Source organism: Stenotrophomonas sp. HMSC10F07, from assembly GCF_001807895.1.
GTDB classification, from domain to species: domain Bacteria; phylum Pseudomonadota; class Gammaproteobacteria; order Xanthomonadales; family Xanthomonadaceae; genus Stenotrophomonas; species Stenotrophomonas sepilia.
In genome coordinates this window covers 71434-127014 of sequence record NZ_KV791341.1, presented here as the reverse complement: position 1 = coordinate 127014, position 55581 = coordinate 71434, and the positions used below count along the sequence as shown (strand labels likewise).

Genomic DNA, 55581 nt, shown 5'->3' with positions numbered 1-55581 from the left:
CTGGATGCCGGCCAGGCCGAGGAAGCCAGGACCCTGCTCGAGCAGGCGGCCAGCTCGCCGCTTGGCGACGATCCCTACATCCTGACCGGCCTTGCCCGTGCCCGCCTCGAGTCCGGGCACGCTGCGCTTGCGGTGGAGACGCTGGACGGCCTCTTCGCACGCCACCCGGACGTGAGCCGCAAACCGGAACAGACCTTGCTGTACGCGCAGGCATTGGCAACCGCGCAAGTCCCCGGAGCCCGCGCCGCATTCGAGCGCGCGGTGGAGTGCGGAAACGATGCGGCCGCTCGCTGCCTCTACGCCGAATGGCTGATGGCGCAGCCGCAACCCGACGATCGTGAGCAGGCCCGCAGCCTGTTCGCCAGCATCATCGACGATGCACAGCACTGGTCGCGCCACGCACGGAGCCACAATGCCACATGGCTGGAGCGGGCCAAGGTTGCGTTGAAGGGTTACTGACGCCTGGCGGCCCTTGGCAATCCTGTCGCATTCGCCTCGCTCGCGGCCTCGCCGGGCGGATGCCGACACTCGCTAGGCTTGCACCACCGACATCGCCGATAGCCTTGCAGTGCAAGGCTCCGGCCCCATTGAGTCGTATACAACGATTCTGAAAATGTTGAATGTGGTGACGGCATCAGCCTTACTGCATTGGCATCGCGCACAGCCGGGCGTATTCCTTTGCGTGCCACCGAAAACAGGTGGCCGGGATTCGAAACCCCGGTAGTTCGCTGAAGTAAACGCTTGCCAGCCGGCATCACCCTGTGTGGTGCCGGCTGGCAATCCGTCGGCCGGCTATGGCGGGCGGTGCGTGGGGGCCTTGTGCCCGCCGGTTCAGCGAACGCCGGGTTTCGAACCACGCATCGTCCGCCACCTTTATCGGTGGCGGCTTCTGCATGCACGCAAGGAGCCCCACCATGACCCAGCCCCACTCCCCTGCCCCGCATCCGATCCACGACGCGCCTGCGAATGGCCCTGCGCTGGACCCGAACACCCTCATCGCCCTGCTGCACAGCATCGGCGCCGGCGCCGCCTCCGATGGTCAGCCCTGGCCGGAGCGCCACCAGATGCCCGGCCGACGCATCGCCTTGGCGGATACCGATTGCTCGCTGGCCGGGCTTCGCGTGGTCCTGGAGATTCTGCTGGCCGCGCAGCGCGCCCGCGAAAATGGCGAGCTGGAGCAGTACGTTGGCCCGCGCGTGATGGAGGGGCTGATCATGGCCGGAATCGGCCTTACCGCACACGCCAGTACCCGACTGCACCCGGAGGGCTGAGTGGCGTGGTGCCGCTGGGCGGCCAACGCGCTCTGTCTTGTGGTGGTGGTTGCGGCACAGGCGCTGTGGCAGGCGCCGCCGGTGCCCTCGCCTGTCGCGTTCCAAAGCATCAACGATGATCGATTCTCACAACTGCGCCGCCAAGCCGTTCAGTTCGTGGAGGCTCGGCCACGGCAGGGCTTCCAGTTCGTCGAGCGGCATCGAGATGCCGAGTTCCAGGTTCATTGCCGAGGCATACCCGTGCTGTGGCTGGAGAGGCGCCCGCAACATCTGCTGTTGCAGGTCTCACTGGACGCGAGGCAGCGGGCGCCTGCCGTTATGCGGTTGCGGGCGTTCCTCGAATGGCAGTTGGAGCGGTTGGATTACCTGGAACAGGTACTGGCTGGCGTGCCGGAACCAGTTCTGTTGGATCGGGTGCTGCAGATTCTTGCCAGTGATGTGCCTGATGGGGCGCGATGTGGCGTGCCGTAGTCGAGCGTGGCTCGACTCTACAGGGCTGCGGGCAGCGAGGGTTCGGGCTCCGGCTCTGCCGCTAGTCATCTGCGCGACGGGCGTTGGCACCGTGATCGTGCGACTCGACCTCGGCATCGATCCAGCCCGCATCGCGCGCACGCGCAAGATCTTCTGGCGTATCGATATCCAGGCCCAGTTCCGGTGCCTGTAGGACATGCACCGTATCGACAGAAAGCTGCCGCAGGCGCGCTCCGAAGCCGCGGTCACCGCTTGCACCCGCAGAGTTGAACCATGCACGCGGCACTACGGCGGGAATGCCAAGCACATTTCCGTGGCGGGTACCCGCGCACCCAGACGCCGAAGCGCGGGCACCCGAAAGCAGCGCCTGCAGATGGGAGCGCTCGATTGCGGGCTGGTCGCATGCCACGACCATCACCGCAGTCACCGTGGGCAGCAGGTGTGCGCCGGCAACCTGCAGGCTGCTCGCCAGGCCGCGTTCCCAGTGGGGGTTGGTTACCGGAGTGGCCTCCAGCCCGGCAATGCTGGATGTCACGGCCTGTGCGTTCGCGCCCACCACGACCAGCACCTGCGCTGGCGCGAGCTCGCGCGCCAACCGCACCACGCGATGTACCAGGGTTTCGCCCTGCCGGGTCAGAAGCTGCTTGGGCTGGCCGAGCCGGGTGCTCCCGCCCGCAGCCAGCACGACGACCGCATGCGCGTCAGTCACCTGCCGTGCGCGCTTCGCCATTGCTGCAGCTGCGCGGCGATGCTGAGCGAAATCGCCTCTGGCCCTCGGCCGCCGATGTCCAGGCCGACAGGTGATCGAAGTCTCGGGGAAAGGCGGTGGCGCTGATCCGGTGTCAGCAGCTTGAACAGGTCCTCGCGCCTTCGCCGCGGACCCAGCAGTCCAATGAACGCAACTTTGGTATCAGCCAGGGCCACCAGCGCCTCCCGGTCCAGTTCGAAATCGTGATGCATCACCAGTACCGCGTCGCATGGGTCGCCATGAAGGGCCTCGGCCGGGCTGGTCTGAAGATGCGCATCTGCGCACTGCCCGGCTGAGGCCCAGCGCGCTCGCCGTTCGGCCACGCTGACCCGCCACCCCAGGCCCCGCAGCAACGGAACCAGCAAGGGCGTTTCGGGACCGCCCCCCAACACCAGGGCCCGCGGAAGCCGGGGCAACGGCAAATGCCATGCGCCCTCGCCAAAGGGCTGCGTACCCTCCATCGGATGCAGCTGCCACGCCTGCTCGTGATGGCCGGCGCGGAAAATGGCTTGCCCCGACGTGCGAAGGTCGCGCTGGAGTGACACACCCTCGCGCAACCAAGCCTCGATGACGTCGTCGATGCCGGCCATGGCACGCAATGGCAGGAGCGCAATCCGCAGCCGGCCGCGGCAGCCGAGCGCGGACCCACTCAACAGGTCGTCGTCACTGCGGGTGTCGATCTCGATCCAGTCGACCCGCCCTGCCGCGCTCACCTGCTCCGCGCGTCGCGCGAGCTCGGGCTCCAGGCATCCGCCGCTCAGCCAGCCGACCTGGCTGCCGTTGCAGAACAGCACCATGTCGCCGGCACCGGCGTAGGTGGAGCCATCGGTTTCCAGCACCAGCGCGAGCACGGCGTGCTCCCCCGCGCGCACGCGCGTCAAGGCCGTCTCGAGCACGACGCGCGGGCTGCCTTCGGCGAGGAAGCCCGGCGCCGCGGACAGGTCCTCGGCAAGATCGCCGGGCTCCCCTCCGCCTGCGGCGGAGGCCTCCAGAGTGGTCGAGGCTGCGGGGCGGTCCATGCGCAAGGGTCAGCCCACGTCGGGCAAGCCGGGCAGCAGCTTGTCCAGGGTAATGGGATAGTTGCGCACGCGCACGCCGGTTGCGTTGTAGACCGCATTGGCGATCGCGGCGCCGACCCCGCAGATGCCCAGTTCACCCACACCCTTGGCCTTCATCGGCGAGATCACCGGATCCAGCGTGTCGAGGAAGACCACTTCCTGGTACGGGATGTCGGCATGCACGGGAACCTCGTAGCCGGCCAGGTCGTGGTTGATGAACAAGCCAAGCCGTTTGTCGACCACCAGCTCCTCCATCAGGGTCGCGCCCGCACCCATCCCCATCCCGCCGATGACCTGGCTGCGTGCGGAGAGCGGATTGAGTATCCGGCCGCCATCGCATACGGCAAGCATGCGGCGGATGCGCGTCTCTCCCGTGTAGGCATGCACGGCAACCTCGCAGAAGTGCCCTGCATAGGTGCCGACGTCGTAGCCTTGCTTGAAGTCGCCGAAGGCAATGCCGTCCTCCGCCGACAGTGTCCCCGCCTCTGCCAGCTTGATCGTCCGCCCGCCCGCCTGGATGCGGCCATTGGCGAAGTCTGCGGTGTCGCCGTCGAAGCCCAGTTTCTCGCCCACATTGCGGCGCAGGCTGACGCACGCCGCGTACACGCCTGCGGTGGAGCTTGCCGCGCCCCACTGGCCGCCGGAACCGGCGGAGGCGGGATGACGGGAGTCGCCGAGGGTCACCTGGACCCGCTCCAGCGGCACGCCCATGGTCTCGGCTGCCGTCTGCGCGATGATCGTGTAGGAGCCGGTGCCGATGTCGGTCATGTCGGTCTCGACAATCACCCCGCCCTGGCCGTCCAGCCGGACCCGCGCCGCCGACTTCATCGTCGGTGCGCCGCGATAGCCCGCAGACACGCCCATGCCGACCAGCCAGTCCCCTTCCCTGACCTGCGCCGGCCTGGGGTTGCGCTTGTTCCAGTTGAAGCGCTCCGCGCCTTCGCGCAGGCAGCGCACCAGGTTGCGGTCGGAGAACTTCTTGGACGGATCGCCGGGTACCACCTCGGGCTCGTTGAGGATGCGGAACGCGATCGGGTCGAGACCCAGCTTCTCGGCCATTTCGTCCATCGCAACTTCCAGCGCCATGTGGCCCGGTGCTTCGCCCGGTGCGCGCATCGCATTGCCTTCGGGCATGTCGAGCGTGGCGATGTAATTGGCCACCAGGCGATTGGCGCCTGCATAGAGCTTGGGCGTCTGCAGGGTGCCGTTTTCGCCATCCTCGCCGTTGATGTTGCCCGACCAGTTCTCATGGGCGATGGCGGAGATCCGGCCATCCTTTCCGCAGCCGATCCGCACGCGCTGGAGGGTGGCGTGCCGGTGCGTGGTGTTGTTGGGCATCAATGGGCGCTGCAGCGCGATCTTCACCGGCCGCCCGACCTGCTTGGCCGCCAGCGCGGCCAGCACCGCGTCGGCACGGATGAACAGCTTGCCGCCGAAGCCGCCGCCGATATAGGGCGAGTCCACGCGCACCTTGGCAGGATCGATGCCGAGGATCGCCGCCATGCCCTGCCTGGCCCAGTCGATCATCTGGTTCGCCGTCCACAGCGTGAGCGTGTCGCCCTCCCAGGCGGCGATGGTGGCGTGCGGCTCCATCATCGAATGACTTTCGTCGGAGGTGTGGTAAGTCTCGTCGAGCTTGACCGCGGCGCTCGCGTAGGCAGTGTCGAAATCACCCAGCGCCTGCCGGTCGGGCTTGCCGTTACGCCCCTTTGCCAGCGGCGCGGACGGTGCCAAGGCCGGGAAATCGAAGCGGCCCTTGCTGCGCTCGTAACGGGTGCGGATCAGCGCCGCGGCGGCGCGGGCCTGCTCGAAGGTCTCTGCCACCACGCAGGCGATGGCCTGGTGGTAGTGGGCCACCTCGGCTCCGCCGAACAACGGTGCATTGTTCCAGTTCGATTTGCCGACCGGCTTGGTTTCCGGTGCGGTGATGACCGCCAGTACGCCGGGCGCGGCACGTGCGCGGGAGGCATCCATCGAAATGATGCGCCCCTTGCCGATGCCCGCACCGACGATGTAGCCGTAGGCCTGGTTCGGCGCGACGTCATGGCGCTCGTAGGCATAGGGGGCGGTACCGGTGGTCTTGCGTGGGCCGTCGATGCGCGGCGTCGACTTGCCGACGACCTTGGCCTTGTCGAACAGGTTGTCGCCGGCGGGGGCGTTGAATTCAAGGGGCATCAGCGCTCTCCTTCCACCAGCACGGCTGCGAGAGTGCGCTCGGCGAGCGCGATCTTGAACGCGTTCTCCCGCGTCGGGCGGGCACCGGCGAACACCTGCCGGGTCGCGGCCTTTACGCCGTCGCGCAGCAGCGGTTCGGCTGCCTCGACGCGCCACGGTTTCGGCGCGACCCCACCGAAGGCGAACCGCGCCGAGCCGTCACGCTGCACGACCGCGGCGACCGACACCAGTGCGAACGCATAGGACGCGCGGTCACGGACCTTGTGGTACACGTGCCGACCGCCCAGGGGTTCTGGCAGCGTGACGTGGGTGATCAGCTCACCGCGCTGCAGCACGTTGTCCTGCTGAGGCTTGTCGCCGGGGGAACGATGGAAATCGGCAATCGGGATGCTGCGCGTACTGCCGTCACCCCTGACGGTCTGGATCGAGGCGTCCAGCACCCGCAGGGCCACCGCCATGTCGCCCGGATAGGTCGCGATGCAGCTGTCCGAGGTGCCGATCACGCCCATCTGCCGGGAGAACCCCTCGAGTGCGCCACAGCCGGATCCGGGCAGGCGCTTGTTGCAGGGCAGATTGGGGTCGTAGAAATACGGGCAGCGTGTGCGCTGAAGCAGGTTGCCGCCGGTGGTGGCTTTGTTGCGCAACTGCCCGGAGGCACCTGCCACGATCGCGCGGGTCAGCACCGCGTAGTCGCGGCGCACGCGCTCATGCGACGCCAGTGTGGTATTGGTGACCAGCGTACCGATGCGCAGGCCGCCCTCGTCGGTGGGTTCGATCCTGTCCAGGCCGATGTCCTGCACATCGACCAGGTGCGCTGGCGTCTCGACCTCCAGCTTCATCAGGTCGAGCAGGTTGGTCCCTCCGGCCAGGAACTTCGCGCCCTCGGTACCGGCGACGGCCCTGGCGGCCTCGGCCGGGGATTTGGCGCGTTCATAACTGAAGGCCCTCATGAGCGCCTCCCTGCAGAGGTCACGCCAGCGACCTCTGCCATCGCCTCGGCAATATTGGAATAGGCGCCGCAGCGGCAGAGGTTGCCGCTCATGCGTTCGCGCATTTCCATGTTGGTGGCGCGGGGACGTGCGCTGACGTCCGCCTGTACATGGCTGGGGACACCCCGCTTGATCTCGTCCAGTACCGCCACCGCCGAACAGATCTGCCCCGGCGTGCAATACCCGCACTGGTAGCCATCATGCTTGATGAAGGCGGCCTGCATCGGATGCAGGTCATCGGGAGTTCCGAGGCCTTCGATGGTGGTGATGGCATCGCCCTGGTGCTGTACCGCCAGGCTGAGGCAGGCATTGATGCGCTCACCGTTGACCAGCACGGTACAGGCGCCGCATTGACCGTGGTCGCAGCCCTTTTTCGTTCCAGTCAGCTTCAGATGTTCGCGCAGGGCATCGAGCAGCGTGGTCCGGGTGTCGAGCTCAAGCTCCCGCCGCTCGCCGTTGACGGTCAACGCCACCGTGCTGATGACCGGCGGCCTGGGCGGCGGGGGCGCCGCCAGTTCGGCGGCGAGCGATGATGCCCCCGGTGCGGCGGACATTGCCACGGTCGTGACGCCGCCGGCGATCACCTGGCGACGCGTCAACTTCATTCCTTCATCACAACTTGGCACAGTGACCTCCTGGCGTTCGGGGAAACCCCGTGGCTGGATGGACGCGCTCACACTACCGAAGGGCCACTATGCCCCTCTGCGGGGTACAGATCTGTGAAGTCGGCGAAATGTACGAACACGATGCAGCACGCCCGAAGAAATCGGCTGCATCCAGCCGCAGCGCGGCACTCTTGAGCCATGCGTATGCCTGACTGGATGACTCACAGTCCTGTTTGTCCCTCAGCATGAGGAACATGATGGCCCGACGCTACAAAGGCGTTGGCTGGGAGGGCTCGGGTTCGTGGATGGAGCCCTCCAACAAGGCAACGTAGGTATCAAGCCTGGTGCGAAGGCCGATCAGCATCCAGCCCAGCAGGTACAGCAGCACCATGGCGAAGATCAGTAGTGCACCCAGTGGACCAACATCGAAAGCGCCCGCCCAGTCGCCCCATTTCCATCCGCGGAACTGCAGGTAGAGGGCAATCAACAGCGGGAATGGTCCCAGCCGCTGCAGGCCGCCATACATCATGCCCATGCGTTCAATCATGTTCGTGCGCAAGGTGCTGACGAACTTGAGTCGCCGCTCGCGCTGGACGCGCGGGAAGTCGCGAAGCTCGCTCACCACTGCTTGCCAGTGGGCAAAGTCCTCATCCATCTCCTGGGCGTGCCAGAGCCGCGGCTGGCTGAACTGGCGAATGCCCCTGCGGGCGGCCAGGACGCCACCGACAATGAACCCTCCGATTTCGATTGCCAGGCAGGCAACCACCACCTGGAGCACTGCGCCAACAGGCAGCCATCGATCCGGAAGCTGGCCCATGAGAATGCCGATGATCGCCGCACCCATGCCGATACGGAACGCCCACCTCTCCACCCTGCCCGCCTTGGGGTAGATGTTGTGCTCAACCAGCCCCTGCACCCGCTGGTAGAGCCAGTGGAACGTGAGTTCCTGAGAATCTGTCTTCGCTGGCGGTTCGAATCCGCCCCGTGCCTGCATGTCCATTGCGCCCCCTGCCCCGCCGGCCAGGTTGCCGGCGCCACCATCGTAGCCGAGCTGGGTTGTGGCGGAATACGGCCTAGCCGTGTAATCGTCAGGCCAGGACCTTCCCGGAGTCGAGCATGGCTCGATTCTACAGAGGCGGAGCCTGCGGGCCGACCCGAACATGCACCGCATGGCTGATGCCACGATGGAACATCTTGGCGTATGGGCAGACGCGTTCGGTGTTGCGCACCAGTTCGCAGGCGAGGTTCTCATCCATGCCGGGAAGATGTACCACGATCTCGGCCGACAGCAGGTACAGCCCATCTGCCGGATCACGGGCGAAGGTGACCGCCACCTCGATGCTGGGATTGTGCAGCAGCAGGCCGGCACGCGCGGCCACCAGCACCAGGGCACCGTGGAAGCAGCCGGCATAGCTCGCAGCCAGCAGCTGCTCGGGATTGGCGCCGCCGCCCGGCCCACCGAGTTCCGGCGGCAGGCGCAGGTTCACCGCCAGTGCACCGTCGTCCGATCGCACGACGCCGGACGCCCGCCCGTGCTGGGCCTGGCCTCCGCTCACCCGCACGCGGCCGGTGTACAGCGGCTTCACGTCGTCGCCCTGGTAACGGTCCAGCATGACGGGCGAAGGCGGTTTCAGCTCGGTCATTGCGCGGCTCCATCAAGCGCTGCTGCGGCAGGCGATCAATTCGCCGCTCAGGCAGGCTGCCGCTGCAACAGGCCCGACTGCTGCAGCCAGGCTTCGAAATCGACCTGCCCCAGCCACGCGTGTCCGACCGGCACCAGCGTGTCGATCTGCAGCGGCGCACCGAAGTACAGCGCCTCGGTATCCGCAACGACCTGCCGGGGATCACCCGTCAGTTGCAGATATCGCCTGGCCAGATCCGCCATCGCGCTGCGCTGCGGCCCGGCGATTTCCAGCACGCCATTGGCCGGCGGCCGCTGGGCGATGCGTGCCACCGCCTCGGCAACATCCTCGGCGGCAATCGGCTGCACGTCGGCGGCCGGCAGCCGCACGGCCCTACCGTCGCCGGCGGACTGGATGATGCCCGGCAGGAACTCGAAGAACTGCGTGGAATGGATGATGGTGTACGGCAGGCCCGAGTCGCGGATCAGCCGCTCCTGGGCAATCTTGCCGCGGAAATAGCCACTGGCTGCCAGCTGGTCGGTGCCCACAACAGAAAGCGCGACTTGGTGGCGCACGCCGGCACGGGCGGCGGCGGAAAGGATGTTATGGCCGGCGGTTACGAAGAACGAAAGCACAGCCGCATCTTCGAACGAGGGCGAGTTGGCCAGGTCCACCACCACGTCGGCGCCCTCCATGGCGGCATCCAGGCCCTCGCCGGTCAGCACATCCACCCCGGTGGATGGCGCTGCCACCACGACCGCATGCCCGGCTACGCGCAGGCGCTCCACCACCTTGCTGCCGATGCGGCCGGTACCACCGATGACGAGGAACTTCATTGCGTGTCTCCTGGAATGTGAAGGGGCTACCGGGGTGTGGCCGGGCGCAGGCATCGTAGGTGGCGCGGGCGCGAGGCAGTAGGTCCGTGACGGGCCGCGCACTGTTGCCCGGCACGCACCAGTGCGCTCAGGCCCAGGCAGGCTGTGCGCTTGGCTTCAGAGGGGTGGCCTGCTGGCGTGCTTCCCAGTGCGAGATCACATCCAGTTCGAGCGCACGCAACCGCTGCGTGCTGAAGTCGATGAAGGCCCGCACGCGCTTGGGCAGCTGGCGGCGGCTGAGGTAGCACAGGTAGTGGCCGCGATCGAGCGGCGCATGCCGATCCAGGCAGGTCACCACCCTGCCCGCCCACAGCGCTTCACGCACCTGATAGCTGGGCAGCTGGGCGATGCCCAGCCCGTCGATGACGGCCTGCAGGGCCAGGTCGGCATCGTTGAACACCAGTGCGGTCGGCGGCTGCAGGTGCACTTCGGCACCGTCGACACGGAATTCCCAGGGCTGCATGCGTCCGCCCGGCAGGCGCCGCCCGATGCAGGCATGTGTGGACAGCGCATCCACCGACACCGGTAGACCGTGCGCCTGCATGTACGCCGTCGATGCACATACGACCAGCTGCATCGGCACAAGCTGCTTGGCGATCACCTGGCTGTCTTCCAGCAGGCCGTCGCGAAACGCCACGTCGATGCGGTCACCGGCCAGGTCGGGGGCCTGCTCGTCCAGCAGCAGTTCTACAGAGACCTGCGGGTACTCGGCGCGGAAGGCTGCCAGCAGGGGGGCAATCACCCGCCGGCCGAAGCCGTGGCTGGCACTGATACGCAGGTGCCCGCGCGGCGGGCCCTCGCGCAGGTCGCGCATTTCCTCAAGTGCCTGCAGGATGCAGGTCACGCCTGGGTTGCAGCCTTCCAGGAACAGCTCGCCTTCGCGGGTGAGCGTGGTCGAGCGCGTGGTGCGCAGGAACAACCGCACGCCGAGCTGGCTTTCCAGCTTCTGCACGCTGCGGCTGACGGCCGAGCGGCCGATGCCGAGGCGATCGGCCGCGCGCGCGAAGCTGCCCTCGGACGCCACTGCAATGAAGGCCAGCACGCCGGCGTAGCTGGTGGAGAAGGACGCATTGAGCGCATCGTGGCCGTCGCTGGCCGGGCGGGTCGTTGCGGCGTTCATGGGTGGCCTGGCTCCAGGCGGGCACGTTGTGCGTGCAGGTGGCTCCGCGCCAGCGCCAACCGTTGCCTGCACGCGGCAAGATCGAGCGCCAGCAGGGGCACGATGTCCTCGAATCCGGCGCCCAGCACGTCGTGCAGCAACAGTACCGCACGTGCATCGGGCGGCAATTCGCGCAATGCGGTGAGGAAGGCCTGCCAGACCTGTTCGCTGGCAGGGCGCGATGCGGTGCGCAGGTGCGATGAGGTGTCCATGCCCGGCAGACGGCCGAGCATCGACCGCTGTGACAGGACATTGGTGATTTTCATGCAACAGCGTGCGGCCCGGCCCCCGCCTACCGGCATTGCGAATGCAGGCCTAGCCTCGCTGTGCCCTTCACACGCTACAGGAACACACCATGACCGCACGCCTGGATTACGCCGCGCAATCCCCCGAACTGTTCAAGAAGCTCGGCCTGTACTCGCATGCCGCCCACACCGCCTCGATCGAAGCGGCCATCATCGATCTGGCCAACATCCGTGCATCGCAGCTCAACGGCTGTGGCTTCTGCCTGGACATGCACGTGAAGGAGGCCACCCTGCGTGGTGAGCGCCCACTGCGCCTGCATCACCTGGCGGCATGGCGTGAATCGACGCTGTTCAGCCCGCGCGAGCGCGCCTGCCTGGCCTGGACCGAAGTACTGACCCAGCTGCCGGCGCAGGGTGTGCCCGACGAGCTGTACGCGCGTGTGCGCGGCCAGCTGTCCGATCAGGAAATTGTCGACCTCACCCACGCGGTGATGGCGATCAACGCATGGAACCGCGCCAACGTTGCCTTCCGTACCACGCCCGGCACCCTGGACGCGGCCTTCGGCCTGGACAAGGCCGGGCTGGCCTGATTCTTCCGCTGCTGCCCCATGCTGCGGCCCCCTTTACCGCTTTGGAGACCTGCCATGCGTCGTTCTGTTCTGGCCCTGCTTGCGCTGCTGCCACTGTGCGGTGCTGCCGCCACCCCGCCCTTTGCAGCGCCCGAGCCCCTGGTGCGCGAGGTGATGACCCGCGCCCTGCCGGAGCAGCCCGGCAAGGAAGCGCTGATCCTTACCGTGGAGTACCCGCCGGGTGGCGCCGATCCTGTCCACCGCCACGATGCCCATGGCTTCGTCTACGTCCTGGAAGGACGGATCGTGATGGGTGTGGCCGGCGGCAAGGAAGTCACCCTTGGCCCGGGCGAGGCCTTCCATGAAGGCCCGGCCGATCTGCACACCGTAGGCCGCAACGCCAGCGCTACCGAGCCGGCGAAGTTCGTGGTGTTCCTGATCAAGGACATCGGCAAGCCGGCGGTGCTGCCGCCGCACTGATTGCACGTCCGGCGCTGGCACCAACGACAGGTTCCCGGGTGTCACAATCCGGGGACCTGTCCCGTCTACGCTGGCATGGACGAATCCACTGCGCTGTTCTCACGCCTCCGCCCACGCCTGTTCGGCGTGGCCTACCGCATGCTCGGGTCTTCGCACGAAGCCGAAGACGTGGTGCAGGATGTCTGGCTGCGCTGGCATGGCGCCGACCAGTCACAGATCGAGAATCCGGAAGCCTGGCTGGTGGCGACCACCACCCGTCGCGCCATTGATGGCCTGCGCCTGGCCCGGCATGCGCGCGAACACTATGTGGGCATGTGGTTGCCCGAGCCGCTGCTGACCGATGACACCGCCACGCCTGAGTACGTGCTGGAAACCGCCAGCGATCTGTCGGTCGCTTTCCTCAGTGTGCTGGAACGGTTGGCCCCGGATGCGCGTGCGGCCTTCCTGCTGCACGATGTGTTCGATCAGGATTACGCGGTGGTCGCGCGCACACTGGACAAGACGGAAGCCGCCTGCCGGCAGATCGTGCATCGCGCGCGCCGTCAGCTCAGGCAGGAGCGCCCGCGCTACAACGTCCCGCAGGACGCGCACCAGAAACTGCTGCGCCGCTTCGCCGAGGCTGCATCCAGTGGAGATTTCCGCACGATGAAGGCGTTGATGGCCGAATCGGCCGAGCTGGTGGGTGACGGCGGCGGTATCGTCACCAGCTTCCCCGGGCCGATGCTCGGCGGCGCGCGCATTGCCCAGCTGCTGTATGCCCCGCACCTGCGGCGCAGCGCACAATTGCGGATGGTACCGGCCATGCTCAATGGACGGTTGGGACTGCTGCGCTATTTCGATGGCGTGCTGGAGGCGGCGATGGCCTTCGAGACCGATGGCGAGCGGATCACGCAGGTCCTGGTGCAGCGCAACCCGCACAAGCTGCAGCGGTTGGCTCGCCCTACCGCCATCCAGTAGTTCCCCGGGTAGGGATGGGGTCTGTTGTCGGCCGCCCTTGCGGGATTCGAGCGGGGCGCCGATGCGCCCCGTCGAAAACTCCTGCTTGCGCTGTATCCGCAGGATCCGATCAGAAGTCCCAGAACACCGGCACCCAGCGGAACGTCTCGCCGTCCAGCGACACCCGGCCCACTGACGGGAACGGAAGATGCGTGGCCACCAGCATTTCGCCGGTGCCGGCAAGGTCCTTCAGCAGAGCGACGCGAACGCGTGCGGATTCCTCCGGATCGTGCTCAAAACCGTTGTGCCAGTTCGGCTGGTCGAAGCCGACCGCGAATACCGCGTCACCGGCAAAGGTCAGGGCCTGCCCCGCAGACGCCACGCGCACCACGCAGTGGCCCGGGGTATGCCCACCGGTACGGCGGGCCGTCACGCCCGGCGCGATCTGCTGTTCGTCCTGGAAGGTGTGCACATAGCTGCTGTACTCGGCCCAGAAGTGCTTGGCCGTGGCGCGCAGCGCATCGGGGAAGCCCTGCGGCATGTTGGTACGGCTGAAGTCCGGCGACTTCCAGAACTCCACTTCCGCGGCTGCGACGTGGATCTTCAGGTCCGGGCGCAGCTGTTCCTTTACGCCTTCGACCAGCAGGCCGCCGACGTGGTCCATGTGCATGTGGGTGATCACCACATCGGTGATCTCGCCCAGGTTGATACCGGCAGCACCAAGGCGACGGATCAGCTGGCCGGCGCGCGGCAGCTGCAGGTCCGGGTCCATGCCCAGGCCGGCATCGATGAGGATGGTGCGATCACCGCTGTGCACCACCATCACGTTCAATGCCCAGTCGAAGGCATCCTGCGGCAGGTACATCTCTTCGAACCATTGGGCACGGTCGGCCGCCGGTACGTTGTGGCCGAGCATCTGGGTGGGCAACGGCAGGACGCCATCGCTGATCACCAGCACTTCGACCTCGCCCACTTTCAGGGCGTAGCGCGAGGGCACCAGTTCATCGAGGGCGGGAGCAATGGGCGCGGCGGTGTTTTCCATACTGAACATGAGGGATCTCCACGAAGAGGCGTTGGGCGGGCAGCAATGCAAGGCTGGCGCGAACGAATCCGGGCACTTGCCCATGGCGCAGGCAGTGGCATTGCCAGGGCACGGTTGCCTGGCAGGCCAGCGCTGCGGAGTTCATGGGAAGACGGGCCACTGCGCGGGCAATGGGCCCGGAACACGGCAGGTACCGTGTGGGATCAGCCTAGGCAGCACGCCGCAGGTGCGGTAGCGCCGTGAAGGGGTACGTCATGTTGCGTTCCGGGAAGCAATGCGGAACCGGCTGCAATGTCACCATTGCAAGCGCCTCTGGCTCGTTCGGTAGTGCGCAGGCCCAGGTCGGGCAGCTTCGGATGATCATCCAGTCGACCCCACTGTGGGTCCGTGCAATCAGGACGATCTATCAAGAAATTCGGACTTGTCATATCCCAGATGCCTGATTGCAGGCGCAAAGTACGTCTCACCACCCACCCATGAGAGTTCCCGCATGAACACCTTCGCACGCTCCCTGGCTATTGCCACCCTCGCCCTCTCGGTCCAGGCCGGCCTGTCCGCGCAGGCCGCCGAACCGGCCAAGCCGGCTCCGGTCACCGCCATCGCGCGCACCGCCAGCTACATCACCACCGCCGATGGCGTGCAGCTGTACTACAAGGACTGGGGCCCGAAAGACGGCCCGGTGGTGACCTTCAGTCACGGCTGGCCGTTGAACTCGGACAGCTGGGAATCGCAGATGATCTTCCTGGCCAACCACGGCTACCGCGTCATTGCCCATGACCGTCGCGGCCACGGCCGTTCCAGCCAGCCGTGGGACGGCAACGACATGGATCACTACGCCGATGACCTGGCCACGGTGATCAATACGCTGGACCTGCACGATGTGACCCTGGTGGGCTTCTCCACCGGTGGCGGCGAAGTGGCGCGCTACATCGGCCGGCATGGCACCGGGCGGGTTAAGAAGGCCGTGCTGATCAGCTCGGTGCCGCCGTTCATGCTGAAGACCGCCGACAACCCCAACGGCCTGCCGATCGAAGTGTTCGATGGCATCCGCAAGGCACAGATGGAGAACCGCGCGCAGCTGTACCGCGACATTCCGTCGGGCCCGTTCTATGGCTTCAACCGCCCCGGCGCGAAAGTGTCGCAGGGGCTGATCGATGCGTGGTGGGCGCAGGGCATGCAGGGCGGCCACAAGAACACCTACGATTCGATCGCCGCGTTCTCGGCCACCGATTTCCGAGCGGACCTGAAGAAGTTCGATGTGCCCACCCTGGTGATCCACGGTGACGACGATCAGATCGTGCCGATCGATATTTCCGGCCGCCAATCGGCAAAGCTCATCAAGGGCGCCAGGCTGATTGTCTACCCGGGCGCGCCGCACGGCCTGACCGATACCCACAAGGACAGGGTCAACCAGGATCTGCTGGCGTTCCTGCAGGATAAGTGAGCCGCCGGGGGCTCCGGCAATGCGCCGGAGCCCGCTTTCTGTTGAAAGGCGCGGCCTGGATGCTGGACTTCCGGCGCTGGAGATCGATAGCCGAGCATGGCTCGGCTCTACAGTGGAGCCAGCTCGCGCGCCAGAAACGGTGCCGTCCTGCTGCCCTTGGCGCGGGACACCTGATGAGGTGGCCCCGCCGCCACGATGGTGCCGCCCGCGCTGCCTGCGCCCGGGCCGACGTCGATCACCCAGTCCGCCTGCGCGACAGAACGCATGTCGTGCTCGATCATCACTACCGTGTTGCCTGCGTCCACCAGCCGCTGAAGCTGCACCAGCAGCCTGTCCGCGTCTGATGCATGCAGGCCGGTGGTGGGCTCGTCCAGTACGTACAGCGTGCGCCCACGCTGGCTGCGCTGCAGCTCTGTGGCCAGCTTGATGCGTTGCGCCTCACCCCCTGAAAGCTCCGTGGCCGGCTGGCCCAGCCGCAGGTAGCCCAGGCCGATCTCCTGCAGCAACTGCAGCGGGCGGGCGATGGCCTCTTCTTCGGCGAAGAACGCATGGGCCTGGTCCACCGTCATCTGCAGCACCTCGGCAATGTTGCGGCTGTTCCACTGCACCTTCAGCGTGGCCTCGTTGTAGCGGGCGCCGTGACAGGTGGGGCACGGCGCATAGACGCTGGGCATGAACAGCAGTTCGACGCTGACGAAACCCTCGCCTTCGCAGGTCTCGCATCGCCCCTTGGCTACGTTGAACGAAAAGCGGCCCGCATCGAATCGGCGACGGCGCGCGTCGGGTGTCGCGGCGAACAGCTTGCGCACGTGGTCGAACAGGCCCGTGTAGGTAGCCAGGTTGGAGCGTGGCGTGCGGCCGATGGGCTTCTGGTCCACCTGCACCACGCGCTGGATGGCGTCCACGTCGCCGGCCAGCTGGCCCCGCGTTGCTTCGATTACGGTGGGTCCTTCGGCAGGTGCGCTGTCGGCGCTGTCGTCTGCCGTCTCATGCCCAAGGTGCAGCAGCATCAGCTCGGGCAGCGCTTGCGCCATCAGGCTGGATTTGCCCGATCCGGAAATGCCGGTCACTGCAGTCAGCAACCCCAACGGCACCTGCGCATCCACACCGTGCAGGTTGTGGCGGTGAATGCCTTTCAGCGCCAGCCAGCTGTTGGCACTGCGCTGCCGGCTGGCCGGCGCCGGCACCCTGTCGAACAGGTACTGCGCCGTGCGTGAATCCTGAACGTTGCGCAGGCCGTCGGGCTCGCCACTGTAGAGAACGCGTCCGCCATGTTCCCCTGCCTGCGGGCCCACATCCACCAGCCACTGCGCGCGGCGCATCAGCTCCAGATCGTGTTCAACAACGAACACCGAGTTACCGCCGTCGCGCAGCCGTTCCAGCGCGTCGTACAGCGCCTGGCTGTCGGCCGGATGCAGGCCGGCCGACGGTTCGTCGAGCACGTACAGCACGCCGAACAGCAGCGAGCTGAGCTGCGTGGCCAGGCGCAGGCGCTGCAGTTCGCCGGCCGACAGCGTGGGCGTGGCGCGATCCAGCGAGAGATAGCCAAGGCCGAGCTCGCGAAGTTGCCGTACCCGCGCCATGCCCCCGCCCGCGAGCCGTTGCGCCGCCAGGCGTTTTTCCTCAGACAAGGCTGAGGTCAGACGCACGTCGGGTGCGCCGGCGTGGGTCACGCGGCCACTTGCTGCCCGCTTGGCGCGATCGCGGGGCGTTGCACGCCTGCTGGTACGCGCACCGTGGCTGTGTGCACTGAAGTCGCCCTGCGCGATGGGCTCGAGCAAGGCCGCCAGCTGGTCCAGCGGCAGCCGCAGGAACTCGCCGATGTCCACGCCGGCGAAGGTGACCGAAAGTGCTTCCGGCTTCAGGCGCTTTCCGTGGCAGGCGGGGCACAGCCGGCCCTCCATGTAGCGGGAAACACGCTTGCGCATCAGCGCGCTCTGGGTGTTGGCAAAGGTGTGCAGCACGTAGCGGCGTGCGCCGGTGTACGTGCCCATGTAGCTGGGTTCCAGATTGCGCTTGAGCGCGGCGCGGGTTTCGGCGGGCGTGAACCCGGCATAGACCGGCACGGTCGGGGTTTGCTCAGTGAACAGGATCCAGTCCCGGTCCTTCTTCGGCAGCTTCTTCCACGGCACATCGACGTCATAGCCCAGCGTGACCAGGATGTCGCGCAGGTTCTGGCCATGCCAGGCCGGTGGCCAGGAGGCGATGGCGCGCTCGCGGATGCTCAGCGACGGGTCCGGCACCATCAGCGCTTCGGTCACCTCATAGACGTGCCCCAGACCGTGGCAGGTGCTGCAGGCACCCTGTGGGGTGTTGGGCGAGAAGTCTTCGGCGTACAGCATGGGCTGGTGGGCCGGGTAGGCCCCTGCCCGCGAGTACATCATGCGCACCAGGCTGGACAACGTCGTCACGCTGCCCACCGATGAGCGCGCATTGCTGGCACCGCGTTGCTGCTGCAGGGCGACCGCCGGTGGCAGCCCGTCAATGGCATCCACGTCGGGCACGCCGGCCTGATCGATCAGGCGACGCGCGTAGGGTGCGACGGATTCGAAGTAGCGCCGCTGCGCTTCGGCGAAGACCGTGCCGAAGGCCAGCGAGGACTTGCCGGACCCGGACACGCCGGAGAACACCACCAGCGCATTGCGTGGAATGGAGACGTCGACATTCTTCAGGTTGTGCTCGCGCGCACCGCGGACCTCGATGCAGCCGCTGGCTGCGGCAGCACATGACGACTCGCCAAAGGGGGTGTTGGACATCTCAGCATTCCTGCATTCGGTGGGCGGATCGAGCATGGTGCGCCCGGTAGGCCATTCTCGCTGCTGCGGGGTGAATGGCGTGAGGGGGCGCGCAGCCACGTGCCGAATCAGAACGCCATGGCCGACGCAGTCCGCGCCGCCCCGCCGATTGTTAACGCGCGTTGCCTGAAGGATTGACGCCACCTTGCCCCACCCTTGATGGGGCCGCTCACAACGCATTCCTATGCTGGGCCCGCCACCTGCGAGGTGGTGATCAACCTGGAGATACCCCATGCAACGTGATCAGAAAGACCTCCCCCATCCGGACACGGAAGTGCAGCGCCCCGATCCTGTCAGCCCGCTGCAGGCAAAGCTGCACAACCACCGCAATCATGACGAAGCGCTGCAGGAAACCTTCCCAGCCAGTGATCCGATCTCTCCCTTCGTCGCTGCGCCCACGCCGGACGAGCAGGCCAAGCGCCTGGGTGAGCGGGTCAGGCTGCCAGATCGCCGCACGGATGAGGAGGCCGCGGGAGGTGACGCGTGATGCGGCACAGCTTCGCCCGTGTCGCGGCCGCGACGGCGCGATTGTCCGGCAGCCTGGGGGGCATTCGTCGCGGCGCTGGGTGTGATCATCACCTGGGCCGCGAGCGGGCCGGCCTTCCACTTCAATGACACGTGGCAGCTGGTGGTAAATACGGGAACGACCATCGTGACCTTCCTGATGGTGTTCCTGATCCAGCACACGCAGAACGCCGATACGGCCGCGCTGCACATCAAGCTGGATGAACTGATCCGGGTCAGCAAGGACGCCAACCAGGAGCTGTTGAACCTGGAGTCGATGGAGCCGGCGCATCTTGAGGAGATTCGCCAGCGCTACGAGGCACTGGCGAAGACCGCTGCAGACATCCAGTCCAAGAAGGAGCGCTGCATGCCGTGTGGTTCGGGCGCACTCTCGTAAAGACCGTGCGCAGTAATCCTGCGGGCGCTCACATGCCGCCTTCACCTGGCCCCTGCCCGATCGCAACCGGGCAGGACCTACGCTGAGCACTCCACTCACTGCGGAGCCCAGTATGGCTATCAAGACGGCGGAAGACCTGTTCATCCACGAACTCTCGGATATCTACAGTGCCGAGAAGCAGCTGACCAAGGCCCTCCCGCGCCTGGCCCGTGCGGCCGAGAACCCGGACCTGGCCGCAGCGTTCGAAACGCACCTGGAAGAAACGCAGGGCCAGATCGAACGCATCGATCAGGTGGTCGAGGTGCTCGGCATTCGCCTGAAGCGCATCAAGTGTGCGGCGATGGAGGGCCTGGTGGAGGAAGGCAAGGAAGTGATCGACAGCATCGACAAGGGGCCGGTGCGGGATGCGGCCTTGATCGGTGGCGCGCAGAAGGTGGAGCACTACGAGATTGCTTCCTACGGCACCATCGCCGCGCTGGCCAAGCAGCTGGGCTACAAGGATGCCCTGCCGCTGCTGCTGGAGACGCTTGAGGAAGAGAAGGCAACTGACGAAAAGCTGACCCTGCTGGCCAAGGGCGGCGGCAACGCCAAGGCCGCGCAGGCCGCCTGATCGACGCGCCCCGGAAGCCGGCTGCCACGGATGGCAGCCTCAGGGCTGGTACAGCACCTGATCATTGGGGCAGAAGAACGTGCGTCGCCGCGCGGTCCCCATGTAGAGCTTGCTGATCGGGCCACCGCACAGGGGACAGGCCTTCCTGGTGTGAACCTGCCAGTGCTTCTTCAACTCGAAGCGACGCTTCCATTCCAGGAAATCGAAGCTGTAGGCGCGGGCCTGCTCGATCATGGCGGTAAGCCTGCGTGGCGGCAGGTCGCCCAGCCGTGTGGCCGGATGCACGCCTATCCGGAACAGCACCTCGTTCTTGATGATGTTGCCCACGCCGGCGAAGACGCTCTGGTCCAGAAGCGCATCGCAGACCAGGACGTCCGGCATGGATTCTAGCTTGCGCCGGGCCAGCTTCGGATCCCAGGCATCATTCATCACGTCCGCCCGCCAGTCGTAGATGTCGTCCAGAGGCTGGTCAATCAAGCGCACGGAACACGCATAGAAGTTCAGCTCACCGTTGTCGAACACCAGCGATACCCGCGCCGGGGTCGGCTTCCGTTCGTCAATGCGCCAGCTGCCGAACATCATCAGGTGGATGCGCAGCGTGTGGCGGCTGAATTCCAGCAGGAAGTGCTTGCCCCAACTGCGGACCGCCTTGACCCTGCGGCCCTGCAGCGGTGACAGGTCGATGCGGCTGTTACCGGACACGGCGCGGACCACGTGCCCCTTGAAGTGGCTCGCTGCTTCGCGCAGCAGCACGATCGAAGGGCCTTCAGGCATGTGCATTCTCCTGCAGAAGCGCCTGCAGGCGCAGGGCGTTGCCGGTGGCAAGGCCCAGTGCGGTATTGTCCAGTACGAACCAGGCGGGTCGTTGCGCGCCGGATTCGCGCCGCAGTCGTTCCGCCAGCTCCGCCAGGGCCTGTTCGCTGTACGCACTGCGATAGATCTGCGGTTGACCGTGCCAGCGCCAGTAGCTCCACGTGCGGTCACCGCCGGGAACCGCTGCCGCCGGCACACGTGCCGGATCCGCAGCGACCCGTGCCACGCCATGCGCACTCAGAAGTGCATCCACTTCCGGCGTGAACCAGCTCGGGTGGCGCGGCTCGCACGCCAGATCGGCCCGCGTGCGGGCGCGCAGGCCTCGCAGGAAGGTTTCGGCCGTGATCGTGTCGTACACCAGGCTGGGCGGCAACTGCAGCAGCAACGGACCGAGCTTTCCGCCCAGCTCCAGCACGCCTTCAAGGAACTGTTCGAGCGGCTGCATCGCATCGCGCAGCCGACGCTCATGGCTGATCTCCCGCGGCAGTTTCACCGCGAACCGGAAGCCCTCCGGAACGCTCGCCGCCCATCTCGCGTAGGTGCTGGGCTGGTGCGGTCGATAGAAGGACGAGTTGATCTCCACCATCGGCAGGCGGGTGGCATAGCGCTGCAGTGCGCTGTCGCCCACGCCGAACGCTTCGTGAACCGCCCGCGGCAGCGACCAGCCCGCACAGCCCACACGCAGTGGGGCGGATGCACGCGGGGCGGCCGCGGCCTTCATCGTACCGACTGCCGGTACGGTTCCAGGGTCTCTCCCGCACCTGCATCCGTCTGCAACGGCGAGACCGACAGCAGACGATCCAGCGCACTGCTTCCCGAGTCGAGCGCCGACGCGCTGCGTACGAAGCCGGTCCAGTCGGAGATGGCGATCTTTCCCAGCGCCAGTTCGTCCACCCGCACGCTGCGCATCCGCCAGTGCGGAAACTGTCGACGCCCCACCCTGCCCCGGTTCAGCTCGACGATCCCACTGTGGCTGCCGGCCGCGAGAATGCGCGTGTACGCCGCATTGATCCCGGCCTCCGGGCCCTCCAGATACTGCAGGAAGCGCGAGCCATCGAACAGCAGCGTGCCGGTGACATCGACGGATTCGTTGAACTGCACCGCTTCGGCCACAAGCTGCTGCAGCCGCAGTTCCGTCAGGTTGCGGGAGGCTTCACTCACGTAGGCAATCGCGCGAAAAGGCATGGCACCACCGGTTGTTGCAGACCGCCCTACCTTAGCCACACGGATCGTAGGCGCAGTGAGATCGGTGTGGAGGCTGCGTCGAACTGTTGCGTAGCCCTTCCCCATAGCGTTGACGCGCTGGTCGGGCACAAGCCGCAGACCGCCGCAATGTCAGGCGCGCCCGGTACGCAGCCACTTCAGCAGGCGACCGCCTCGTCGGAAGGTGTGAACCGCCCAAGGTGGGCGCTGCGCGCAGCCCTGATGCGGCGATAACATCCACGGACTTCGGGCTGGCCCCGGTCCGCGCTCAGCGCATCGGGCTGGACAGTGCCGTGCCGCCGGCTCGACTTCGCAGGCTGCCAGCCGGAGCGCGCGGAGCGTCCGCTGCCACCAGCGCCTGTACCACACGATGTTGCATACGGTGAGCGCCGCCTTCCACGCCCACGACATACACGAAGCGCCCATCGAACTTGGCGTGCGCGTCCTCCAGGACATCGTCGGCCTGCAGCGCCCGCTTGAGCGACTTCATCCATGTCCGTTCAGGCATGCGGTCCAGTTCCACCACGACGGCTGTGCCACCGCAGTCCAGCGGCATGCACTCGACACGCAGCACGCGGGGGGAAGCAGAATCGGTTCCGGATAGCGGCATGAGAAAAGCTCCGATGCGGGGGACGGCGGCAGTATCCATGGCACGTGCCAAGGCGCCGTCAACAAACTCCATCCGGCCCTGCACGCTGCCTATACGGTGCTGGAAGCGCGCTTCACGGGCTTCGCGCCGGGCTGACAAGCCGCACGCACCGTATTGATGCTACACAGCACAGACTGGCGTTCCCGAAGCAACACAGGCTGCACACATGCAATCCGGATTGAGCCAGCGCAGATGCAACCTGCTGCTGGTGGAAGACCAGCTCGACCTGGCAGCACTGATGGAACATGCACTTGAGGACGCTGGCGACCAGGTGACACACGCCTACAGCGTGTTCGACGCGCTGGGACTGCTGGATACCCAGCGGTTCGACGGCGCCGTGCTGGACGTCGAGCTTCGAGACGGCGTGGTATTTCCAGTCGCTGATCGCCTGGCGGAACTTGGCATCCCCTTTCTGTTCGTCTCTGCGGTCTATGACCAGCTGGTGCCACAGCGCCACCGCCGGGCTGCCTTCGTGGCCAAGCCATTCCACATCGATCAGTTGCAGGACACTGTGCGGCGTGTGATCAGCTGCACAACACGCTAGCACCCGTCCCGCACTTCAGGCGGCGTTCGCGTAGGGCTCAACGACTGCAAGCAGCTTCTCCATCGCTTCGGCTTCGTCCTGGCTGGTTACTGCCCGCTGGATGAAACGGCACCAGTCGGCAAGGGCGATCCTCTGCAGCTCGCTCGCGCTGACCGACAGGCAGCGCATCGGCCAGAACGGCAACCGCCGCTGCCCGACCCGGCCACGCCCGAGTTCGGTCAGTTCGGTGTGGCTGCGGGCCCCGCTTACGCGGGAGAAGGCAACATCCAGCCCGTCCGCGGGGCCTTCCATGTATTGCAGGAAGCGCTGCCCGTCAAACAACAGGACCCCGGTCACGCCCGCTGATCGATTGAAGCGGGCCGCATCTTCCATCAGTGCAGCCAGGCGTTCCGGCGTGAACCCGGGGGCAGCCCGGCTGGCGTAGACAATCGCGCTGTTCGGCATCGGCCGCTCCTGCTTTCCCAGCCGATCAATCTATGGTCGGCAGCGTTCACGCGCCGTAAACGCGTACAGGGAGCGCGTCACATATTGGCCGATGTGCCCGGGTTTCATGGGATTCGGCCTGAATCGGAGACGCCTGACGGCGCGACCGCCTGCTGCGGTGCGGCGAAATGGCCGGTGTTTACGCAATGGCCGGCCCGGTCAGCACGGCAGGGGCACCCGCCGCCCCCATTTCCGCCAGATAGGCTGAAAATCCCCCTGCGGCGCGCCCTTCCAGACGCGCACTGGTGAAGACGACGGGAGCACCGGCCCAGCGTACATCCGCGCCGCAGGCCTGCAGCGCCCTCACCATTTGAACGTCTTCCCCGCAGCGCAAGGCAGGAAAACCGCCGACCGCACGATAGAAATGGGCAGAGACACCCAGGTTGGCACCATGGATGCGCCCGTGACCTTCCCCCCACTGCTGCCGCCCCTGGAATACCCTGCGCAGGCGATGTTCGGACGGGCAGCGCGCCGCAATGTCCACCAGTCCGCAGAAGGCGTCACACGGCTGCTCCAGTTGTCCAACCAACCAGTCGCCAGGGACCTCGCTATCAGCGTCGGTGCTGGCCAACCACGTGGCGCCGCGACCCAGCAGCTCGACGGCGGCCGCTGCGCGGGCAATCCCCACGCAGCGTGCATCCAGCCGCACAATGCCGACGCGCTGTTGGTGGCAGATGGACGCCGTCGCATCCGAGCAAGCGTCCAGTGCAACCACCACTTCGACCGCTTCGCCGCCCAGGCCCGGGTGCAGGGCCGCCCTTCGGATCGATTGCAGGCAGCGCGCCATGCTGGCTGCCTCGTTGTGCGCGGGGACCAGAACGCCTATCACCGCAGGCCCTCGTTGCGGGCCAGTGACAGCGTGCCGCGCGTCCAGCCCTGCAGCACGAAGTCCGCATCGCGATAGTGGAAGGCTTCGTGCAGGCCGTGGCCCAGGCACCGATGCACGACTTCGGTCCGGCTCATCCGCCCGGGGAACGAGGGCAACCAATGGCAGGCGACCAGCAATCCGTCGTCACGAAGTGCTTGATCGATTCCGGCACGCAGCTCGCGAAGGGCGCTCGTCCCGAGGTAGTAGCCCATCTCACCGCAGACGATCAGGTCGAAGCGCCCCGGCGGCCATTGCTCGGGGTGGCTGGCGCAGTGGACCTGCACGTGCGGCAGGTGGGCCAGGTTGCGGCGGGCCCGGAACGCTGCGCGCGGGCTGATATCGGTGGCCAGCAGGCGCTCACAGCGGGCCGCCAGGGCCTCGGTCAGCACGCCGTTGGAGCATCCCAGCTCCCAGCCACGATTGAACTGGCGCTGGCTCAGGCTGGCCAGCAGCAACGCACGCTTGCGTTCTTCATACCACCGACTGCGGTAGCCAAAAGGGTCTTCCTGCTCATGCAGTTCATCGAAGTACGGTTGCGCGCTCATGCCAGAAATACCTCGTAATCGCGGAAAAATCGGGCCAGTACATGGGAAGGCAGCACCGGCGGGCTGTTCAGGCCCGGCACGTTGCCCGTCTGCGTCCGGAACCGGGCGATCGCACTTCGTTTCACCGACGTCACTGCGGAAATGTCGACAAGCTGCGGGGACTCCCACGCCATATGCGCGCAGGCCGGATCCAGCCAGTGCCAGCCCCACACCGGGTACTCCAGGCGACGGCAACCCACTGCGCGCGCGGCGCGGCAGGCTGCACGCCCTGCCGCTTCGTGATCGGGATGCCCATCGAAGCGCCAGGGCGCCAGTACCAGATCGCCCGGCTGCAGGCGCTGCTGCAGCCAGTCCTGCAGGCCCTGTTCGTGCTTGCTGACCGCGCCATCGCCGATGCCGAGATGAAACGTCGCGTCGGCCGCAATCCCAAGTTCCGCCAATGCCGCTGCAAGCTCTGCCCGACGCGCCGACCGCAGGCGCTCCGGTGTCCACCACGGTTCACCCGGATAACACGCTTCACCATCGGTCACGGCAATGACGCCAACCTCCATGCCCTGTGCCGCGGCATGATGGAGCAGCCCGCCACAGCCAAGAATCTCGTCGTCGGGATGCGGCGCGACGACCACAAGGCGGTCATGGTCGGCGCACAGTGAACGGGCGGACGTGGACGGTTGCTGCCAGAGCCAATCGCAGCGCAGCCAGGCCTGTTCCTGAGTTCCCCCTCCTTGCAGGGGTGTGCTGGCTACAGCGCCCATGCGGTCTCCTCGGCTGCCCGCTGCTCACCCAGCCACTGCCAATCGCGATCGGCATGGCACTGCCTGAGGAACACCGTCAGGTCCGCCCAGCGGCGGGCGTGACCGTCTTCCAGGCACATCGGCGCCGGACCGAGCGCGCGACCTGCAAGGTCCAGGACGCGCGTCGCCGCCCGCTCGACCACGCAGCGCAGCCGCACTACGTCTCCCCGATGCGCCGATTGGGGCGCGTCGTCGATGCGCGCGGCCACTTCGCGAAGCAGCGCCGCAGCCGGCCCCAGCACAAGGTCCGCTGCACCCAGCAGCCGTGCGCGGTTGCCGTCGCTGCAGGCCGGCCGCATGCGTTCAGCCAGTGCCACCGCTGCGCCAAACCAGACCGCCGCGATACCGGCTCCGCCATGCCAGAAGCCCGGCCGTTGCAGGTAGGCGTCGCGCGGCCCCAGAATCGTCATCGGTGCGCCGTCGAAGCGCACCGTCGTGGACGGAATGCCGGCCATGCCAGCCGCCGGCCAGGGCTCACCCGAAAGCGTGCACCAATGCTCCGCCGCCACATGGCACAGACACACGCCGTGTGTGTTCCGCACGGTTACCAGTGCCGCATCCACCCACGCGCTGCCTGAACACCAGGGCTTGTCACCATACAGCCCACCGCCGGCGTCGATGCGCAGGGTGTTGGCTGGGCCTTCTGCGGCCCACACCGCCAGCAGCTGCCCTTCAGCAACCCTAGGCGCGTTCAGCTCGGCAATGATCGCCTGGGCGTCGTAATGCGCTTCCAGTACCTTGGCCAAGCAGAGGTCCTCTGCCCCCCACGCCGCCAGCGCCCGCCAACGCTGCAGCGTGTGGCCACTTCCGGGCAAAGGCAGTGCGGGCTGCTGGGCGAGAACCTGGCGCGCGCGGTTGAACAGCGAAGAAGGCGACGTCACATCCTGCATGGCCGGTCTGCAATGAAGATAGGTCATGAACGTAGGCGCCCTGCGGTCACATCACTGTCTTGGCGATGTGGCGGCCACATGAATACCCGGCGCAGTGTTCCTCACGCGGTCACCGCTGGCGCTGTTCGCTTGCACGCACGCACTGGCGCAGTTCCCATAGCCATGGCAACACCACCAGCCCAAGCGCCGGCAGCAATACAAACCCCCACAGCGCCGGTGCTGCCGGTGCCACATTGACTGCCCAACGAGGCTCGGCCTGCCACCCCACCCCGCCCAGCAGCACCCAGGGAGCGGCGTCGAGCACACTGTGCACGTGCTGCTCGGCCGGGCTGATGCGTCGCCGCCCGTCCGCGCTGACGGTGTCGAGGTAGCCGGCGATTGCATGCGCGATGACCAGGACTGCCAGCAGCGCGACGAGCAACCACGTGCTTTCCAGCACGAGCCACGCCAGCACGCCGCTGCCGATAAGCAGCAGCTGCAGCCCATGCAGCAGGCTCTCGCGCATCGCGGACGTGTGCGGCAGGTCGGTACGCCGGTGAAAGTGGAAGTCCAGCGCACCGGCGGCCAGCCAGACTGCGTAGACACCGGCCATGACAATCGCGCTCATGACGGCCTGCTCAGGGGGTCAATACGATCTTGCGGCAGTCGTCGTCCTTGGCATCGAACATCGCATAACCTTGCGCTGCGTCGGCCAGGCGCATCCGGTGCGAGATGATGTCACCCGGATCCAGCTTTCCTTCGATGATTGCGTCCAGCAGTTCCGGCATCAGTCCCTGCACGTGGGTCTGCCCCATCTTGAATGTCAGGCCCTTGTCGAACGCATCGCCCAGCAGGAACCCGTGGATGAAACCGGCATAGACACCGGGAATGCTGACCACGCCGCCGCGGCGGGCGGCTGCGATGCACTGACGGATGGCCACGCCGCTGCTGCCTTCCAGTTTCACGGCGGTCAGCGCTGACTCCAGGGCACTGCCCTCGGCCTCGAAACCGACGGCCTCGATGCAGGCATCCACGCCGCGCCCACTGGTCTGGGTCAGGATGTAGTCGGCTGGGTCCTCGATCTCCTTGAAGTCGATCGGCGTCACACCATAGGCACGGCGCGCGTAGTCCAGGCGGTAGCGAAGATGGTCGACCATGAAGATGGTCTCCGCCCCCAGCAGCCGGCAGCAGGCCGCGCTCATGAGCCCAACCGGACCGGCACCGAAGATCGCCACTGTCGAGCCCGGCTTGACCCCTGCGTTCAGCGCGGCCTGATAGCCGGTGGGCAGAATGTCCGACAGGAACAGAACCTGTTCGTCGGCCACGCCTTCCGGGATGCGCAGTGGGCCCACATTCGCCTTGGGCACGCGCACGAATTCGGCCTGTCCGCCTGCCACGCCGCCATACAGATGGCTGTATCCGAACAACGCCGCCGGAGGCAGAAGGCCCTTCTGGTTCAGCGCAGCGCCCTTGCCCGTGTTGGTGGTCTCGCAGGCGGCATACTCGGCCAGCCGGCAGTGGAAGCACTCGCCACAGGCGATCACGAAGGGGATCACCACACGATCACCCGGCCTCACCTGCGTTACGCCGCTGCCGACCTCTTCCACCACGCCCATGAATTCGTGGCCCAGCACATCGCCGTCGTGCAGATCGGGAATCTTGCCCCGATACAGGTGCAGGTCCGAACCACAGATGGCGGTGGCGGTAACCCTCAGGATCAGATCGTCCTCAGCCGCCAGCACCGGGTCCGGCACGGTCTCGACGCGCACATTCTTGCGGCCGTGATAGGTCAATGCCTGCATCGTGCTTCTCCAGAAGATCGGAACGACAGCATCGCAGGGACGTCCTCCCGCCCCGGTGACATCCAGGTGTGCACAGCGTTCATTCCGCGGCGTCGTAGCGTTAACCCCGACCGGGTCACGCTGCGAACACCCGCCACAGGAGCCCAGCATGAACGACAAGCTGCCTTTCAATCCAACAACAGACGTGGACGATCAATCGAAGGCGCACACCCCGGACAAGCGGCGCAATGATCGAGCGAAGTGGAAGGCGCACGACATGCCGGACGACGGCGATGGCCCCAAGGCCGTACCTGAGGACTACGAACGTCCCGACCCCGATCCGACGGGCAAGCGTTGAGGCCGCCTCACATCCTGGATGCGCCGGATTCACGCGTCATGGTGCGCTACCGGCGCAAGCTGCATGCACGGTTTCCGGTCAGCCTGAACGAGGTGTTGCATGTGGAAACGCAACGGTCTCTCGCTGGTGCTGCTTGCACTCACTGTCGTCTTCATTGTCGGGCAGGCAGTTGCGGGACATCACGTGCACAACCAGACGTTGACGCAGCACGGACGCGCGCCGGTCGACCTGTGGCACTACCTGGCGACCGGGCATTTTGTCAGCGCTACATTCGAAAACTGGGAGAGCGAGTTCCTGCAGATGGGGATGTACGTTCTTCTGACCGTCAGCCTGCGCCAGCGTGGCTCAGCAGAATCCCGGCCGCTGGACCCCGCGCAGGAGCAGAACCACGTCGAGCCGGGCCCTGCGCCGTGGCCGGTTCGTCGCGGTGGCGCATGGAAGGCGGTATACAGCCACTCGCTTGCGATCGCCTTCGGCCTGTTGTTCCTGCTCAGTTTTACATTGCATGCATTGGGTAGCTGGCGCGCCGAGCAGGTCGAGCAGCAGTTGCAGGGATTGCCGGTGCCGGGTTTCCTGGAGCATCTGGGCAGCAGCACGTTCTGGTTCGAATCGATGCAGAACTGGCAGAGCGAATTCCTTGCCGTGCTGTCCCTAGTCGTGCTCACGATCTTCCTGCGGCAGAAGGACTCACCGCAATCCAAGCCGGTCGAAGCTCCGCACGCGCAGACAGGTGATTGAGCCATGGGAAATGCTCCGTCAACGGCCTTGCTGATCATCGATATGTTCAGTCGCTTCGACTTCCCGGGTGCGCAGGCGCTGGCACCGGCTGCGGAGCGGGCGGCCAGACAGATCCGGCGCTTGAGAGACCACTTCGATGACCACGGATGGCCGGTCATCTACGCCAATGACAATTTCTCGGACTGGAAGCGTGACTTCCGCCAGCAGGTAGCACAGTGCCAGCGGGATGGAGGACCGGCCGGGCGAATTGCCGGCCTCCTCTCTCCCCTGCCCGACCACTACTTCGTGCTCAAGCCCAAGCATTCGGCGTTCCTGGCCAGCCCGTTGCCGATTCTGCTGGCCAAGCTCGGCGTGCGCAGCCTTTGGCTCGCTGGGATGACGGCCGATTCGTGTGTCCTGGCCACTGCGCTGGACGCCAACGCCAGGGAATTCGACGTAGTGGTGGCACGGGAGGCCGTGGCGGGGACGCCGGCCCGCAAACAGCGTGCGATGGCGCTGCTCGCCGATTCGGGTGCAGCCCGGGTCGCACGGCTCGCCTCGCTAGTCCCGGCATGACCGGCCGGAGGGGACTCAGGCCCGGTCTGCGATTCCCTTTACACCGGCGTGACCGGCGCAATGTGCGCAGCAGAAGATCTGACCGCTTCCTTCAACGCCATGGCCGATGATCGCGCAGTCGCAATGTGCGCAGCGCGGTGCGAACGCGTGGATGGCGCACTCGAACGAATCGAAGGTGCCGCTGCGTCCACCCTGCTGGAGGGTGAAGCTCTTGTCGTAGTCATTGCCGCAGACATCGCAGGTGGCCATGGGGCACCTCATGCGGAGGAAGGAGCATGCAGTGTCGCGGGCGCGGGTGTCGGTAGTCGTGAATGCATCGCGTCGCCAGCGTGCAGAACACCGATGTGTTCATTACGCAGGCTGCAGCCCGCGTTGGCAACGCCCAGCCCACGCGTCTCAGCGTGCCTTGCCGGGCTCGGCACTGCCACCAGGCGATGTGCCGCGACCACAGGGAAACGCCGCGCGCAGCCCTTCGACAACCAGGGCAGACGCATCCTGTTGCAATCGCTCGCGGGGCAGCTGCCGGAGATGGGAAGACACCTGATCGACCAGTTCATGCGGAAGGATCCGGCCCTGCCCACACCACTGCCCGCGGCTGGCATCGGCAACACCCAGAATGTAGCTGCTGGCCCGGGCGCTGGACAGCCCCCGGCACTGTTCGCCATCGCAGAACCCGTCAGCGCCTTTGCCCTGCAGCAGCGTGATGAGCTCCGCCCCACTGACAAGCCAGGTGCGTTCCGGTTGCGTTGTGCCTGCCACGGCGGGTCCCACCAGGGCGCCGAGGCCCAGTGTCAGGAGCCAACGCATGCGGCGGTGCGCGCGACGGGCGTGATGTCCTTTCATATCGGGCTCCTGGCTGTCGTTTTTCTGGATTCCACGCGGCGCCGGTCAGAGTTGATCAAGCTGGTTGCGTGGTTGAAACGCCGGGTCGTCCTCAGCGTCCAGCATGGCATCCACCAAGGCGTCGAAGGGCGCGGCAGCGGCATCCAGGTCCGTGGAAGAAAGGAATCCGGATTCCCCCTGGCCGGCCAGGGCAATCGCGGCAACGGTCTCGCGCTCACCTTCCTCTGCCCAGAGATAGTCGTGGACCAGTGCCACCCCGTGGTCGCCTGCCTTCAGGAAATCGGCCGCGCCCCGTGCCACAGTCAGAAACGCGATGAGATCGTAGAGGCTCTCCGAATACGTCAGCGATCCCGCAACAAAGTGCGTACCAGTGCGGTCATAGGCGGCAACCTGGATATTCTCGGCCTGCGCGGATGCAAGGAAGGCCTTCAATGCGGCGCAATTGTCGGGGTAGCGGGCCAGCAGGGCCTGGCAGTCTATGAGCAGTTCATCCAACGCCTCGTCGCTTGAAGACGCCAGGCATTCACCGTTGCGCAAGCGCCACGGCCCGGCGATGCATCGCCAGTCGGACCATCGGGATGGCGAAGGCAGGGGCGCCGCCAGCCACCTGGAGAGATCTTCGTGGCGCAACTGCAGGCGGAACAGCGCTGAATAAGGCTCTGACAAGGCGATGATCCATCCGGTCTGCGTGTCCAGATGGCTTTTAGCAGACAACGCGCGACCCGCCAACACCCCAGTGCCAGCCTCATGGACTGCGCCTGCGACTGCTACTGCCGCAGGCGCGGCGCCGGACTATCGCGCAGCCGTTGACCCTCTCACCACGCACCTCCCCGTCATCACCAGTCTGCGTACCGGCAGCTCCGGCATGCGCAGGCGCTCCAGCAACAGCGACATCGCAGCTCGCCCCATCTCTTCAACCGGCTGCTCGACCACGGTAATACCCGGTTCGACCAGCTCGGTCCATCGCTCGTTGTCGAAGCCTGCCAGCGCCAGCTCTCCTGGAATCGCAAGCCCAGCGCTGCGGGCCGCTTTCAATGCGCCCATGAGCAGCAGGCTGTTGCTGGCGACCAGCGCATCGGGACGCGAAGGACTGGTCAACCACTGCTCGACCGTTGCGATGGCGGCCTCGGCCGTGGGCTCTACCTCCCGGTAGTCCGGTTCCAGCCCGTGCCTGCGCATTGCAGCGATATAGCCGTCGCGGCGTTCGGACGCCGTGGTACTGGTGCTGCCGAACAGGCCACCGATGCGGCGATAACCGCGCTCGGCCAGGTGCTCGACCAGGCGTGACATCGCCGCTGCGTTGTCGAGGACCACGCTGTCGATCGTGCCACCCGGTGCGGCACGGTCGACCAGGACCGTAGGGTAATCCAGCGTGAGCCGGTCCAGCCGCCCCACCGTGGTCCGGGTGGGCGCAAAAATCAGCCCACTGATGCGTTCCTCATGCATCAACTGCAGATACAGCGCCTCGCGCTCGGGGTCCTCATCGGTGTTGCAGAGGGTGACGCGAAGGCCTTCCCGGTATGCGACTTCCTCCACGGCGCGGATCAGCGCGGTGAAGAACGGGTTGCGGATATCGGCCACGATCAGGCCGATGATGCCGGTATGCCGGGCGCGCAGGCGTCTTGCCTGCAGGTTGGGGTGATATCCGGTCTGGCGGATCGCCGCCTCCACCCGGCCGCGCACGGCCTCGCTGACCGGGCCGCCGCCGAGCACCCGCGACACCGTGGACTTGGATACCCCCGCCACGCGTGCGACGTCATTGATGCTGATGCTCACTGGTAACGTTCCCGGAATCGAGCGCTTTTCTGGGCCGGACGGCCGTCCAGGACCATGTTAACGCCAAAGGACTATTGGATTTTTGTGCACTGCACATTGAAATGGCGAGTGGGAACGTTCCCAATACGTCTCAGCCACCCCTTCCGCGGAGCCCCCTTTGTCGCCCCAGACCTCCCCTTCCCCGGCCAGCCGGGAACTGATCCGCCTGGACGCGCGGGCGCAGGACAAGACCGATGCCATTGCGCAGGTCGCCCAGATGCTGGTCGCGGCCGGCTGCGTGGCGCCGGGGTACGAAGCCAGCATGGGGCGGCGCGAAACGCTGGCGAACACCTTCCTTGGACACGGCGTAGCAATCCCGCACGGGCTTGGCGAGGACCGCCATCTGGTGCACCGCGATGGCATCGCCGTGCTGCAGTTGCCGCAAGGCGTGGAATGGAACCCGGGACAGGTCACCCGTCTGGTGGTCGGCATCGCTGCCCAGTCGGATACCCACATCACGGTGCTGCGCCGCTTGACCCGGCTGATCCAGGACGAGTCCACGCTGCAGCGGCTGTTCATCACCACCGAGGCGGGCGAGATCGTGAACGCGCTGGCCGGCGATGTTGCGATTGCCGCCACCCACGCGCCAGCGGTAGATCTGGCCGAGCGCTTCGAATGGACCATCGCCTACCCCAACGGACTGCACGCACGTCCTGCGACGCGTTGGGCCGAGACGGCGCGCGGCTTCGCAGCCCGCGCGCAGGTCCGCGCAGGCGATCAGGCGGCCGATGCCAAGAGTCTGGTAGCGCTGCTTCAGCTCGGGCTGCGTGAGGGCGATGCCGTGCGTGTTTCTGCCGAGGGCGCCGATGCCCCCGCGCTGCTGGCTGCGCTGCGCAAGGTCATGGATGGATTGGTCGCACAGGAAAGGGCTGATGCCGAGCGTGCAGCCCAGCGCAAGGCAGCAGCCCCTGTCGCCGGGTGGAAACCGCCCGAAGCGCAGGCAACGATCATTGGCATCGGCGCCAGCCCCGGATTGGCGATCGGCCCGGTGCATGTGCTGGCCAGCACGCAGGCGGAAGTCACCGACCGTCCTACCCCGCTTGGCGAGGGCGGCGCACGCCTGCAGGATGCACTCGGCCGCACCCGCCAGCAGCTGGCCGCCCTGCAGGACGACACCCAGCGCCGCCTTGGCGCTTCGGATGCGGCGATCTTCAAGGCGCAGGCCGCGCTGCTCGACGACACCGACCTGATCACCCGCACCTGCCAGCTGATGGTTGAAGGCCATGGTGTGGCGTGGTCATGGCACCAGGCCATCGAGCAGATCGCCTCCGGGCTGGCGGCGCTGGGCAATCCGGTGCTGGCCGGGCGCGCGGCGGACCTGCGTGATGTCGGCCGGCGCGTGCTGGCGCAGCTTGACCCTTCTGCTGAAGGTGGTGGCCTGGCGGATCTGCCGTCGCAACCGTGCATCCTGATCGCCACAGATCTCTCGCCTTCGGATACCGCCAATCTCGACACCGGTCGCGTGCTCGGCCTGGCCACCGCGCAGGGCGGGCCGACCTCGCACACCGCCATCCTCTCGCGCACGCTGGGCCTGCCGGCGCTGGTGGCCGGCGGCGCCGGGCTGTTGGCGATCCAGCCAGGCCGCGAAGCGATCATGGACGGCAGCAGTGGGCGGCTCTACCTGTCACCCTCCGATGCCGATCTCGCCTCGGCACGCGAATGGATCGCCGAACAGCAGCAGATCCGCGAGCGCGAAGCCGCGCAACGCGCGCAACCGGCCCAGACCCCCGACGGCCACCGCATCGACATCGGCGCCAACGTCAACCTGCCCGACCAAGTGCCACTGGCACTGGAACAGGGTGCGGAAGGCGTCGGCCTGATGCGCACCGAGTTCCTGTTCCTCGAACGTGGCAGTACGCCCAGCGAGGAGGAGCAGTACACCACCTATCTGGCGATGGCCAAGGCACTCAACGGCCGCCCGCTGATCGTGCGCGCGCTCGACATCGGCGGCGACAAGCAGGTGGCGCACCTGGAACTGCCACGCGAGGAGAACCCGTTCCTCGGCGTGCGCGGCGCGCGCCTGCTGCTGCGCCGCCCTGACCTGCTGGAGCCGCAACTGCGTGCGCTGTATCGCGCCGCCAAGGACGGTGCACGCCTGTCCATCATGTTCCCGATGATCACGTCGGTGACCGAGCTGGTCGCACTGCGCGCCATCTGTGAGCGCCTGCGTGCCGAGCTGGAGGCGCCGGTGGTGCCGATCGGCATCATGATCGAAGTGCCGGCTGCCGCCGCTCAGAGCGACGTACTGGCGCGCCATGCCGACTTCTTCTCGATCGGCACCAATGATCTGACCCAGTACGTGCTGGCGATCGACCGACAGAACCCGGAACTCGCCGCCGAGGCCGACAGCCTGCATCCGGCGGTGCTGCGCGCGGTCCGCGCCACGGTTGAAGGCGCACGGCTGCATGGGCGCTGGGTCGGCGTCTGTGGCGGCCTGGCCGGCGATCCCTTCGGCGCCATGTTGCTGGCTGGCCTGGGCGTGGACGAACTGTCGATGACCCCGAACGACGTCCCGGCGGTGAAGGCGCGCCTGCGTGGCACCGCGATGACCGAACTGCAAGCGCTGGCCAGCACCGCACTGGGGTGCGAAACCGCCGAGCAGGTGCGCGGCCTCGATGGAGCGCGCGCATGACTGCCCGCGCCGTCACCGTGACCCTGAACCCGGCCATCGACCAGACCGTGCGCCTGGCCCGCCTGCAGCCAGGCCGGGTGCATCGCGCCGGCAGCTCCCGCGATGACGCAGGCGGCAAGGGCATCAACGTGGCGGCCTGCCTGGCCGACTGGGGCGTGCCGATCACCGCGCTGGGTGTGCTGGGCGACGGTAACGACGGCGTGTTCCGAACGCTGTTCCGTGAGCGGGGCATCATTGACGGCTGCCTGCGCGTTCCGGGCCATACCCGCACCAACATCAAGCTGGTCGAAGAGGCCAACGGCGAAACGACGGACATCAACCTGCCAGGCCTGGCCGTGGACGCTGCCGATCTGGACGCGGTGTCGCGCCAGCTCGGCGCCCTGCTCTCGCCCGGCCTGCCGGTCGTGCTGTCCGGCAGCCTGCCGCACGGACTACCGGCCGATGCATGGGCGCGGTTGCAGGCGCAGGCCGGAACGGCCGGTGCGCGCGTGCTGCTGGACACCAGCGGCGATGCGCTTGCAGCTGCGCTGGACGGCGCGCAGGGCGCGCTGCCCTACGCCATCAAGCCCAACCGCCACGAACTGGAGGCCTGGACCGGCACGTCGCTGCCAGATCGCAGCGCACTGCGCGCTGCAGGCCAGGCCTTGGTCGAACGCGGTGTCGCACTCGTTGCCATCTCCATGGGGACCGACGGCGCGCTGTTCATTGATCGCGCCGGCGCCCTGGTCGCGCGACCGCCGCGTCTGGCCCAGGGCAGCACGGTGGGCGCCGGTGATGCCATGGTCGCCGGCATCGCCGCCGCGCTGTTGGAGCGCTCCCTCGACCTCGCCGCCTGTGCACGACTGGCCACGGCGTTCTCGATGAGCCGGCTGGATAGCGGAGACGCGCGGCGGGTCGATCCGGCGCAGGTGCGCGCCGGGGCCGGCGATGTACTGATCGAGCGGTTGGATTGAAACACCTGCCGGAGGAGCAGCGGTTGGCTTCGGGCCACCCGCGATGCCTCCGGCAAGGACGAACCCGAAGCATTCCAGGAGTTCCCATGCACGCTTCCACCGTAGTCATCGCCGCTGGCGAACGCAGCATCGAGGCGGTACTTGCCGCCGAGGCTCTGCGTCGCGCGGCCCGCCAGCGCGGGCTTGAGCTGATGATCGAAATCCGCAGCGACCAGGGCGTGACCGGCGCGCTGCCCGCCTCTGACGCCGCCTCCGCGACCCAGCTGCTGCTGGTGGGCGATAGCGAGGCAGACATCGCACGCTTCGGCAATGCCCGCATCGTGCATGCCAGCCTGGGCGAGGTATTGGACGATCCGGTCGCCGCGCTTGCACCGCTCGCAGCTGCGCCGGCCAGTGCCCCCGCCACCGGGGCTGGCAAGCGCATCGTTGCCGTCACCTCCTGCCCCACCGGCATCGCCCACACCTTCATGGCGGCGGAAGGCCTGCAACAGGCTGCCAAGGTGCTGGGCCATGCGATCCGGGTGGAAACCCAGGGCTCGGTCGGCGCGCAGGATGCGTTGAGCGATGCGGAAATCGCCGCTGCCGATGTGGTGCTGATCGCCGCCGACCGCGAAGTCGATCTGTCGCGTTTCGCAGGCAAGCGCCTGTTCAAGAGTGGTACCAAGCCGGCGATCAATGACGGCCAGAACCTGATCCGCAAGGCGCTGGCCGAGGCCGGCGTGCACGCGGGGACAGCGGCTTCGGGCCGTACCGCAGAGAAGAACAAGAGCACCGGCCCTTACAAGCACCTGATGACCGGCGTGTCGTTCATGCTGCCTTTCGTGACAGCCGGCGGCCTGTTGATCGCACTGGCGTTCGCGCTCGGTGGCATCTATGCCTTCGACGACGCACACAAGGGAACGCTGGCCTGGTCGCTGTTCCAGATCGGCGCCAAGTCCGGTTTCATGCTGATGGTGCCGGCGCTGGCCGGCTACATCGCCTACTCCATCGCCGACCGCCCAGGCATCGCGCCCGGCATGATCGGCGGGCTGGTTGCGGTCAACATGGACGCAGGTTTCATCGGTGGCATCCTCGCGGGCTTCATCGCCGGCTACGGCGTGCACTGGATCAACCGTGCGCTGCGCCTGCCGCGCAGCCTGGAAGGCCTCAAGCCGGTGCTGATCCTGCCGGTGCTGGGCACGCTGCTGGTCGGCCTGCTGATGATGTACGTGATCGGCACGCCGGTGGCCGCACTGCTGGCCTGGCTGACCGACTGGCTGCGCGGCATGGAGGGCAGCAGCGCGATCCTGCTCGGTTTGCTGCTGGGCGGCATGATGGCCGTTGACATGGGTGGACCGGTCAACAAGGCGTCCTACGCCTTCTCCACCGCGTTGATCTCCAGCCAGGTGTACACGCCGATGGCGGCGACCATGATCGGCGGCATGACGCCACCCCTGGGCATCGCGCTGGCGACGTGGTTGTTCAGCAACCGCTTCACTGCCGAGGAGCGCGGCACCGCCGGTGCCGCCGGCGTGCTCGGCCTGAGCTTCGTGACCGAGGGGGCTATTCCCTACGCGGCACGCGATCCGCTGCGCACCATTCCTGCGCTGATCCTCGGCTCGGCAGTGGCCGGTGCGATCTCGATGGCCGCAGGCGTCGAGTTGAAGGTGCCGCACGGCGGTGTGTTCGTGCTGCCGATCCCGAACGCGGTCACCCATCTTGGTGTCTACCTGCTGGCGCTGTTGGCCGGCGTGGCAGTCACCGCGATTGCACTGCGCATCCTCAAGAAGCCGGTCACGGCCCCCACTCTGTAAAAGGAACCCCGCCCATGACCTGCCCTTCCTGCCGCCTGGTGCCGCTAGCGATCCTGCTGGCCCTGCCCTCACTGGCCGTAGCTGCCAACGCGAGTGATGCCCTCACTCCCAAACTGGCTTACACCGGCGAGGCGGCCGCCACGCTCGATGGTGGCAAGCGCAGCGGCACCGCTTACGCCGGCCAGCTGATGTTCGGCGCCGATGTTGACCTCGACGCTGCGTTCGGCTGGCGGGGGGCAACGATCAGGGCCTATGGCATCAATCGCCACGGCACCAACCTCGCCAACAGCAGCACCGGCAACAGCACCTCGGTGCAGGAAATCTACGGCGGCCAGGGCACGCGCCTGGCCAACCTGACCCTGGAGCAGAAACTGCTGGATGACCGGGTGGTACTGGAGGCCGGTCGCAGCGTCGCCAACATCCACCACCTCGGGTCGGAGCTGTGCCAGTACTTCCAGGGCAACTCGGCGTGCGGCAACCCGACCTACGTGTTCCGCACCAGCAGTTTCACCTGGTGGCCGGTGTCGAGCTGGATGGCCGATGCCACGGCCTGGGTGACGCCCGATGTCTATGTTCGCATCGGTGCCTATCAGGTCGATCCCAGCCAGGCCGAGGATGGCCAGCATGGCCTGAAGTGGAACACGAACCAGGCCACCGGCTGGATCGTGCCCTACACGATCGGCTGGCGCAGCCCTGCTTCGGCACGACTGAAAGCCCGCTACGAACTCGGTGGCTGGCAGGACAACTCGACCTATCGCGATCCGCTGCGCGATGCCAACGGCATTCCCGCGCTGCTCAGTGGCCAGGAGTACGCGGCACGCCACGGTCGCTCCGGTGCGTTCGCGCGCTTCGAGCAGCAGCTTACCGGCGATGGCAATGGCCGCGGCCTGACCCTTTTCGGCGCGGCGCTCAAGGGTACCTCCGGGCAGCTGATCGAGGATCACTTCCTGCAGGCCGGGCTTGTGCAGAAAGGCACGTTCGCCGGCCGGCCGCAGGACAGCATCGGCTTCGTCGTCACCCGGCAGAAGTACAGCGACATCGCGCTGGAGAACCTCCGCCTGGCCCGCGCTGCCGCCGGCGGCAGCGGCACCCCGCACGGAAGCCAGGTGATGATGGAGCTGAGCTATGGCATCCAGCTCACCCCGCAACTCAGGATTGCACCGAACCTGCACTACATCGTGCATCCGGACCAGTTCAATGAACCTGCGCGGCAGCGGGACCTGCCGAATGCATTGATCGCGGGCATGCGGGTTGACTGGAACCTGTAGCAGATCGCACGTGGTGGTGAGGCGCTGCCCGTGTCAGGCACCAGGGTCCGCAACCGGTCCGGGCGGCGCACCGACACTCTGGCCGGGCTTCAGCTGCTGTCCGCCACCCACGCCAGTTCGAACGTCAACGCGAGGCGCTGGCCAGGCTCCAGCCGGTGCGGTGCCAGCGTGAAGCCGTCCGGCGGGCCGCTCTGCGGTTCGACACAGGTGGCGTGCGGCGCAGCGTCGTAGACCACCCAGTGGTCGTGGTCCGACCTCAGCCGCAGGCTCTGGCCTTCGCGTACCAGCGTGATGTCACCGTCGGCAATGAAGCAGTCATCCCAGGGGCCGGTGGTGGGCTCCACGTGGGGCAGCGTGGCAATACCTTCCCTGTCCCGCGGATACATCGAGCGAGGATTGAACAGCAACCGGTCCGGCTTCCGGAACCAGGGGTGCCAACCCAGCACCGCCGGCATCGCCTGCTCGCCGGCCTGGACCGAGAGGCGCAGCTGCAGGCTATGAGGGTGCAGGCTCACTTCCTGGAGGGCGACGCCACCGAAGGGCCAGTACCTGTCGCGTGGCAGCGTCAGCGAGAGCGTGGCCGTGGCCATCTCCATGCGCTCGACCTGCCAGGGTCGCGAGAAGCCCACCCCATGGATGGCGTGCCCCCCGAAATTGAGCGGCAGCGCATGCGGCGCGCCGTCGAAGCGGAACTGTCCCTGGCGGATACGCCCGGCCCACGGCACCATCGGGTAGCAGCCCCAGGCGATCGCCGCCGCCCCGGTCTCCTGCGCGTCCACCAGCCATTCCACGCCCCGGTAACGCAGGTGCGCGATGCGCCCGCCCGCCCCTGCGGCGAGCGCAACCTCCAGTTCGCCGCACCTCAACCAGTGCAGCTCACCGGCCGGCAGCGGGGCCAGCGCATCATCCCTCGGCAACATGCGCTCAGGCCCCATAGGGATTGATCGTGCGGATGCTTCCGTCCGGCTCCATGTGCAGCGGCGTGCACTTGGCCGAGCGCAGGTGGGTGATGCCGCCGGACATCAGCGCATCGTGATAGAACAGGTACCACTGTCCCTGGAACTGGCAGATGGAGTGGTGGGTGGTCCAACCGACCACGGGGGTGAGGATCACGCCAGCATAGGTGAACGGCCCGTACGGGCTGTCTCCCACGGCGTAGCACAGCTGGTGGGTGTTGCCAGTGGAGTACGACAGGTAGTAGCGACCCTGGTACCTGTGCAGCCACGGACCCTCGAAGAAGCGGCGCGCGTGGTCGTCCGCACGCAGCGGCTGGCCATGCTCATCCAGGATCTGCACTTCGCGGGTAGGCTCGGCCAGCTCGGTCATGCCGGCATCCAGGCGGCCCACGCGCGGCCCCAGGGCCGGTGCGCTGCCCTCGGGTTCCTCGTGTGCCACGTCGTACTGGTTGTCACGATACTTCTGCAGTTGCCCGCCCCAGATGCCGCCGAAGTACAGGTAGTGGCTGCCATCCTCGTCTTCGAACACGGCCGGGTCGATCGAGTACGCGCCCTTGATCGGCTCCGGTTGAGGCACGAACGGGCCCTCCGGTCGCGCACCGATTGCCACGCCGATGCGGAACCGGCCCTCGGCGTCCTTGGCCGGGAAGTACAGGTAGTAGCGGCCATCGCGACAGGCGGCATCGGGAGCCCACATCTGTTTCCGCGCCCACGGCACGTCGCGCACGTGCAACGCCATGCCGCAATCGACGGCGGTGCCGTCGGGCGTATCCATCTTCAGCACATGGTAATCCTGCATGCCGAAGTGGCCGCCTTCATCGTCGAATGGCTGGCCACCGTCGATGTCGTGCGACGGATAGATGTACAGGCGCCCCTCGAACACGTGCGCCGAAGGGTCGGCGGTGTAGATGTGGGTCACCAGCGGTTGCGAAATGGCGTGTGCGCTGAGCTGCGCGAGACGGGCTTCGCTGGCCTGGCCGTCTTCACCGGCAGAGAGATCGATCATGGTTGTCATCTTGGAGTTACGCGGAGGCGTCGGCGGAACGGCGACGCAGGTGGAGATCCTGCTCGATGCGGGTTTCCGCGCGCTTGTCGATCCGGTAGAAGAACAGCAGCGCCACGGCGAGCAGGAACGGAAGGGAGCAATAGACGCTTACGGTCAGGCGGATGCCCTGCACCACGGCCTCAGGCTGCTGCACCAGGCCTGCCTGGTAGCCGTAGTGGGCAAGGATCGCGGCGACCAGCGCGCCGCCGACACTGAGGCCGATCTTCAGCCCGCACAACATCGCCGAGAAGATGATCGCCGTTGCCCTTCGATGGTTCTTCCACTCTGAGTAGTCCGCGACGTCGGCGATCATCGCCCACAGCAACGGGATGGTGATGCCATAGCAGAAGCCATGCAGCATGAAGGCTGCAAACGCCACCGCCACCGCCGTGGGTGGGAACAGGTAGAAGGCCAGCAGGAACAGGGTCGAAACAAACAAGGCGCCACCGAAGACATCGCGCTTGCCGAAGCGATCCGCCAGCCGCCGCGATGCACCAATACCCAGGATCATGCAGAGGATGCCGCACGCGTTGAACAGGCTGAACGCCGAGGTGGCCGCGTCCTTCGGCCAGGTGAACGCTGCGAAACCGGCGCTGGCGAGGGCGCCATTCAATGCACTGATCAGGCCATTGAAGCCTGAGTTTTCCAGGAAGCTGGCCAGCGCCGCTTCGCTCATGTAGTACTGGAAGTAATAGATGTAGGTGCCGCCTTTCAACGCCAGGTTGATGAACACCAGCACGGTCAGCGCCAGCATCACCTGCCACGGGCGGTTGTGCAGCAGGTCCGACAGGTCCTGCACTATGCCGCCGGTCTGCTCGCGCGTCGGCACGATGCGTTCGCGGGTGGTGGCGAAGGTGATCAGGAAGAACACTGTTCCGATCAGTGCGAAGGCGGTCATGACCTGTTCGAAGCCGCGCACCCGGTCGCCGTCACCCAGAATCAGCACCAGCGGCATCAGCAGCACCTGGATGATGAACTGCGCGATCATCACGGCCACGAAGCGGTAAGCCGAAAGGCTGTTGCGCTGCGCCATGCTGCCGGTCAGCACGCCGCTCAGCGCCGAGTACGGCAGGTTGTTCGCAGCGTAAACGCAGACCAGCAGCGCGTAGGTGCCCAGTGCATAGATCACCTTTCCGTGCTCGCCCAGGTCCGGGGTGCTGAACGCCAGCAGGGACAGCACGCCAAAGGGGATGGCCGTCCACAGGATCCACGGGCGGAAGCGGCCCCAGCGGGTGGACGTTCGGTCAGCCGCGATGCCGATCAACGGCGTGAACACGAACGCACCCAGCAGGCCGACCACAAAGATGATCGTGGCCGCGGTCGCCGCTGGCAGGCGGTAGACGTCGGTGTAGAAGAATGCCAGGTAGGTGATCAGGGTCTGGAAGATCAGGTTGGCAGCGAGATCGCCCAGGCTGTAGCCGAGCTTCTCGCGTACCGATAGCGCGTGTTCAGTGCTTGCCATGCAGCGGACGTCCTGGAAAAGGGATCTGGTCGAAGGGGAACCGATGCCAACGAGGGCGATCAGTCATGCGCGGGCACCACGGTGAACCTGCCCTGCGCACGTATATCGGCACTGGACGCCCCTACCCTGACCTCGTAGGCACCGGGCTGCACCGCGTACGCCGCACGCGCTTCGTCATAGTGGCGCAGGGCCTGCGCTGCTTGCAGGGTGAACGTCACCGTGCGGCGTTCGCCCGGAGCCAGATGGACCCGCTGGAAGCCGCGCAGTTCCTGCACGGCATCACCGCCAGCGGCGTGTTCGCGCCGCACGTACAGCTGTACCACTTCGTCACCGCTGCGCGTGCCTGCGTTGGCCACATCCACCGCCACGCCCAGGCGGCCATCGGCGCGGAGGCTGTCTGCATCGAGGCGAAGCGTTCCATAGTCGAATCGCGTATACGACAGACCGTGACCGAACGGATACAGCGGCGTACCGCGGAAGTAGCGGTAGGTGCGGCCCTCCATGGCGTAGTCGTCGAATGCCGGCATTGCTTCGCCGGCCTGGTAGAACGTGACCGGCAAACGGCCGGCGGGATTGACATCGCCGAACAGCGCCTGGCCGACGGCGGTGCCGCCGCGCTGCCCGGGGTACCAGCTCATCAGGATCGCCGGCAGATGCGCCTGCGCCCAGTCCACGGCGATGGCCGAGCCGCCGGTGAGTACCATCACCACCGGCTTGCCGGTAGCGTGCAGGGCCTCCAGCAGCGTGCGCTGCGGCGCGGGCAACCGCAGGTCGGTGCGGTCGCCACCGGCAAAGCCGGGATAGTTGACCGTCATTTCCTCGCCTTCGACATCGCCGGTGAGTCCACCGACGAACACCACCACATCGGCCTCGCGTGCGGCATCGAGCGCTTCATCGAACGGCGCCTTGGCACCGGGCATGCGCCACCCCAGGCGCACGCCGGCATCGCGCTGGTCGTCGTAGTATTCCAGTTTCAGGTCATAGGCACGCCCCGCCTGCAGGTCGAGTTCGACACCCTCGGCATGCAGGCGATCCGTGTTCACCCAGTGATCGATCACACGCTTCCCGTCAAGGTACAGGCGGTAGCCATCATCGCCGGCCACCTCCAGCCGGTAGCGACCGGACACGGGCGGCAGCAGTTGGCCGCTCCAGCGGATGCTGAAGCGGTCGTTGGGAATCCCCTGCCCCGGTGCCGCTTCGCCGCGTGCCAGCAGGTTGTCGGTCGGCGAGCCCCGGTCCCAGCGGAAGCCGATCTGCGCGTCGGTCCGCACCAGGGCCGGAGTGCCAGACAGGTCGGGCGTGCGGAAGTACTCGCCGCGCAGGCCGCGCTCGGGCGAGTCCGCCGAGGGCCGCAGGAAGGTCGGCTCGATCAACGGCGTTGCACCGGGATCGTCGCGCCCTTCTACCAGGTCCACGCCACGCGCATACCGCACCTCAGCGCCCTTGGCCGCCTCGCGTATGCCCTGCAGGATCGTGACCGGCGCGGCCGGTGTGCCGAAGTAGTTGCCGAGCAGCGCCATGGTGTCGTCGGCGGTGGGTCCAACCACGGCAATGCGCTTGGTGTCGCGCGACAGCGGCAGGATGCCATCGTTCTTCAGCAGCACCAGCGATGCCTGCGCGGCCTTGAGCGCGAGCGCATCATGGGCCGGCGCCTGGTTCACCGAGGCCGGAATGCGCGCCCAGCGCACCCGCTCCGGCGGATCGAACATGCCCAGGCGCATCCGTGCGGTGAACAGGCGGGTTACCGCATCGTCGATCTCCGCTTCGCTGATCAGCCCCTGGCGCACTGCCGCAGGCAGCGTTGCGTACTCCTGGCCGCATTCCAGCTCCGTGCCGTTCCTGACCGCCAGCGCCGCGGCGGCTTCGCGCGTGGCGACGATACGGTGGTGCTTCCAGATGTCGACGATGGCCCAGCAGTCCGAGACCACGTAGCCCTTGAAGCCCCAGTCGCGTCGCAGCAGATCGCGCAGCAGGAAGCGGCTGGCGCTGGCGGACTCGCCGTACACGCGGTTGTAGGCGCCCATGACCGCATCCACTTCGCCTTCCTTCACCAGCGCCTCGAACGCCGGCAGGTAGGTGTCGTAGAGGTCGCGCCGGCTGGGGCGTGCATCGAAGTGATGGCGGTCGGCCTCCGGTCCGCTGTGCACGGCCAGATGCTTGGCGGTGGCGTCCAGCTTGCGGTAGACGGGGTCGTCGCCCTGCAGGCCGCGTACGAAGGCCACGCCCATGCGCGCGGTGAGGTAGGGATCCTCGCCGTAGGTCTCCTGTCCGCGACCCCAGCGCGGGTCGCGGAAGATGTTGACGTTCGGCGACCAGAAGGTCAGGCCCTGGTAACGGCCATGCGCGCTTTCGCGGAGGAACTGGTGGTGCTTTGCGCGGGCCTCGTCGCTGATGGTCGTGGCCACCTGCCCCATCAACGGTACATCGAAGGTCGCGGCCAGGCCGATTGCCTGCGGAAACACCGTGGCCTGCCCTGCCCGTGCCACGCCATGCAACCCCTCATTCCACCAGTCGTAGGCGGGCACACCCAGCCGTTCGATTGCCGGCGCGGCATTCTGCATCTGCGCGGCCTTCTCTTCCAGGGTCATCTGCGCGACGAGTGCGGCGGCCCGTTGCTCGAAGCTTGCCGAGACATCCAGCCAGGGCCGTGGCGCGGCCGCGGATGCAGCGGCCGCCACGCAGCTCAGGACGAACACGGTGGCCCGGCCACGCCACGTACGGCGGCGGGTCCTGGACGAAATCGACAGTCTCATTTGCTTCTCCCGGTGCGCTCGTCGCGCGCGAAGGGACCCAACAGTGCGCCCACGAAGCCGCCTGCCCGGTCCGTACTCAGGACGGTGCCGTCCACGTCGCCTGCGAGCAGTTGCCAGCCCTGCCCGTCGCCGATGTCGAACGAGAACGCGTAGTCGCCCTCGTTGCCGGCAATCTTCAGGCGCAGCGCTGCAGACGCCGGCACGTCATGGCTGGCCAGCGTCCGCGTGCTGCCACCCCCGTCACGCGCTTCGAGAAAGAGCGAGAGGCGCCCCCCGCCAAGGTCACGAACGCCGAGGAAGTACCAGTACGCCTCGCTCTGGAACGCCGCCAGACCGGCGGCGACACCGGGGGCTGGCGGGGTCATCGCGGTGCTCGCCTCGAAGCGCAGGTGCTGCTGGCGCCGGCCGAGAAATGCCGGATTGCGCAACGTGTCCAGATCCTCGGCAAGCGGGTGCACGGCCAGCATGCCGGGGCGCTTGTGCAGGTCAGCCCAGGCATGCCTGGGCACGCGCACGCGCAGCCACTGGCGATCGAGCGCTGGGCCATCAAAATTGTCGCGCGCCACGAAATTGCCGGTCGACGGGGCCTGCGATGCCTCGCCCTGCATCCATGACGGCGCCTCGGCCACGTAGGGAATGGCCTGGTCGGTCGGCAGGATCTGCGGCCAGCCATCCTGCCATCGCACCGGCAACAGGTAGGTCTCGCGCCCGGTGTTGTAGTGGCGCTTCTGATAGTTGCGGCTGGCCAGGAACACCGCCCACCACGAGCCATCCGGGCCTTCGACCAGGTCGGCGTGGCCGGCATTGGTGATCGGAAGCGGACGGTCGTCCGGCAGCTCGCGCTGGGTCAGGATCGGATTGCCCGCATAGGCAACGTAGGGTCCCCACACCGCGCGGCTGCGCAGCACCACCTGCGAATGCTGCGGCCCGGTACCCCCTTCAGCGTCGGACAGGTAGTACCAGCCCTCCCGCTTGTAGATGTGCGGTCCCTCGATCCAGATCGGATTCTTCGCTGGCTCCACGCCTCCATCAACCAGCACCCGGCGTGGCCCGACCGGCTTGAATGCCGCCAGATCGATCTGCTGCATCCAGATGGCGCGGTGCCCGTCGTAGCGCGGCGGACCGGGCGGTGCATCGTTGTTGATCAGGTACACCTTGCCGTCGTCGTCGAAAAACAGTGATGGATCGATGCCATCAATGCCGGGCAGCCAGTGCGGATCGGACCACGGCCCGGCCGGGTCGCGCGCAGTGGCAATGAAGTTGCCGCCGCTGTCGGTGGCCGTGGTCACCACGTAGAAGACCCCGTCGTGGTACTCGATTGTGGGGGCAAAGATGCCGCGCGAGACGCTCAGCCCGTCGAAATCCAACTGCGTGGGGCGGTCAATCACATTGCCGATCTGCTTCCAGTGCACCAGGTCAGCACTCTCGAACACCGGAATGCCCGGGAAGTAGGTGAAGCTGGAATTGACCAGATAGAACCGGCCGTTCGCGCGCACGATGCTGGGATCGGCATGGAAGCCGGCCAGTACCGGATTGCGGTAGTGCCCGGCCGGCAGCGGCACTTCAAACGCCTGGTCATTGCCGCGGTACTCGAACCAGTCGAAGTACACCGGCGGAGCGTCCGGCGGCGCGCTGGCCCGGGCGGCTGCGGCCGACAGCAGGAACACTGCCGCCAGCAGCTGGCGCGCCATGGATCTCAGGCCGGCCCTGTCGCGGGCCACAGGGGACTGCGTAGACAACGTCATCATCGTCGGGCCTCGGCTTCGGCAATGGGAAGTTCGAACGGGCCGGCCGGCGCCCCGCTGCGATCGCGCAGCGTGCACACCGGGCCATCGGCCCAGCAGTAGCGGACATGCGTTGCGCGCGTGGACAGCGGGCCTCGCAGCAGGATCCGGCGCGCATCCAGTTCGGCGTCGGCGTACTCGCAGTGGCGCGCATGGCCCTTGGCCTCGCACAGTTCAAAGCCGATCGGACGCAGCGCACCGCTTGCGGTGAGCGCGCCTTCGACATCCTCGAACGCAATGGCCACGGCCGTGGGCGTCCGCACGGCCGTGACCGCCCGCGGACCTGACGGTGCCAGATCCTGCTCGCCGTACACCACGTGGCGGGCCATGCGCGCCAGGCGGCGCCCGAGCTCCTGCTTGTTCGGCGGGTGGATGTCGTAGGCATCGCCGATGTCGATGGCGATGGCGAGCCCGCTCTGCGCATCCTCGGCTGCGACGCGCCGCTGCGCCTCGCGCACCTGCGCCCAACCGCTGTCGGCGGGCGAAACCGGTGGCGGGCCATAGCTGGCCAGCTGCACGAGCAGCAGTGGCGTGCGCGCACCGAACTGACGCCGCCAATCCTCGCGCAGCGCACGCAACCGCGCAGCGTATGCCGCACCATCACCGGTGTTCGATTCACCCTGGTACCACAGCATGCCGCGCAGCCCGAAACCGCCGAGCGGTGCGATCATTCCGTTGTACAGCGTCGACAACCCGGTGGCGGCCTGCCAGGGGGCAAATGGCGGCGCCTGTTGGCCCGGCGCCACCCGGTACTTCCAAGGACCCTGCAGTGCCACCCGCTCACCGTTGTCGAACTGCAGGCCGTATGCCGTGGCGGGGCCAGCCAGGCCGCCTTCACCGTAGGTGTCGAGCACGTTGACCGCAATGCTGTTGGACCCTGCCTTCAGCAGGCCGCTGGGCAACGGGTAGCGCCTCCCGCCGGTGCCGTACTGGCTGCCCACGGAGACGCCGTTCACCCAGGTCACGTCCGCCTCGTCGGCCGATGCCAGCTCCAGGGTCGCGCCGCGTGCAGCCTGTTCAGCGCCCAGCACCACCTGCGTGCGATACCAGACCATACCGTTGTAGTCGGCAAGCGCGGGCACGTTCCACCGCTCCCACGCCCCCAGCGCGGCCGGTGCGCGTGACCAGCCGCCGTCATCGGTGTCTGCGCGCCAAGGTGCGTCGCCGGGCAGCGCGCCTTCACGCATGGCCCACCAGTGCTGCCAGTAGCGGCCCCAGGCTGCCCGTGCCTCCAGCGGATCACGCGCAGACCGCGCGAGGATATCGAGTGCCTCGTCCAGGCTATCCTGCCCTCGCAGTGCACCCACGCTGGTCCAGGCCTCGATCCGCGAGCCCCCCCACGCCGCCTCGATCAGCCCCATCGGCACGTCGACGGTGCGCTGCAGTTCGCGCGCGAAGTAGAAGCAGGTGGCGGAGAAATCGCGCACCGTATCAGGCGTTGCCGATGTCCAGGCAGTGCTGCCGTTGAAGCTCTCCCGTGCCTGCACGGCGGCGTGCTGCGGCACGGTGAACAGCCGGATCCGTGGCATCGTGGCTGCGGCGATCTCGCTGGCTGCGTTGAGCGAGCGCCACACCGGCAACTCCATGTTCGACTGGCCCGAGCACAGCCATACGTCGCCGACCAGCACGTCGCGCGCCATCTCCCGACGTGTCCCGGCGCTTACTTCCAGCGTGTGCGGACCGCCTGCGGCCACCGGGGGCAGCGTTGCCTGCCAGCGGCCTGCGGCGTCCGCCCGGGTGCCTACCGCCTGCCCGGCAAACGTCACGGAAACCGGCTGCAGAGGGCCTGCGTGCCCCCAGACCACAATGGGCTGGTCACGCTGCAGGACGGCGTGATCGCTGAACAGCGGATGCAGCAATCCCGTCGTTTCCCGCGCCGCGGCCGGCATCGCCACCACTGCCGCAGCCATCATCAACAGCGCACACCCGACCGCTCCGAACCTGCTCATCGGCCATCCCCCGGTGCGGACGGAAACTGCAAGGCCTGGTAGTACGACAACGGATGCGGCGGTGGTTGTTCGCCCGCGGGCAGCGGGCGGCCACTGAGCGACTGGAAGTACGCCACGCTGGCGTCACGCCACCATTGCGCTTCGTCGTGCTGGATCTGCAGGAACGCCGCGACGTGCCGATGCCGCTGCGGATCGATCCGGTCGCGCAGGCCGGCCCAGGTCGCCTGCATCGACTGCACCTGGCGCACGCCGCGCGAATAGCGCCCGACCAGTTCGTCCCAGAGCGTCCTGCCCGAGCGCATGCGGTGATCCCACGGCACATGATGGAACCACAGCAGCAGCGACTCGGGCACCCGCTCGGGGTCGCCATAGACCTCGGCGACCTGCGGGGCGTACTGGCCCACGGCGTTGCTCCCGCCGGCGCTGCGATCAAAACCGATGCCCTTGCTATCTGCGCGGTGGTAGTACACCGACGTCCAGTCTGCACGCGGGCCGCCGTCCACCCAGGGGCCGGGGCCGTAGTGATGGCCGCGTGCCATGAGGTGATGCAGGCCCAGCGGCGTCATGTAATCCACCACCGCCTCGCGCGAGTCCATCATCATCCGCACGATCGGGCCGGTCACCTGCGGGTCGGGCGAGAACGTCAGCGCTGCCCAGTCTTCGGCAATCGCACGCGCGGATTGCTGCGGGTTCCAGGCCAGTCGGCCGAAGGCGTACCAGTTGGCCTGGTCGAGGTGCGAGCCACTCCAGGTACGGTCCATGCCGATGTTGGCGACGCCGGCGATACCGGTCAGTGCGTGGCCCTCCAGCGAACCATCGACCACGCGGGCAACCGTGGACCCTTCGCCACGGGCATGGGTGTCGGCCTGCAGCACTTCTTCGTAGAGCGTTCCCAGGTAGGCCAGGTGCGTCGCAAAGCCCAGGTATTCCTTGGTGATCTGCAGCTCCATCATCAGCGGCGTGCGTGGCATCGCGCCGAACAACGGATGGAACGGCTCGCGCGGCTGGAAGTCGATGGGGCCGTTCTTCACCTGCACGATCACGTTGGGCCGGAAGGCGCCGTCCAGCCCGACAAACTCGCTGTACGCCTGCTTGGCGCGATCCTCGGGGGCCTCGTGCGAATACACGAAGGCCCGCCACATCACCACGCCGTTGTAGGGCGCCAGCGCGTCGGCCAGCAGGTTGGCGCCGTCGGCATGGGAACGACCGTAATCCTGCGGGCCGGGTTGCCCCTCCGAGTTCGCCTTGACCAGGAAGCCGCCGAAATCCGGAATGCGCGCATGGATCTCATCGACCTTGTCGCGCCACCAGCGCCGCACGCCGGGATCCAACGGGTCAGCCGTCGCCAGGCCGCCGAGCTCGATGGGCGCACTGAAGCGTGCGCTCAGGTAGACGCGGATGCCATAGGGGCGGAACAGGTCAGCCAGCGCGGCGGCCTTGGCCAGATAGGCCGGCGACAGGCTCAGCGCACTGGCGTTGACGTTGTTGAGGACGGTGCCGTTGATGCCGAGCGAAGCGTTGGCACGGGCGTAGTCGGTGTAGCGCGGGTCACGCCATTGCGGCAACGTCTGCCAGTCCCATAGCGAGCTGCCCGCATAGCCACGCTCGACGTAGCGGTCCAGATTGTCCCAATGGTCGAGCACGCGCAGTGCGACCCGCGGCGACTCCCGCACGTCCAGGCCCTGCAGCGGCATGCCACGCTGCAACAGGCGCAGCAGGTGGAACATTCCATACAGCACGCCGACATCCCGGCGTGCCGCCACCAGCAGCACATCGCGCCCCCCGGTCCGGACCTGCCGGATCAGGAAGCCCTCGTCGCCCAACGTGGCGATCTCGTTGCCGAACGCGGCGACCAGCGCCGAAGACTGCGGCGTACCCAGCACCAGGGCATGGTCAGTAGTGATTGCCGTTCGCATTGGCGGGGCCGTTCCCAGCAATCCAGAAAGGCTACGCGCAAGCTCGTCGCGGGTGGCGCGCTGCATCGGCGTGCCATCCGGGGCCACCACTTCGGCCAGCTGCCGCCGGTAGACGGCAGCGACCGTTGTGGCAAGCGGCTGGTAGCGCATCCACAGCCTGTAGCCATCCTCCGCCCGTGCCCCGCCAGCACAGGCCAGCAGTGCGAGCACGGCGCACAGGCGCGTGCCGACAGCACGCAACAACGGCGTTAACATGCGCCTTTGTAAACTACGTTCGGGCCCGGAGCAGCGCATCATCGTCCTTCGCACCCGCGCGGCAGCGCCACCAAGAACAAAGGGATCGTGCATTGGACAAGCCGAAGAAATCGGTTCGCCGCAGAACCGCAGGCGTGACGATCGACGAGGTTGCGGCCCTTGCCGGCGTTTCGCCGATGACCGTGTCGCGGGTGATCAACCAGGGCAAGGTGCGCGACGTCACCCGCGAACGCGTGCTGCGCGCCGTGCGTGAGCTCGGCTATACACCCAATCTTGCCGCCAGTTCGCTGGCCGCCGCACAGCACACGCGCATTGCGCTGATCTACACCAACCCCAGCGGCGCCTACCTGCGCGAACTGCTGGTGGGCCTGCTGCGCGTCGCCTCCAGTTCCGCCATCCAGCTGGTCATCGACTACTGGGACAACCTGGATGCCGAATCCGAACGCAAGGCGGCGCGTGCGCTCGCCGGACGCGTCGACGGGGTGATCCTGCCGCCACCCCTGTGCGAATCGCAGGCCGCCGTAAGCGAACTGGTCAAGGCAGTCATTCCGGTCGTGGCCATCGCATCGGGGCGCCTGAGCGAGGCCCTGTCCTGCGTCCGCATCGACGATTTCAGTGCCGGCAAGGAAATGACCGATCACCTGCTTCGGCAGGGACACACCCGCATCGGTTTCATCCGTGGGCGCGATGACCTGAGCGCAAGTGCGCTCCGCTACGACGGCTTCGTCACCGCCCTGCGCGAGGCCGGGCTGGCGGTGGAGCCTGGCCTGGTCCAGCACGGTGACTACACCTACCGGTCCGGCCTGGCTGCCGCCGAAAAGCTGTTGTCCCAACGCCGCCCACCGACCGCGATTTTCGCCAGCAACGACGACATGGGCGCTGCCGCCATCTCCGTCGCGCACCGGCGCGGGCTGGAAGTGCCGCGCGACCTGTCGGTCGTGGGTTTCGATGACACCTCGGCCGCCACCACCGTGTGGCCGGAACTGACCACGATCCACCAGCCCATCGCCTCGATGGCCAACGCGGCCGTCGACATCCTGCTGCGCACCATCCGCCGTCCGGCGGCGGACGCAACGGTGCTGCGCGATCATGTGATGCCGCATCGGCTGATCGCACGCGATTCGGTCGCCGTGCCGCCCCGGCGGCGGTAGCGCAGGCATCATGCTCCGCATCCGAGGGTGACCTCGGCTTCGTTCAGTGCGCCCAGCGCGACGCGTGACACGGAGATCGTCATCGCATCGCCCGTCACCACCGACCACGGTCGGTCGATCGCGTCCATCCTTGCACCCGCCCTGGCCAGGCACTTCAGCGGCACGCCGACACGCTTCCACTGGCCCTGTGGAAGCGCCGCCAACGCCGGCCCGATGGCGACGCGCGCCGAGCAGCCCGCACTGCAGCCCACCGACAGCCACGCCTCACCCTTCGGGGCTGCGTCCACCCGTAGCGTGGTCAGCAGCATCAGGTCGCCGTTGGATTCGCGCTGCAGGTCCAGCGCCGTGTGCGACTGCAGTGCAGCGACGGCCTCGCCCTTGCCCGACCAGGCCAGGCGTCGCCCATCCTCCTGCGCCAGATGATCCACGCCGGTGATCTTCAGCCGATCATCTGGCAATGCATCCGGCACGCGGGTCACGGTCAGGCCCTGGCCTGCGGCCTGCTCAAGGCGCAGCGCCATGCCGGGGCCTGCATCACCGCGCGCGAAGAACACGCCGGTCGCCCCCTCGTTGCCGCTCACGCCTGATGCTTCCGGCAGCGCGGCCAGGTCGCCGTTGTCGGCGTAGGTCAGGCCGAAGCCGAACGCAAACAACGGATCGTAGTCCTTCTGGCCAACGTTGTTGGCGTACTGGGTGGCGGTGCGCGGCCAGCTGAAACTGAGCTTGCCCTTGAAATCGTGCTGCACGCGGCCATCGCTTCCGCGCAGCAGTACATCGGCAATGCCGGCGCCTTCCGAACCCGGCAGCCATGCAGCCACGAAGGCATCGGCGGCATTGATTTCCCGGTTCACCCAAAGTGGCCGCCCGCTCAGGAAGACCGCGACAACCGGTATGCCATCGGCCTTGAGCCGCTTGAGCAGCGCCAGGTCCGTTTCGTTGCCGGGCTTGTAGGCCAGCGTCGGCCGGTCTCCCTGGAATTCGGCATAGGGGTCCTCGCCAAACACCACCACCGCCACATCGGGCTTCACTGCATAGCGACCGTCGACGGAAAGCACGGCTTCACCACCCGCCGCGCTGGCCTGGCGCGCGATGCCCTCGTAGATCGTGTCCGCATTGGGGAAGTCCTTGCGGGTGGTGCCCGTGCCCTGCCAGTTGAGCGTCCAGCCGCCGGCCTGCTTGCCGACATCGTCGGCACCGTCGCCGGCCACGAGGATCAGCTGCTTCGGCGACAGCGGCAGGAGGCCGTTCTGGTTCTTCAGCAGGACCAGCGATTCGCGCACGGCCTGCCGGGCAACCGCGCGATGTGCCGGCGCGCCGATCAGTGCGAACTGCCCGCCGACGGCCCGCGTGGATGGCCTGCCGGCCTCGAACAGCCCAAGGCGGAACTTGACCCGCAGGATCCGGCGCACCGCATCGTCCAGGCGTTGCGGCGTGATCCGCCCATCCTTCACCGCAGCCAGCGTCGTCTCGTAGAACCCCTTCCAGCTGTCCGAGGCCATCGCCATGTCCAAGCCTGCGTTGATCGTGGCCGGGCAGTCTGTGGTGGTGCAGCCCTTGACCTGTCCATGACCATTCCAGTCACCCACCACGAAGCCGCCGAAGTTCATGCGGCCCTTGAGCACATCGGTGAGGTAATGCCGGTGCCCATGCATCTTTTCGCCGTTGACACTGTTGAACGACGCCATCGCGGTCTGCGCGCCGGCGGCGATTGCCGGCGGATATCCGGCGGCGTGGATGCGCACCAGGTCTGACTCGCTGATGCGGGTGTCGCCCTGGTCCTTGCCGTCAGTGGTGCCGCCATCGCCCAGGAAGTGCTTCACCGAGGCGATCACATGGCGGCCATCGAGGAACTCCGGCGTTCCCACCCTGCCCTGCAATCCCTCCACCATGGCGGCGGCATAGCTGGCCACCACGTCCGGCGACTCGGAGTAGCCTTCGTAGGTGCGTCCCCAGCGATCATCCTGGGGTACGGCAACGGTCGGCGCGAACGTCCATTCCATGCCGGTGACGCGGGTCTCCAGCGCGGTGATGCCACCGATCTGCCGCAGCAGCTCCGGATTGCGCGTGGCGCCCAGCCCGATGTTGTGCGGGAACAACGTGGCGCCAATGATGTTGCTCTGCCCGTGCACGGCATCGATGCCGAACAGCAGCGGAATGGCCTTGCCGCCTTTCGAAGTGTCCATCGAAGCGTCGTAGAAGGCGTCGGCCAGCGCCAGCCATTGGGCCGGCGACGCGTCATAGCGGCCACCGGGATCGGAGTTGCCACCGGCCAGGATCGAGCCGAGCCGGTAGCGGCGCACATCGTCGGGGGTGACGCTGGCGATGTCACCCTGCACCAGCTGGCCGACCTTGTCCTCCACCGTCATGCCGGCCATCAGGTCGGTGATGCGCTTCTCCAGTGCCGGGTCCGCAGCCAGCGGCCAGGTGACCTCCGGCCAGGGATCGTTGTCGTTGGCTGCGGCGGCGGCAGCTCGGTCCTGGCCGCGGCAGCCGAGCAATCCCAGCATCAGTGCGGCGACCAGCGCGCCGCTGCGGTTTACGAAGGTCTGCGATGTCATGGCGCTCATCCTTCCATCTGCTCCAGTTCCTTGCCCTTGGTCTCGTGCACATGCCGGACGACGAAGATCACCGAGATCACGGCAGCGGCCAGGTAGATGCCGTAGGTGGCTGCCAGCCCTGCCGCGGCCAGCAGCATCGGGAACGTCACCGTGACCACGAAGTTGGAGGTCCACTGCGCCGCGCCGGCGACCGCCAGTGCCGAACCCCGGATCTGGTTCGGGAACATCTCGCCCAGCATCACCCACATCACCG

The 55581-nt window shown here is 67.0% G+C and carries 54 protein-coding genes and 1 pseudogene (1 of these 55 only partly in view); 19 read left to right on the top strand and 36 right to left on the bottom strand.

The features are described 5' to 3' along the window. The 3 genes from HMPREF3114_RS04200 to HMPREF3114_RS04190 form a co-directional block, all read left to right on the top strand. Nucleotides 1–459, top strand: the 3' portion of a protein-coding gene (locus tag HMPREF3114_RS04200) for a tetratricopeptide repeat protein (RefSeq protein WP_053496620.1). It extends 297 nt beyond the left edge of the window; 459 of the gene's 756 nt are visible here — the last part of the coding sequence; the start codon falls outside the window, past its left edge; its stop codon occupies nucleotides 457–459. 455 nt (nucleotides 460–914) lie between these two features. After that, nucleotides 915–1271, top strand: a complete 357-nt coding sequence (locus HMPREF3114_RS04195) for a hypothetical protein (protein ID WP_053496619.1) — start codon at nucleotides 915–917, stop codon at nucleotides 1269–1271. Next, a complete protein-coding gene (locus tag HMPREF3114_RS04190) occupies nucleotides 1272–1742 on the top strand; it encodes a hypothetical protein (RefSeq protein ID WP_053496618.1) in 471 nt (156 codons plus the stop codon). It abuts the gene before it with no gap. A gap of 61 nt (nucleotides 1743–1803) precedes the next feature. Here HMPREF3114_RS04190 and HMPREF3114_RS04185 read toward each other — a convergent pair whose 3' ends face one another. The 10 genes from HMPREF3114_RS04185 to HMPREF3114_RS04140 form a co-directional block, all read right to left on the bottom strand. Beyond that, nucleotides 1804–2472, bottom strand: coding sequence for a nucleotidyltransferase family protein (locus HMPREF3114_RS04185; RefSeq protein ID WP_070489211.1), 669 nt, complete (start codon nucleotides 2470–2472; stop codon nucleotides 1804–1806). After that, nucleotides 2448–3509, bottom strand: coding sequence for an XdhC family protein (locus HMPREF3114_RS04180; RefSeq protein ID WP_070489209.1), 1062 nt, complete (start codon nucleotides 3507–3509; stop codon nucleotides 2448–2450). The genes HMPREF3114_RS04185 and HMPREF3114_RS04180 overlap by 25 nt, the downstream gene beginning before the upstream one ends. Before the next feature lie 9 nt (nucleotides 3510–3518). Further along, on the bottom strand, nucleotides 3519–5723 hold the full coding sequence (gene paoC, locus HMPREF3114_RS04175) for an aldehyde oxidoreductase molybdenum-binding subunit PaoC (RefSeq protein ID WP_070489207.1): 2205 nt from the start codon (nucleotides 5721–5723) through the stop codon (nucleotides 3519–3521). Continuing rightward, the gene (locus HMPREF3114_RS04170; protein ID WP_053496614.1) at nucleotides 5723–6673 is read right to left on the bottom strand and encodes an FAD binding domain-containing protein; all 951 of its coding nucleotides are present in this window, start codon (nucleotides 6671–6673) and stop codon (nucleotides 5723–5725) included. The genes paoC and HMPREF3114_RS04170 overlap by 1 nt, the downstream gene beginning before the upstream one ends. Then, nucleotides 6670–7317, bottom strand: a complete 648-nt coding sequence (gene paoA, locus HMPREF3114_RS04165) for an aldehyde dehydrogenase iron-sulfur subunit PaoA (RefSeq protein ID WP_005416549.1) — start codon at nucleotides 7315–7317, stop codon at nucleotides 6670–6672. Before paoA ends, HMPREF3114_RS04170 begins: the two co-directional genes overlap by 4 nt. 268 nt (nucleotides 7318–7585) lie before the next feature. Then, nucleotides 7586–8317, bottom strand: a complete 732-nt coding sequence (locus tag HMPREF3114_RS04160) for a hypothetical protein (protein ID WP_053496613.1) — start codon at nucleotides 8315–8317, stop codon at nucleotides 7586–7588. 127 nt (nucleotides 8318–8444) lie between these two features. Further along, complete coding sequence (locus HMPREF3114_RS04155; protein WP_053496612.1) at nucleotides 8445–8960, bottom strand: OsmC family protein; 516 nt, start codon at nucleotides 8958–8960, stop codon at nucleotides 8445–8447. Between the two features lie 47 nt (nucleotides 8961–9007). Continuing rightward, the gene (locus HMPREF3114_RS04150) at nucleotides 9008–9775 is read right to left on the bottom strand and encodes an SDR family oxidoreductase (RefSeq protein WP_070489204.1); all 768 of its coding nucleotides are present in this window, start codon (nucleotides 9773–9775) and stop codon (nucleotides 9008–9010) included. A 127-nt stretch (nucleotides 9776–9902) separates the two neighbouring features. Beyond that, entirely contained in the window at nucleotides 9903–10934 is a 1032-nt protein-coding gene (locus HMPREF3114_RS04145; RefSeq protein WP_070489201.1) for a LysR family transcriptional regulator, read from the bottom strand. Further along, a complete protein-coding gene (locus HMPREF3114_RS04140; protein ID WP_053496610.1) occupies nucleotides 10931–11239 on the bottom strand; it encodes a sigma factor-like helix-turn-helix DNA-binding protein in 309 nt (102 codons plus the stop codon). Before HMPREF3114_RS04140 ends, HMPREF3114_RS04145 begins: the two co-directional genes overlap by 4 nt. Nucleotides 11240–11328: 89 nt before the next feature. On the opposite strand from HMPREF3114_RS04140, the gene HMPREF3114_RS04135 reads away from it, so the two are divergent. The 3 genes from HMPREF3114_RS04135 (at nucleotide 11329) to HMPREF3114_RS04125 (ending at nucleotide 13224) form a co-directional block, all read left to right on the top strand. After that, on the top strand, nucleotides 11329–11808 hold the full coding sequence (locus HMPREF3114_RS04135) for a carboxymuconolactone decarboxylase family protein (protein ID WP_053496609.1): 480 nt from the start codon (nucleotides 11329–11331) through the stop codon (nucleotides 11806–11808). Nucleotides 11809–11862: 54 nt separating this feature from the next. Next, the gene (locus tag HMPREF3114_RS04130) at nucleotides 11863–12267 is read left to right on the top strand and encodes a cupin domain-containing protein (protein ID WP_053496608.1); all 405 of its coding nucleotides are present in this window, start codon (nucleotides 11863–11865) and stop codon (nucleotides 12265–12267) included. Between the two features lie 75 nt (nucleotides 12268–12342). Next, nucleotides 12343–13224, top strand: coding sequence for an RNA polymerase sigma-70 factor (locus tag HMPREF3114_RS04125; RefSeq protein WP_053496607.1), 882 nt, complete (start codon nucleotides 12343–12345; stop codon nucleotides 13222–13224). Nucleotides 13225–13333: 109 nt separating this feature from the next. Here the strand turns inward: HMPREF3114_RS04125 and HMPREF3114_RS04120 are convergent, their stop codons facing one another. Next, nucleotides 13334–14254, bottom strand: a complete 921-nt coding sequence (locus HMPREF3114_RS04120; RefSeq protein WP_053496606.1) for an MBL fold metallo-hydrolase — start codon at nucleotides 14252–14254, stop codon at nucleotides 13334–13336. A gap of 481 nt (nucleotides 14255–14735) precedes the next feature. On the opposite strand from HMPREF3114_RS04120, the gene HMPREF3114_RS04115 reads away from it, so the two are divergent. Next, on the top strand, nucleotides 14736–15689 hold the full coding sequence (locus tag HMPREF3114_RS04115; RefSeq protein WP_049416437.1) for an alpha/beta fold hydrolase: 954 nt from the start codon (nucleotides 14736–14738) through the stop codon (nucleotides 15687–15689). Nucleotides 15690–15796: 107 nt separating this feature from the next. Here HMPREF3114_RS04115 and HMPREF3114_RS04110 read toward each other — a convergent pair whose 3' ends face one another. Further along, nucleotides 15797–18445 (bottom strand): excinuclease ABC subunit UvrA, encoded by a 2649-nt coding sequence (locus HMPREF3114_RS04110; RefSeq protein WP_070489198.1) that lies wholly within the window; start codon nucleotides 18443–18445, stop codon nucleotides 15797–15799. Between the two features lie 271 nt (nucleotides 18446–18716). Between HMPREF3114_RS04110 and HMPREF3114_RS04105 the strand changes: the two genes are divergently transcribed. From HMPREF3114_RS04105 to HMPREF3114_RS04095, 3 genes and pseudogenes are all read left to right on the top strand, one after another. Then, nucleotides 18717–18971 (top strand): hypothetical protein, encoded by a 255-nt coding sequence (locus HMPREF3114_RS04105; RefSeq protein ID WP_053496604.1) that lies wholly within the window; start codon nucleotides 18717–18719, stop codon nucleotides 18969–18971. Then, nucleotides 18968–19385, top strand: a pseudogene (locus HMPREF3114_RS04100) (low affinity iron permease family protein). Before HMPREF3114_RS04105 ends, HMPREF3114_RS04100 begins: the two are co-directional and overlap by 4 nt. A 112-nt stretch (nucleotides 19386–19497) precedes the next feature. Beyond that, nucleotides 19498–19995: a YciE/YciF ferroxidase family protein gene (locus HMPREF3114_RS04095; RefSeq protein WP_005416567.1), complete on the top strand. Its 498-nt coding sequence runs from the start codon at nucleotides 19498–19500 to the stop codon at nucleotides 19993–19995. A 39-nt stretch (nucleotides 19996–20034) separates the two neighbouring features. On the opposite strand, the gene HMPREF3114_RS04090 is transcribed toward HMPREF3114_RS04095, so the two are convergent. The 4 genes from HMPREF3114_RS04090 to HMPREF3114_RS20515 all read right to left on the bottom strand — a co-directional run bounded on the left by HMPREF3114_RS04090 (nucleotide 20035) and on the right by HMPREF3114_RS20515 (nucleotide 22660). Next, the gene (locus tag HMPREF3114_RS04090; protein ID WP_070489195.1) at nucleotides 20035–20769 is read right to left on the bottom strand and encodes a DNA-formamidopyrimidine glycosylase family protein; all 735 of its coding nucleotides are present in this window, start codon (nucleotides 20767–20769) and stop codon (nucleotides 20035–20037) included. Then, nucleotides 20762–21529: a DUF72 domain-containing protein gene (locus tag HMPREF3114_RS04085; RefSeq protein WP_070489192.1), complete on the bottom strand. Its 768-nt coding sequence runs from the start codon at nucleotides 21527–21529 to the stop codon at nucleotides 20762–20764. The genes HMPREF3114_RS04090 and HMPREF3114_RS04085 overlap by 8 nt, the downstream gene beginning before the upstream one ends. Next, on the bottom strand, nucleotides 21526–21993 hold the full coding sequence (locus HMPREF3114_RS04080; protein ID WP_070489189.1) for a BLUF domain-containing protein: 468 nt from the start codon (nucleotides 21991–21993) through the stop codon (nucleotides 21526–21528). The genes HMPREF3114_RS04085 and HMPREF3114_RS04080 overlap by 4 nt, the downstream gene beginning before the upstream one ends. Before the next feature lie 286 nt (nucleotides 21994–22279). Then, nucleotides 22280–22660: a hypothetical protein gene (locus HMPREF3114_RS20515; protein WP_235643023.1), complete on the bottom strand. Its 381-nt coding sequence runs from the start codon at nucleotides 22658–22660 to the stop codon at nucleotides 22280–22282. Between the two features lie 166 nt (nucleotides 22661–22826). Between HMPREF3114_RS20515 and HMPREF3114_RS04070 the strand changes: the two genes are divergently transcribed. After that, entirely contained in the window at nucleotides 22827–23204 is a 378-nt protein-coding gene (locus HMPREF3114_RS04070; protein ID WP_053496599.1) for a response regulator, read from the top strand. 15 nt (nucleotides 23205–23219) lie between these two features. On the opposite strand, the gene HMPREF3114_RS04065 is transcribed toward HMPREF3114_RS04070, so the two are convergent. The 7 genes from HMPREF3114_RS04065 to HMPREF3114_RS04035 all read right to left on the bottom strand — a co-directional run bounded on the left by HMPREF3114_RS04065 (nucleotide 23220) and on the right by HMPREF3114_RS04035 (nucleotide 28565). Continuing rightward, a complete protein-coding gene (locus HMPREF3114_RS04065) occupies nucleotides 23220–23648 on the bottom strand; it encodes a BLUF domain-containing protein (RefSeq protein WP_070489187.1) in 429 nt (142 codons plus the stop codon). Between the two features lie 178 nt (nucleotides 23649–23826). Continuing rightward, a complete protein-coding gene (locus HMPREF3114_RS04060) occupies nucleotides 23827–24516 on the bottom strand; it encodes a glycosyltransferase family 2 protein (protein ID WP_070489184.1) in 690 nt (229 codons plus the stop codon). Next, nucleotides 24513–25100 carry a class I SAM-dependent DNA methyltransferase gene (locus HMPREF3114_RS04055; RefSeq protein WP_070489180.1) on the bottom strand — a complete coding sequence of 196 codons (588 nt, stop codon included), beginning with the start codon at nucleotides 25098–25100 and terminating at the stop codon, nucleotides 24513–24515. Before HMPREF3114_RS04055 ends, HMPREF3114_RS04060 begins: the two co-directional genes overlap by 4 nt. Further along, on the bottom strand, nucleotides 25097–25855 hold the full coding sequence (locus tag HMPREF3114_RS04050) for a PIG-L deacetylase family protein (RefSeq protein WP_070489177.1): 759 nt from the start codon (nucleotides 25853–25855) through the stop codon (nucleotides 25097–25099). The genes HMPREF3114_RS04055 and HMPREF3114_RS04050 overlap by 4 nt, the downstream gene beginning before the upstream one ends. Further along, nucleotides 25843–26784: an acyl-CoA dehydrogenase gene (locus tag HMPREF3114_RS04045; protein WP_053496595.1), complete on the bottom strand. Its 942-nt coding sequence runs from the start codon at nucleotides 26782–26784 to the stop codon at nucleotides 25843–25845. Before HMPREF3114_RS04045 ends, HMPREF3114_RS04050 begins: the two co-directional genes overlap by 13 nt. A 109-nt stretch (nucleotides 26785–26893) precedes the next feature. Continuing rightward, a complete protein-coding gene (locus HMPREF3114_RS04040; RefSeq protein WP_053496594.1) occupies nucleotides 26894–27391 on the bottom strand; it encodes a hypothetical protein in 498 nt (165 codons plus the stop codon). 10 nt (nucleotides 27392–27401) lie between these two features. Continuing rightward, nucleotides 27402–28565, bottom strand: a complete 1164-nt coding sequence (locus HMPREF3114_RS04035; protein WP_053496593.1) for a zinc-dependent alcohol dehydrogenase — start codon at nucleotides 28563–28565, stop codon at nucleotides 27402–27404. Between the two features lie 148 nt (nucleotides 28566–28713). Here HMPREF3114_RS04035 and HMPREF3114_RS04030 point away from each other — a divergent pair, with 148 nt between their 5' ends. The 3 genes from HMPREF3114_RS04030 to HMPREF3114_RS04020 all read left to right on the top strand — a co-directional run bounded on the left by HMPREF3114_RS04030 (nucleotide 28714) and on the right by HMPREF3114_RS04020 (nucleotide 30195). After that, nucleotides 28714–28902 carry a hypothetical protein gene (locus tag HMPREF3114_RS04030; protein ID WP_053496592.1) on the top strand — a complete coding sequence of 63 codons (189 nt, stop codon included), beginning with the start codon at nucleotides 28714–28716 and terminating at the stop codon, nucleotides 28900–28902. A gap of 99 nt (nucleotides 28903–29001) precedes the next feature. After that, entirely contained in the window at nucleotides 29002–29640 is a 639-nt protein-coding gene (locus HMPREF3114_RS04025; protein WP_053496591.1) for a DUF6766 family protein, read from the top strand. A gap of 3 nt (nucleotides 29641–29643) precedes the next feature. Continuing rightward, the gene (locus tag HMPREF3114_RS04020; RefSeq protein ID WP_053496590.1) at nucleotides 29644–30195 is read left to right on the top strand and encodes a cysteine hydrolase family protein; all 552 of its coding nucleotides are present in this window, start codon (nucleotides 29644–29646) and stop codon (nucleotides 30193–30195) included. A 15-nt stretch (nucleotides 30196–30210) separates the two neighbouring features. On the opposite strand, the gene HMPREF3114_RS04015 is transcribed toward HMPREF3114_RS04020, so the two are convergent. The 4 genes from HMPREF3114_RS04015 to HMPREF3114_RS04000 all read right to left on the bottom strand — a co-directional run bounded on the left by HMPREF3114_RS04015 (nucleotide 30211) and on the right by HMPREF3114_RS04000 (nucleotide 32814). Then, nucleotides 30211–30444 (bottom strand): hypothetical protein, encoded by a 234-nt coding sequence (locus HMPREF3114_RS04015; RefSeq protein ID WP_005416583.1) that lies wholly within the window; start codon nucleotides 30442–30444, stop codon nucleotides 30211–30213. A 147-nt stretch (nucleotides 30445–30591) separates the two neighbouring features. After that, entirely contained in the window at nucleotides 30592–31038 is a 447-nt protein-coding gene (locus HMPREF3114_RS04010; RefSeq protein ID WP_229765964.1) for a Rap1a/Tai family immunity protein, read from the bottom strand. Between the two features lie 45 nt (nucleotides 31039–31083). Next, on the bottom strand, nucleotides 31084–31704 hold the full coding sequence (locus HMPREF3114_RS04005) for a hypothetical protein (RefSeq protein ID WP_229765963.1): 621 nt from the start codon (nucleotides 31702–31704) through the stop codon (nucleotides 31084–31086). 126 nt (nucleotides 31705–31830) lie between these two features. Further along, nucleotides 31831–32814 (bottom strand): LacI family DNA-binding transcriptional regulator, encoded by a 984-nt coding sequence (locus tag HMPREF3114_RS04000; protein ID WP_053496588.1) that lies wholly within the window; start codon nucleotides 32812–32814, stop codon nucleotides 31831–31833. A 157-nt stretch (nucleotides 32815–32971) separates the two neighbouring features. Between HMPREF3114_RS04000 and ptsP the strand changes: the two genes are divergently transcribed. The 4 genes from ptsP (at nucleotide 32972) to HMPREF3114_RS03980 (ending at nucleotide 39499) form a co-directional block, all read left to right on the top strand. Next, complete coding sequence (gene ptsP, locus HMPREF3114_RS03995; RefSeq protein WP_053496587.1) at nucleotides 32972–35485, top strand: phosphoenolpyruvate--protein phosphotransferase; 2514 nt, start codon at nucleotides 32972–32974, stop codon at nucleotides 35483–35485. Next, a complete protein-coding gene (locus HMPREF3114_RS03990; RefSeq protein WP_053496586.1) occupies nucleotides 35482–36438 on the top strand; it encodes a 1-phosphofructokinase family hexose kinase in 957 nt (318 codons plus the stop codon). The genes ptsP and HMPREF3114_RS03990 overlap by 4 nt, the downstream gene beginning before the upstream one ends. Nucleotides 36439–36524: 86 nt before the next feature. Next, a complete protein-coding gene (locus HMPREF3114_RS03985) occupies nucleotides 36525–38231 on the top strand; it encodes a PTS fructose transporter subunit IIC (protein ID WP_053496585.1) in 1707 nt (568 codons plus the stop codon). 14 nt (nucleotides 38232–38245) lie between these two features. Then, entirely contained in the window at nucleotides 38246–39499 is a 1254-nt protein-coding gene (locus tag HMPREF3114_RS03980; RefSeq protein WP_053496584.1) for a carbohydrate porin, read from the top strand. 89 nt (nucleotides 39500–39588) lie between these two features. On the opposite strand, the gene HMPREF3114_RS03975 is transcribed toward HMPREF3114_RS03980, so the two are convergent. Genes HMPREF3114_RS03975 through HMPREF3114_RS03945 form a run of 7 tightly spaced genes read right to left on the bottom strand, consistent with a single transcriptional unit; the run spans nucleotide 39589 to nucleotide 51619 of the window. Then, nucleotides 39589–40434 (bottom strand): aldose epimerase family protein, encoded by an 846-nt coding sequence (locus HMPREF3114_RS03975; protein ID WP_053496583.1) that lies wholly within the window; start codon nucleotides 40432–40434, stop codon nucleotides 39589–39591. Continuing rightward, nucleotides 40424–41461: a glycoside hydrolase family 43 protein gene (locus HMPREF3114_RS03970; protein ID WP_053496582.1), complete on the bottom strand. Its 1038-nt coding sequence runs from the start codon at nucleotides 41459–41461 to the stop codon at nucleotides 40424–40426. Before HMPREF3114_RS03970 ends, HMPREF3114_RS03975 begins: the two co-directional genes overlap by 11 nt. Before the next feature lie 16 nt (nucleotides 41462–41477). Beyond that, a complete protein-coding gene (locus tag HMPREF3114_RS03965) occupies nucleotides 41478–42962 on the bottom strand; it encodes an MFS transporter (RefSeq protein WP_053496581.1) in 1485 nt (494 codons plus the stop codon). 59 nt (nucleotides 42963–43021) lie between these two features. Beyond that, the gene (locus tag HMPREF3114_RS03960) at nucleotides 43022–45715 is read right to left on the bottom strand and encodes a glycoside hydrolase family 3 protein (protein ID WP_141750775.1); all 2694 of its coding nucleotides are present in this window, start codon (nucleotides 45713–45715) and stop codon (nucleotides 43022–43024) included. After that, a complete protein-coding gene (locus HMPREF3114_RS03955) occupies nucleotides 45712–47406 on the bottom strand; it encodes a glycoside hydrolase family 43 protein (protein WP_053496580.1) in 1695 nt (564 codons plus the stop codon). Before HMPREF3114_RS03955 ends, HMPREF3114_RS03960 begins: the two co-directional genes overlap by 4 nt. 53 nt (nucleotides 47407–47459) lie before the next feature. Then, a complete protein-coding gene (locus HMPREF3114_RS03950) occupies nucleotides 47460–49412 on the bottom strand; it encodes a sialate O-acetylesterase (protein ID WP_080375028.1) in 1953 nt (650 codons plus the stop codon). Nucleotides 49413–49444: 32 nt separating this feature from the next. Continuing rightward, a complete protein-coding gene (locus HMPREF3114_RS03945; RefSeq protein ID WP_229765961.1) occupies nucleotides 49445–51619 on the bottom strand; it encodes an alpha-glucuronidase family glycosyl hydrolase in 2175 nt (724 codons plus the stop codon). Nucleotides 51620–51711: 92 nt separating this feature from the next. Between HMPREF3114_RS03945 and HMPREF3114_RS03940 the strand changes: the two genes are divergently transcribed. Beyond that, entirely contained in the window at nucleotides 51712–52770 is a 1059-nt protein-coding gene (locus tag HMPREF3114_RS03940; RefSeq protein ID WP_070489174.1) for a LacI family DNA-binding transcriptional regulator, read from the top strand. A gap of 8 nt (nucleotides 52771–52778) precedes the next feature. Here HMPREF3114_RS03940 and HMPREF3114_RS03935 read toward each other — a convergent pair whose 3' ends face one another. Continuing rightward, a complete protein-coding gene (locus HMPREF3114_RS03935) occupies nucleotides 52779–55337 on the bottom strand; it encodes a glycoside hydrolase family 3 protein (protein WP_141750773.1) in 2559 nt (852 codons plus the stop codon). Beyond that, nucleotides 55334–55581: MFS transporter (locus HMPREF3114_RS21375; RefSeq protein WP_256337629.1), on the bottom strand; the 248-nt coding region annotated here is incomplete at its 5' end. The genes HMPREF3114_RS21375 and HMPREF3114_RS03935, both read right to left, overlap by 4 nt.

Coding starts and splice junctions, on each gene's coding strand:
- HMPREF3114_RS04195 (WP_053496619.1), top strand. CDS start 915: ATGACCCAGCCCCACTCCCCTGCCCCGCATCCGATCCACGACGCGCCT.
- HMPREF3114_RS04185 (WP_070489211.1), bottom strand. CDS start 2,472: ATGGCGAAGCGCGCACGGCAGGTGACTGACGCGCATGCGGTCGTCGTG.
- HMPREF3114_RS04180 (WP_070489209.1), bottom strand. CDS start 3,509: ATGGACCGCCCCGCAGCCTCGACCACTCTGGAGGCCTCCGCCGCAGGC.
- paoC (WP_070489207.1), bottom strand. CDS start 5,723: ATGCCCCTTGAATTCAACGCCCCCGCCGGCGACAACCTGTTCGACAAG.
- HMPREF3114_RS04170 (WP_053496614.1), bottom strand. CDS start 6,673: ATGAGGGCCTTCAGTTATGAACGCGCCAAATCCCCGGCCGAGGCCGCC.
- paoA (WP_005416549.1), bottom strand. CDS start 7,317: ATGAAGTTGACGCGTCGCCAGGTGATCGCCGGCGGCGTCACGACCGTG.
- HMPREF3114_RS04160 (WP_053496613.1), bottom strand. CDS start 8,317: ATGGACATGCAGGCACGGGGCGGATTCGAACCGCCAGCGAAGACAGAT.
- HMPREF3114_RS04155 (WP_053496612.1), bottom strand. CDS start 8,960: ATGACCGAGCTGAAACCGCCTTCGCCCGTCATGCTGGACCGTTACCAG.
- HMPREF3114_RS04150 (WP_070489204.1), bottom strand. CDS start 9,775: ATGAAGTTCCTCGTCATCGGTGGTACCGGCCGCATCGGCAGCAAGGTG.
- HMPREF3114_RS04145 (WP_070489201.1), bottom strand. CDS start 10,934: ATGAACGCCGCAACGACCCGCCCGGCCAGCGACGGCCACGATGCGCTC.
- HMPREF3114_RS04140 (WP_053496610.1), bottom strand. CDS start 11,239: ATGAAAATCACCAATGTCCTGTCACAGCGGTCGATGCTCGGCCGTCTG.
- HMPREF3114_RS04135 (WP_053496609.1), top strand. CDS start 11,329: ATGACCGCACGCCTGGATTACGCCGCGCAATCCCCCGAACTGTTCAAG.
- HMPREF3114_RS04130 (WP_053496608.1), top strand. CDS start 11,863: ATGCGTCGTTCTGTTCTGGCCCTGCTTGCGCTGCTGCCACTGTGCGGT.
- HMPREF3114_RS04125 (WP_053496607.1), top strand. CDS start 12,343: ATGGACGAATCCACTGCGCTGTTCTCACGCCTCCGCCCACGCCTGTTC.
- HMPREF3114_RS04120 (WP_053496606.1), bottom strand. CDS start 14,254: ATGTTCAGTATGGAAAACACCGCCGCGCCCATTGCTCCCGCCCTCGAT.
- HMPREF3114_RS04115 (WP_049416437.1), top strand. CDS start 14,736: ATGAACACCTTCGCACGCTCCCTGGCTATTGCCACCCTCGCCCTCTCG.
- HMPREF3114_RS04110 (WP_070489198.1), bottom strand. CDS start 18,445: ATGTCCAACACCCCCTTTGGCGAGTCGTCATGTGCTGCCGCAGCCAGC.
- HMPREF3114_RS04105 (WP_053496604.1), top strand. CDS start 18,717: ATGCAACGTGATCAGAAAGACCTCCCCCATCCGGACACGGAAGTGCAG.
- HMPREF3114_RS04095 (WP_005416567.1), top strand. CDS start 19,498: ATGGCTATCAAGACGGCGGAAGACCTGTTCATCCACGAACTCTCGGAT.
- HMPREF3114_RS04090 (WP_070489195.1), bottom strand. CDS start 20,769: ATGCCTGAAGGCCCTTCGATCGTGCTGCTGCGCGAAGCAGCGAGCCAC.
- HMPREF3114_RS04085 (WP_070489192.1), bottom strand. CDS start 21,529: ATGAAGGCCGCGGCCGCCCCGCGTGCATCCGCCCCACTGCGTGTGGGC.
- HMPREF3114_RS04080 (WP_070489189.1), bottom strand. CDS start 21,993: ATGCCTTTTCGCGCGATTGCCTACGTGAGTGAAGCCTCCCGCAACCTG.
- HMPREF3114_RS20515 (WP_235643023.1), bottom strand. CDS start 22,660: ATGGATACTGCCGCCGTCCCCCGCATCGGAGCTTTTCTCATGCCGCTA.
- HMPREF3114_RS04070 (WP_053496599.1), top strand. CDS start 22,827: ATGCAATCCGGATTGAGCCAGCGCAGATGCAACCTGCTGCTGGTGGAA.
- HMPREF3114_RS04065 (WP_070489187.1), bottom strand. CDS start 23,648: ATGCCGAACAGCGCGATTGTCTACGCCAGCCGGGCTGCCCCCGGGTTC.
- HMPREF3114_RS04055 (WP_070489180.1), bottom strand. CDS start 25,100: ATGAGCGCGCAACCGTACTTCGATGAACTGCATGAGCAGGAAGACCCT.
- HMPREF3114_RS04050 (WP_070489177.1), bottom strand. CDS start 25,855: ATGGGCGCTGTAGCCAGCACACCCCTGCAAGGAGGGGGAACTCAGGAA.
- HMPREF3114_RS04045 (WP_053496595.1), bottom strand. CDS start 26,784: ATGCAGGATGTGACGTCGCCTTCTTCGCTGTTCAACCGCGCGCGCCAG.
- HMPREF3114_RS04040 (WP_053496594.1), bottom strand. CDS start 27,391: ATGAGCGCGATTGTCATGGCCGGTGTCTACGCAGTCTGGCTGGCCGCC.
- HMPREF3114_RS04035 (WP_053496593.1), bottom strand. CDS start 28,565: ATGCAGGCATTGACCTATCACGGCCGCAAGAATGTGCGCGTCGAGACC.
- HMPREF3114_RS04030 (WP_053496592.1), top strand. CDS start 28,714: ATGAACGACAAGCTGCCTTTCAATCCAACAACAGACGTGGACGATCAA.
- HMPREF3114_RS04025 (WP_053496591.1), top strand. CDS start 29,002: ATGTGGAAACGCAACGGTCTCTCGCTGGTGCTGCTTGCACTCACTGTC.
- HMPREF3114_RS04020 (WP_053496590.1), top strand. CDS start 29,644: ATGGGAAATGCTCCGTCAACGGCCTTGCTGATCATCGATATGTTCAGT.
- HMPREF3114_RS04015 (WP_005416583.1), bottom strand. CDS start 30,444: ATGGCCACCTGCGATGTCTGCGGCAATGACTACGACAAGAGCTTCACC.
- HMPREF3114_RS04010 (WP_229765964.1), bottom strand. CDS start 31,038: ATGAAAGGACATCACGCCCGTCGCGCGCACCGCCGCATGCGTTGGCTC.
- HMPREF3114_RS03990 (WP_053496586.1), top strand. CDS start 35,482: ATGACTGCCCGCGCCGTCACCGTGACCCTGAACCCGGCCATCGACCAG.
- HMPREF3114_RS03985 (WP_053496585.1), top strand. CDS start 36,525: ATGCACGCTTCCACCGTAGTCATCGCCGCTGGCGAACGCAGCATCGAG.
- HMPREF3114_RS03980 (WP_053496584.1), top strand. CDS start 38,246: ATGACCTGCCCTTCCTGCCGCCTGGTGCCGCTAGCGATCCTGCTGGCC.
- HMPREF3114_RS03975 (WP_053496583.1), bottom strand. CDS start 40,434: ATGGGGCCTGAGCGCATGTTGCCGAGGGATGATGCGCTGGCCCCGCTG.
- HMPREF3114_RS03970 (WP_053496582.1), bottom strand. CDS start 41,461: ATGATCGATCTCTCTGCCGGTGAAGACGGCCAGGCCAGCGAAGCCCGT.
- HMPREF3114_RS03965 (WP_053496581.1), bottom strand. CDS start 42,962: ATGGCAAGCACTGAACACGCGCTATCGGTACGCGAGAAGCTCGGCTAC.
- HMPREF3114_RS03960 (WP_141750775.1), bottom strand. CDS start 45,715: ATGAGACTGTCGATTTCGTCCAGGACCCGCCGCCGTACGTGGCGTGGC.
- HMPREF3114_RS03955 (WP_053496580.1), bottom strand. CDS start 47,406: ATGGCGCGCCAGCTGCTGGCGGCAGTGTTCCTGCTGTCGGCCGCAGCC.
- HMPREF3114_RS03950 (WP_080375028.1), bottom strand. CDS start 49,412: ATGATGGCTGCGGCAGTGGTGGCGATGCCGGCCGCGGCGCGGGAAACG.
- HMPREF3114_RS03945 (WP_229765961.1), bottom strand. CDS start 51,619: ATGTTAACGCCGTTGTTGCGTGCTGTCGGCACGCGCCTGTGCGCCGTG.
- HMPREF3114_RS03935 (WP_141750773.1), bottom strand. CDS start 55,337: ATGAGCGCCATGACATCGCAGACCTTCGTAAACCGCAGCGGCGCGCTG.